This is a genomic window from Shewanella sp. 3_MG-2023 (genome assembly GCF_030548765.1).
Taxonomy (GTDB): Bacteria; Pseudomonadota; Gammaproteobacteria; order Enterobacterales; family Shewanellaceae; genus Shewanella.
The window spans coordinates 1-57,671 of sequence record NZ_JAUOSH010000012.1 but is presented as its reverse complement, the minus strand read 5'-3'; the positions used below and the strand labels follow the sequence as shown (position 1 = coordinate 57,671).

The 57,671-nt window shown below is 41.7% G+C and carries 41 protein-coding genes and 1 rRNA gene (1 of these 42 running past the window's edge); 17 read left to right on the top strand and 25 right to left on the bottom strand.

What is annotated here, in order from left to right:
• From Q4591_RS08845 to Q4591_RS08790, 12 genes are all read right to left on the bottom strand, one after another.
• Positions 1-1,742: the 5' portion of a GspE/PulE family protein gene (locus tag Q4591_RS08845; RefSeq protein ID WP_102440007.1), read on the bottom strand. The gene continues 13 nt to the left of window position 1, outside the view; only the first 1,742 of its 1,755 coding nucleotides appear in the window; its start codon is at positions 1,740-1,742; its stop codon lies off the left edge, out of view.
• Positions 1,739-3,034, bottom strand: coding sequence for a lipopolysaccharide assembly protein LapB (locus tag Q4591_RS08840; RefSeq protein ID WP_303460597.1), 1,296 nt, complete (start codon positions 3,032-3,034; stop codon positions 1,739-1,741). Before Q4591_RS08840 ends, Q4591_RS08845 begins: the two co-directional genes overlap by 4 nt.
• Positions 3,031-3,963: an ExeA family protein gene (locus tag Q4591_RS08835; protein ID WP_102440009.1), complete on the bottom strand. Its 933-nt coding sequence runs from the start codon at positions 3,961-3,963 to the stop codon at positions 3,031-3,033. Before Q4591_RS08835 ends, Q4591_RS08840 begins: the two co-directional genes overlap by 4 nt.
• A gap of 23 nt (positions 3,964-3,986) precedes the next feature.
• Positions 3,987-5,663, bottom strand: coding sequence for a pilus (MSHA type) biogenesis protein MshL (gene mshL, locus Q4591_RS08830; RefSeq protein WP_102440010.1), 1,677 nt, complete (start codon positions 5,661-5,663; stop codon positions 3,987-3,989).
• Positions 5,664-5,676: 13 nt separating this feature from the next.
• Positions 5,677-5,988, bottom strand: a complete 312-nt coding sequence (locus tag Q4591_RS08825; RefSeq protein ID WP_102440049.1) for an MSHA biogenesis protein MshK — start codon at positions 5,986-5,988, stop codon at positions 5,677-5,679.
• Between the two features lie 4 nt (positions 5,989-5,992).
• A complete protein-coding gene (locus Q4591_RS08820) occupies positions 5,993-6,643 on the bottom strand; it encodes an MSHA biogenesis protein MshJ (protein WP_303411895.1) in 651 nt (216 codons plus the stop codon).
• Positions 6,640-7,242: a fimbrial assembly protein gene (locus Q4591_RS08815; protein ID WP_102475449.1), complete on the bottom strand. Its 603-nt coding sequence runs from the start codon at positions 7,240-7,242 to the stop codon at positions 6,640-6,642. Before Q4591_RS08815 ends, Q4591_RS08820 begins: the two co-directional genes overlap by 4 nt.
• Positions 7,239-8,168 carry an MSHA biogenesis protein MshI gene (locus Q4591_RS08810; RefSeq protein ID WP_102440013.1) on the bottom strand — a complete coding sequence of 310 codons (930 nt, stop codon included), beginning with the start codon at positions 8,166-8,168 and terminating at the stop codon, positions 7,239-7,241. The genes Q4591_RS08815 and Q4591_RS08810 overlap by 4 nt, the downstream gene beginning before the upstream one ends.
• A gap of 454 nt (positions 8,169-8,622) precedes the next feature.
• Complete coding sequence (csrD, locus tag Q4591_RS08805; RefSeq protein WP_102440014.1) at positions 8,623-10,545, bottom strand: RNase E specificity factor CsrD; 1,923 nt, start codon at positions 10,543-10,545, stop codon at positions 8,623-8,625.
• A 412-nt stretch (positions 10,546-10,957) separates the two neighbouring features.
• Positions 10,958-12,199, bottom strand: a complete 1,242-nt coding sequence (locus Q4591_RS08800; RefSeq protein ID WP_102440015.1) for a malic enzyme-like NAD(P)-binding protein — start codon at positions 12,197-12,199, stop codon at positions 10,958-10,960.
• A gap of 438 nt (positions 12,200-12,637) precedes the next feature.
• A complete protein-coding gene (rpmE, locus tag Q4591_RS08795) occupies positions 12,638-12,850 on the bottom strand; it encodes a 50S ribosomal protein L31 (protein WP_076538513.1) in 213 nt (70 codons plus the stop codon).
• 126 nt (positions 12,851-12,976) lie between these two features.
• Positions 12,977-13,741 carry a FimV/HubP family polar landmark protein gene (locus tag Q4591_RS08790; protein WP_102440016.1) on the bottom strand — a complete coding sequence of 255 codons (765 nt, stop codon included), beginning with the start codon at positions 13,739-13,741 and terminating at the stop codon, positions 12,977-12,979.
• Between the two features lie 77 nt (positions 13,742-13,818).
• Between Q4591_RS08790 and priA the strand changes: the two genes are divergently transcribed.
• The 6 genes from priA (at position 13,819) to Q4591_RS08760 (ending at position 21,114) form a co-directional block, all read left to right on the top strand.
• On the top strand, positions 13,819-16,014 hold the full coding sequence (gene priA / locus Q4591_RS08785) for a primosomal protein N' (protein WP_303460593.1): 2,196 nt from the start codon (positions 13,819-13,821) through the stop codon (positions 16,012-16,014).
• Between the two features lie 154 nt (positions 16,015-16,168).
• A complete protein-coding gene (argS, locus tag Q4591_RS08780; RefSeq protein WP_303460591.1) occupies positions 16,169-17,914 on the top strand; it encodes an arginine--tRNA ligase in 1,746 nt (581 codons plus the stop codon).
• A complete protein-coding gene (locus tag Q4591_RS08775; RefSeq protein ID WP_102440019.1) occupies positions 17,915-18,499 on the top strand; it encodes an SPOR domain-containing protein in 585 nt (194 codons plus the stop codon).
• Between the two features lie 175 nt (positions 18,500-18,674).
• Positions 18,675-19,199 (top strand): ATP-dependent protease subunit HslV, encoded by a 525-nt coding sequence (gene hslV / locus Q4591_RS08770; protein ID WP_076538501.1) that lies wholly within the window; start codon positions 18,675-18,677, stop codon positions 19,197-19,199.
• A 22-nt stretch (positions 19,200-19,221) separates the two neighbouring features.
• The gene (hslU, locus tag Q4591_RS08765) at positions 19,222-20,547 is read left to right on the top strand and encodes an ATP-dependent protease ATPase subunit HslU (RefSeq protein WP_102440020.1); all 1,326 of its coding nucleotides are present in this window, start codon (positions 19,222-19,224) and stop codon (positions 20,545-20,547) included.
• A gap of 174 nt (positions 20,548-20,721) precedes the next feature.
• Positions 20,722-21,114 carry a gamma-butyrobetaine hydroxylase-like domain-containing protein gene (locus tag Q4591_RS08760; RefSeq protein WP_102440021.1) on the top strand — a complete coding sequence of 131 codons (393 nt, stop codon included), beginning with the start codon at positions 20,722-20,724 and terminating at the stop codon, positions 21,112-21,114.
• A 174-nt stretch (positions 21,115-21,288) separates the two neighbouring features.
• On the opposite strand, the gene Q4591_RS08755 is transcribed toward Q4591_RS08760, so the two are convergent.
• Positions 21,289-24,936 (bottom strand): tandem-95 repeat protein, encoded by a 3,648-nt coding sequence (locus Q4591_RS08755; protein WP_303460588.1) that lies wholly within the window; start codon positions 24,934-24,936, stop codon positions 21,289-21,291.
• 1 nt (position 24,937) lies between these two features.
• Positions 24,938-25,513, bottom strand: a complete 576-nt coding sequence (locus Q4591_RS08750; RefSeq protein WP_303460586.1) for a hypothetical protein — start codon at positions 25,511-25,513, stop codon at positions 24,938-24,940.
• A 621-nt stretch (positions 25,514-26,134) separates the two neighbouring features.
• Here Q4591_RS08750 and Q4591_RS08745 point away from each other — a divergent pair.
• Complete coding sequence (locus Q4591_RS08745) at positions 26,135-26,344, top strand: hypothetical protein (protein ID WP_102440024.1); 210 nt, start codon at positions 26,135-26,137, stop codon at positions 26,342-26,344.
• A gap of 83 nt (positions 26,345-26,427) precedes the next feature.
• On the opposite strand, the gene acnB is transcribed toward Q4591_RS08745, so the two are convergent.
• On the bottom strand, positions 26,428-29,025 hold the full coding sequence (acnB, locus tag Q4591_RS08740; protein WP_303460582.1) for a bifunctional aconitate hydratase 2/2-methylisocitrate dehydratase: 2,598 nt from the start codon (positions 29,023-29,025) through the stop codon (positions 26,428-26,430).
• Positions 29,026-29,461: 436 nt separating this feature from the next.
• On the opposite strand from acnB, the gene hxpB reads away from it, so the two are divergent.
• Positions 29,462-30,124, top strand: a complete 663-nt coding sequence (gene hxpB, locus Q4591_RS08735) for a hexitol phosphatase HxpB (protein ID WP_102440026.1) — start codon at positions 29,462-29,464, stop codon at positions 30,122-30,124.
• Positions 30,125-30,206: 82 nt separating this feature from the next.
• Here hxpB and Q4591_RS08730 read toward each other — a convergent pair whose 3' ends face one another.
• The 8 genes from Q4591_RS08730 to ampD form a co-directional block, all read right to left on the bottom strand.
• Entirely contained in the window at positions 30,207-32,420 is a 2,214-nt protein-coding gene (locus tag Q4591_RS08730; protein WP_102440027.1) for a patatin-like phospholipase family protein, read from the bottom strand.
• Between the two features lie 107 nt (positions 32,421-32,527).
• Positions 32,528-36,970, bottom strand: coding sequence for an EAL domain-containing protein (locus Q4591_RS08725; protein WP_303460579.1), 4,443 nt, complete (start codon positions 36,968-36,970; stop codon positions 32,528-32,530).
• 204 nt (positions 36,971-37,174) lie between these two features.
• Entirely contained in the window at positions 37,175-38,605 is a 1,431-nt protein-coding gene (gene lpdA, locus Q4591_RS08720) for a dihydrolipoyl dehydrogenase (RefSeq protein WP_102475443.1), read from the bottom strand.
• A gap of 158 nt (positions 38,606-38,763) precedes the next feature.
• A complete protein-coding gene (gene aceF / locus Q4591_RS08715; protein ID WP_303460577.1) occupies positions 38,764-40,746 on the bottom strand; it encodes a dihydrolipoyllysine-residue acetyltransferase in 1,983 nt (660 codons plus the stop codon).
• A gap of 11 nt (positions 40,747-40,757) precedes the next feature.
• Positions 40,758-43,421, bottom strand: coding sequence for a pyruvate dehydrogenase (acetyl-transferring), homodimeric type (aceE, locus tag Q4591_RS08710; RefSeq protein WP_102440031.1), 2,664 nt, complete (start codon positions 43,419-43,421; stop codon positions 40,758-40,760).
• Between the two features lie 76 nt (positions 43,422-43,497).
• Entirely contained in the window at positions 43,498-44,250 is a 753-nt protein-coding gene (pdhR, locus tag Q4591_RS08705) for a pyruvate dehydrogenase complex transcriptional repressor PdhR (RefSeq protein WP_076538482.1), read from the bottom strand.
• A gap of 360 nt (positions 44,251-44,610) precedes the next feature.
• A complete protein-coding gene (ampE, locus tag Q4591_RS08700) occupies positions 44,611-45,462 on the bottom strand; it encodes a beta-lactamase regulator AmpE (protein WP_303460575.1) in 852 nt (283 codons plus the stop codon).
• A 50-nt stretch (positions 45,463-45,512) separates the two neighbouring features.
• Positions 45,513-46,067, bottom strand: coding sequence for a 1,6-anhydro-N-acetylmuramyl-L-alanine amidase AmpD (gene ampD / locus Q4591_RS08695; RefSeq protein WP_102440050.1), 555 nt, complete (start codon positions 46,065-46,067; stop codon positions 45,513-45,515).
• A gap of 321 nt (positions 46,068-46,388) precedes the next feature.
• Here ampD and nadC point away from each other — a divergent pair, with 321 nt between their 5' ends.
• Positions 46,389-47,267, top strand: a complete 879-nt coding sequence (gene nadC / locus Q4591_RS08690; protein WP_102440033.1) for a carboxylating nicotinate-nucleotide diphosphorylase — start codon at positions 46,389-46,391, stop codon at positions 47,265-47,267.
• A gap of 1,056 nt (positions 47,268-48,323) precedes the next feature.
• Entirely contained in the window at positions 48,324-48,755 is a 432-nt protein-coding gene (locus tag Q4591_RS08685) for a pilin (RefSeq protein WP_303460573.1), read from the top strand.
• 312 nt (positions 48,756-49,067) lie between these two features.
• Here Q4591_RS08685 and Q4591_RS08680 read toward each other — a convergent pair whose 3' ends face one another.
• The gene (locus Q4591_RS08680; RefSeq protein ID WP_303460570.1) at positions 49,068-50,492 is read right to left on the bottom strand and encodes an O-antigen ligase; all 1,425 of its coding nucleotides are present in this window, start codon (positions 50,490-50,492) and stop codon (positions 49,068-49,070) included.
• Positions 50,493-50,753: 261 nt separating this feature from the next.
• Here Q4591_RS08680 and pilB point away from each other — a divergent pair, with 261 nt between their 5' ends.
• From pilB to mutT, 7 genes are all read left to right on the top strand, one after another.
• Positions 50,754-52,466, top strand: a complete 1,713-nt coding sequence (gene pilB / locus Q4591_RS08675; protein WP_303460566.1) for a type IV-A pilus assembly ATPase PilB — start codon at positions 50,754-50,756, stop codon at positions 52,464-52,466.
• Positions 52,467-52,538: 72 nt separating this feature from the next.
• Complete coding sequence (locus Q4591_RS08670; RefSeq protein WP_303460563.1) at positions 52,539-53,801, top strand: type II secretion system F family protein; 1,263 nt, start codon at positions 52,539-52,541, stop codon at positions 53,799-53,801.
• A 51-nt stretch (positions 53,802-53,852) separates the two neighbouring features.
• Positions 53,853-54,779, top strand: coding sequence for an A24 family peptidase (locus tag Q4591_RS08665; protein WP_303460561.1), 927 nt, complete (start codon positions 53,853-53,855; stop codon positions 54,777-54,779).
• Positions 54,780-54,810: 31 nt separating this feature from the next.
• On the top strand, positions 54,811-55,428 hold the full coding sequence (gene coaE / locus Q4591_RS08660; RefSeq protein WP_102440039.1) for a dephospho-CoA kinase: 618 nt from the start codon (positions 54,811-54,813) through the stop codon (positions 55,426-55,428).
• Positions 55,421-56,158, top strand: coding sequence for a cell division protein ZapD (gene zapD, locus Q4591_RS08655; RefSeq protein ID WP_303460557.1), 738 nt, complete (start codon positions 55,421-55,423; stop codon positions 56,156-56,158). The genes coaE and zapD overlap by 8 nt, the downstream gene beginning before the upstream one ends.
• A gap of 40 nt (positions 56,159-56,198) precedes the next feature.
• Positions 56,199-56,408, top strand: a complete 210-nt coding sequence (gene yacG, locus Q4591_RS08650; protein ID WP_102440041.1) for a DNA gyrase inhibitor YacG — start codon at positions 56,199-56,201, stop codon at positions 56,406-56,408.
• A 29-nt stretch (positions 56,409-56,437) separates the two neighbouring features.
• Positions 56,438-56,824 carry an 8-oxo-dGTP diphosphatase MutT gene (gene mutT, locus Q4591_RS08645; protein ID WP_102440042.1) on the top strand — a complete coding sequence of 129 codons (387 nt, stop codon included), beginning with the start codon at positions 56,438-56,440 and terminating at the stop codon, positions 56,822-56,824.
• 509 nt (positions 56,825-57,333) lie between these two features.
• Here mutT and rrf read toward each other — a convergent pair.
• Positions 57,334-57,449 (bottom strand): 5S ribosomal RNA (gene rrf / locus Q4591_RS08640).
• Between the last annotated feature and the right edge of the window lie 222 nt (positions 57,450-57,671).

Below are 57,671 nucleotides of genomic sequence, written 5' to 3'. Positions count from 1 at the left end.
GCAATATTATGCAGAGCGGGGGGCTCCATTCGCAGCTCACTGACATCTTCAACCAGTTTGGCTACCTCTTCTATGGTTGTCATGCCATTAAATAGATATTCAAATGCTGAGTCTGCCAGCGGCACAAAACTTGGGCTTTGCTTGGCGGCATGGGCAAAGTCTTGCGGGTTACCGGTGCGCATCGCATCCACCATGGCATCATCAAGCTCAAGAATTTCAAAAATACCTATACGACCACGGTAGCCGGAGCCATTACAGCTTTGACAACCTGTACCTACTTTAAAGTTGGCTTGGCTAGGATCTTTTTTGCTTACGGCGTTAATCCAAGCTAATTCGCCTGCTGTAGCTTGGTAATCAGTCGCACAGTTCGCACATACGCGGCGCACTAACCGCTGGGCAATAATCACCCTTAGCGCACTGGCAACTAGGTAACTGGCTGCGCCCATATCGAGTAAACGTAGCGCACTGGTAATGGCATCATTGGTATGCAAGGTCGATAACACAAAGTGACCGGTTAATGCGCCTCGAAGGCCAATTTCGACGGTTTCTTGATCACGCATCTCACCCACCATGATGATATCGGGATCTTGACGTAAGGTGGTACGTAGTACATTGGAAAAATCTAAGCCTATCTTATGATTTACCTGTACTTGGTTAATCCGCGGCAATTGGTATTCCACCGGATCTTCAACGGTAATGATCTTAGTATCAGCTTTGTTCAACTCACTTAAAATGCCATACAAGGTGGTGGTTTTACCGCTACCAGTTGGCCCTGTCACTAACAGCATGCCGTGAGGTCGCTTAATCTGTTTACGAATGCGCTGCAAAATATGGTCCGGCATACCGGTTTCATTCAACGTCAGTAAGCCTGCTGATTGATCCAATAAACGCATTACCACCGACTCACCATGATAAATCGGCATGGTAGACATACGTATATCAATTTTGTGGCCTTTTACCTCTATATTAAAACGGCCATCTTGTGGCATACGCTTTTCAGAGATATCAAGTCCAGCCATTAGCTTTAAACGCAGTACTAATGCTGAGGCAATATTGACTTCATCTAAGGTGTTTTCATGTAACTGACCATCGATACGCTGACGAATACGCAGTACTTTTTCACCGGGTTCAATATGAATATCCGAGGCACGCATTTGCACAGCATCTTCAAAAATCGACTGTAATAATTTAACCACTGTGGTTTCATTATCACTGTCACTGTTGGTGATACTGGCCAAGTCGAACATGTCATCTGCGGCATATTCTTCTTCTAATTCACCCGCGATTTTTGCAATTTCATCGGTGCGTCGATAGAGGTTATCGAAGGCATCCAGTAACTGTCGCTCTGGCGTCACCGCAATGGTCAATTTTTTCGGTGCTACAAACACTTCAAGGTGATCGATTGCTTGTAAATCAGCAGGATCGCTCATCGCCAAGGTCACGCTGTCAGCGGTGGCTTCAACGACTAAGGCGCGATACCGGCGCGCCTGTACTTCAGGGATCAAACTGACCACTTCAGCAGGAATAGAAAGACGACTGATATCTAAATAAGGCAGATTAAGCTGCTGGGATAAAAACTTCAGTAATTGATCTTCAGTAATACAGTTAAGATCAATTAAGGTACGACCGAGTTTTTTACCGGAATTACGCTGCTCCGCTAAAGCCTGCATTAACTGATCGTTTGAAATAATGTGTTCTTGAACTAGTAGATCGCCCAAACGCATTTTCAATTTAGGTTTCATTGGCTACCTCCTAGTTGAATTAAACGCTGCTCTATATAAGTCATAGCACCCGTTGATAAACCTCGATATGACATCGCTTTTCGATAAGCATCTGCCGCCTGAGGGTATTGTTGTTGTGAATCTAACGCATAAGCTAAGCCCATCCACCAGCGCGCTTGCGAGGGTTCAATGGAAAGTAATGAGCGATAAGCCGCTTCTGCCAGTGCAAATTGACCTTCTTGTTGTGCAATATCACTTTGTAACATCCACTTGTCTCTGGCCCATTCGCTGTTATCGTCTATCTCACTCAAGGTATTGAGCGCTTTATTGGGACTAAACGCGGCGATTTGCACTTTTGCCTTTAAGATGGCTAATTCAACCTCTTCAGGAAAAAGGCTCACCCCTTGGGCTAAAATTTGCTCGGCTCTGCCTAAGTTATTGACTGAGTAATACAGCGCGGCGAGTTGCTTTCTTGCTTGATGCATAGAAGGCTGCAGTACTAAAGCTTCATAATAATTCTTAATTGCTTGATCAATTTTTTGTTGCTGCTCGGCCACTTCTGCTACATCAAATTTTTTCGTCGCTAATTGTTCATTAGTTAAGGTCACTTCTTTAACCGCCATGTGACCTTTTTGATTTACATTGGCCACGGTTGCACTGCTGCTTGAACGGCGATGTTGGGCAAAATGCACTTTTACATCCGCTGTTTTATCAGCCACTTTGACGGCTTCAGGCTCAACCAGCGTTTGGTGTTGTGTTACTGCCTTAGCTTCTGCGCTGAGGCTTGCTGGCTCACTAACGACTATGTCTTGTTGCTCAGCTAACGCTACATTTACTAGCTCTACATTTGCTAGCTTTGATTGCTGGTTAGCATCAGTTTCATTTAGCTTACTTTTATTTAGATCACTTTCTTTTAGCTCAGCGCCTGCAAGCTGATCCGAGGCTTTAATCTCAGCCTCAGTAATATTATTCTCAGTCTCTTGCTGCGCTATGGTTACCTTCGCACTGGCATTGCTAGTATCAGCCTTAGACTGAAGATTATGCTCAGCCAAAGGCTGCAGGTTTTGTAATTGCTTACCTTGTTGATAAAGCATGAAGCCTAATATCAACATGGTAATTATCATCACCAGCGCGATGAATAAGCCTCGGTTCGCCCCCATTGCTGAGCCAGATGTTGATTCTGGTTGCAACTGGCTGTGGAATTGCACTTTGGGAGTAACAAAAGCCTCAGTCGTATTGGCAGCGCCATTTTCATCTACTGCGGTTTGCTGGCGCTTATCTAAATCTTTTAAAACTTTATTTATTACGCTCATATTGACTCACTTAAAACAGCTAACCAGTCAACATCGACAATATATAAACATGTCAGTGATGCGCTAATAATTAATATAAAAAATACCCAAGCATTTATGGTATTGCTGGGTGATAGATGTGTGGCATCTTCAGTATCGGCAATGGCTGCGCGGCAATGTGATGTGCTTATTTGCGCTCGCCCTTCTGCATAACACAGCAACATGGCTTTATTAGCAATTACATTAACTAACCGTGGTATGCCTCTTGCCGCTTGGGCGATTAATTTAATGTCTTTATCACTAAACAAACCTTTGCCTTGGTAGCCTGCAACACTTAAGCGATAATTAAGGTACGCTTTAATTTCATCCCATACTAATGGCCTAAGGCTATAACTAAAGGTGATCCGCTGTTTTAGCTGCCGTATTGCTGGGTCTTGTAAGCGCTTATCTAGTTCTGGCTGACCAAACAACACCACTTGAATTAACTTGGCGCTTTCAGTTTCTAAATTGGTAAATAGCCGCAGCGTTTCTAAACTGTTATTAGGTAAGGCTTGAGCTTCATCGAGCACCAGAATCACTTTAAAGCCTTGGCTGTTGAGCTCAAGTAAACGGCTTTGAATTAAGCTGGTAAGTTGCTGCTGATTGAGGTTTTCAGTTAATAAAACCCCGAGCTCCGCCGCTAACGCCCAACGAAGCTCGTCAGGGGTTAAATAAGGGTTCGGTACATATGCGCAGTGATAATTAGTCGGTAAATCGTTCATCAGCTTACGACAAATCAGCGTTTTACCTGTCCCTACCTCACCAGTTACTTTAATAAAGCCTTCACCATTAGCGATGGCAGTTTGCAGCACTTGTAACGCCTCCACATGGGGCGTCAAACCAAAGAAAAACTGTGTATTTGGCGTAAGCGTAAACGGTAACTGACTCAGGCCAAAGTGCTGCTGATACATAATGTTTGCTCGTGCTTACATCGCTATTCTTGCTCTGGGTACCAACGATCTAACAGGTCTTTTGAACGTTTTAGCTCATTGGTCCAGGTGTCTGCGCCAACAACCGTAGGCTTAAGCATAATGATAAGCTCGGTTTTTTTGGTTGATTTACTGCGGTTGGTAAATGCTTCCCCTAAGAAAGGAATATCACCCAGTAGCGGCACTCTAGAGACAATTTCAATATTCTCGCTCTTCATTAGGCCACCGATCACCACCACATCACCTGATGACGCTTTTATCACAGTGTCAGATTCACGGATTTCACTTTGCGCTAATGGCAGCTCTAATGATGAGCCACTCACTTTAATTTCTTTGATTTGCTCAGACACATCAATCACTGATGGATGAACATGCAACAAGACATTGCCTTCACCATCAATTTGCGGGGTCACATCTAAGGCTATCCCCGAAAAGAATGGCGTGAGTTCAACTTGCGGCGTGGTCACTGGCGTTGTTCCTGCAACCGTGGTTGATGATACGTCAGTAACAAAGTACTCATCATTACCCACTTTGATCACTGCTTTTTGGTTGTTAGATGCGGTCACCCGAGGGCTTGAAAGTACATCTACATCCCCTTGGGTATCCAGCAGGCTTATCATGGTGCTAAAGTCGGTACCGGTTAAGCTGACAGAGGTCACCCCACCTATCACATTAGTAATTTGATCGCTTAAGCCATTACCCGGTGAAGTGCCAAAACTAATGTCTGTGCTACCTGCATGGCCTAATACGTTATCCCATTGAATACCTTGCTGATAACCATCAGATAAGGTCACTTCTAAAATCTTGGCTTCCAGAATAACCTGACGCTGTAAGTGGGTTTCTGCAATATTTAAAAAGGTGCTGACTTGGCGTAGCTCGTTTGGAAAAGCCCTCACAGTTACTAAGCCAGCTTGAGGGGTAATCACCACTTGGCGTCCACCACCGGTATCGCCAATAATTGATACTAAGGTTTTTTCTAGCTCACCCCAAAAATTTGACTTGGTGGTCGAGCGAATAAAGGTGCCGTTGGTATTATCGTTACCATCGTTATTGCTATTATTACTGCTGTTATTTGAGCTATTGCTATTACTGTTATTTGAACTATTGCTGTTTGAATTAGAGTTTGAGTTGTCATTACTATCTGAGATACGGCCAGAACTGACAGAGGTTAGTGATAAGCCTTCACGTTCCATATAAATATAATTTAACGGATAGGTTTCAGTGCGCATGCCCGCTGGGAAGATCCGTAAAATACGGCCATCTTGGCTAACTTCATAACCATAAATGTCTTCAATCACTTTAATCACTTCAGAAAGCGTCACGCCATTGAGCGATACAGAAATAGAGCCCGTCACATCAGGATGCACCGCCACACTTAAAGGGGTGCCTTGGACTAAACTTGGGAAAAACACTTTTGCATCAACATCGTTAGCAGACACATCAAAGCGGCGCTCAGTCGGTAAAGATGCACTGGTTCTGCCAAGGGAACTTGAACCATTTAATTCACGCTGCACATCTTCAGGCATTTGCGCTGGCGGCGGGACAATATTTTGCGCCGCTTGTGCTTGCTCAAGAGATTGACTCAGCTCACTTTTAGACGTGGTTGGATCGGGTCTGTCTGTCGTTTGACAGCCCAACAAGCACAGGGATAGCAGAGGGGTTATATACTTAATTACATTCATTATTATTGATTTCCTATCGCTCTGTTATCGATTGAAATAGCGTTAATTTTCTGCCATCAGCTAAATTAACGTATTGCTTTCCAATATATTCAATTCGTACCCCTTCGACGCGATCACCAACAAAAAATATTTTGTTGTTAATCACCGCATGGGGTTTATTACTATGCATTATGCTATTAAGTACTAATGAGCCCGGACGATTAACTTGAGTCGATGACACTGCGTAGCCTTTGCCTGGTAGTGTCGGATCTCTCAATGCTTTTGCAAAACTTAAGCTACTGAATAGCAGAAAGCTTAGGCTGATAGCACAGGTGATTATGAGTATCTGCTTATTGTGCAACACTAATAAACTCCTTATTAATACTTAAGGTATAAAGCTCTATTTCTACTGTGGCATTGGGGTGTTGCTCAACATGGTAATCGAGACGCTTCCAATATAATTTGTCTGGCATCGCTTCAATGGACTGAATAAATTTTAAAATAGCAAAATAGCGCCCTTCTAAGGTCAAGCGAATACCATGGCTATATAAGTTCATTTTGTCTTCTTCGCCCACCTCAATAAGTGGCTGCGGGGCGATAGAGGAAAATGACACTAACTTCACATCGTTAATATTACCCAGCAAAGTGGTTAATACTGTCGGCATATAATTGGCTGGCACCATGGAGATCATCTGGCTTTCTAAATTGGCATCCATCTGCTGATTTTGCTGCTCAATCATGGTCAATCTATTGCGATAATCGCTATTAGGATCCATGGCTAATCGCTGCTGATAAAGCGCAATTTGTTGCTCTGAAATATCATTTTCAGATTCAATTTGCGTGACTTGATGTGACAGCTTTAATCTTTCTTTCCAGATAGTTTCAACCGGAAAATAAAGCAGCATTGCGACAACAATTATGCTGGCAAGGGCAATCAATACTCTTTCGCGCTGACTAAGCTCATTAAACTGAGTGGCGAGTTTTTGCCATGTTTGCTTCATTGCTTCGCCCCCTGTTCAGCAGTGCTCGCCAACTTAAACGCCAAAGGCTGGTTTTCGCCTCTATCCATTGTCATGGTGGCAAAGGCATAACCTTTAAGGGTTTCAGTGGTTTTTAATCGCTCAACCCATAGCGGAATGCTCTGGGGGTGAGAGCCAAAACCTTCAAATTCAAAATATTGCTGATTAATCACGATACGGTTTAGCCACACAGAACTATCAGATACAGAGGCAAGATCGGTGAGCAGGCCTGCGTAGCCATGACTTATCATGTTATCTCGTTGTTTTATTTCATCTGATAATAATTGCTTTAACTCTAGACGTTGCTGCTCAAGCTCGACTTTAGCAACTAAATCCGCATCCGGTTGACGGGTGGATAATTGCAGCTCTAACGCCGCTTTTTGGTTGTCTAATTGCAACTTTTGCTTTGATAATGCGCCGTGCTGACTGGCAAGAGTCGACTCCAACCAAAAACCAACACCCCAGGCGATAAGGCTGAGCACAACTACGGCGGCAACCGCCAGCATCATGCGCTCAAAAGATAGCCTTAACTTGGCGGGCAATAAGTCTACGCTAAACAGGTTAACCGTGGTTTTGATCACTTAACACCTCCAGCGAGTTGCGCATATGCCATGGCGGCAAAATGACCATTTACTGAGTCGTGTGAGATCACACTGACCGTTTGATTAAAGTTTTGTGCAACCAAAGGCACCAAGGCTTGGGATTCACCACTGATAAGTAAATTAATCGAATGAACTGGCGCTTGGCGTAATTGGCTCTCGAAGTAATCCATTGAGCGTTGGATTTCTAAACTCAAATTATCGGCTAATCCATATTGTAAGTCTTGGGCACTGGCGCTATCTATTTGACTGAAACCGCGCACTCGGCGCTGCATTAATAGCTCGCCTTGCTTAACCACGGTTAATAGCAACTCTTGCCCTGATACATGACTAACAATCATGTGGGCTGACTCATCGTCAAATAAGTGGGTCATAGCAAGTTCTTCAATGCTGATGCCGCTAATGACAAAACCATGATGCTCACAAGCTTGTGCCAATTGTGACAGCTGCGCTTTATTGGCTACCACCACATTAATTTTTCCGGATGTATTTAACGAAGACTCAAAGTAATCTAATTGAATGTTGCCAACAGGCTCTGAAACTAAATCTTTAACCGACCACAATAGCGCCTGAGTTAACTCTTGTGCTTGTACATTGGGTTTGTCGGCAGTGACTAACTGATAAAAGGCTTCACTCAAAACAATTTGAAGCTTAGCTGCACCAAATTCTTGCTGTAGCATTTCAAAGGCTTTTGAGTAATTATCGCCATTAAAAGCGATTTGATGAATAACACTGTTTTTAGCCGAGTTTGCAAAGGATTTTGTTTTTGAATCAGTTTGTTGTTCAGCATTGCTGACAATATTAGTCTGAAAAACTGAAATCGTATCCGCGCCAAGGTATAAGCCTAACTCTGTAGTAGGCTGAGGCTTGCGCCAAAAAGCTAATGTGTTCAAAAAACCATTTTTCATTCAAAACCCTGTGCTTCAATGACTCGCAAATGTAATGACATAGAAAAGCAACTCTACGCAGCCAAAATCAAACCAATTATACAACATCAAAATAGCGCACTTACCGAGATGTCATAACGACTATAGCCAACTAAGACTAAAAAAGTGTCAAAAAAATAACGCGTGTCATTTTAACCTTTAGTCCCTTAATTTTATAGGGGAATATTTGGCAAATTTTCCATTATACATAAGATAGGTTGTTAAACGAAGATACACAAGTTTCACACTTGTTCATCAAACATGCTATCACTGTTAAATGTGCTAAAATCTGCTGAGTAAATGGCCAAAATCTATCATTGCTCCCAGAACGGCTACCGATAACGACCCACTATGAGTCGTTACTGATACAGTAAGATACAATTATTGTACCAATTTATAGCAAAACGCTTTTAAGCTAGCCCAAACAAGGTCAATACTAATGGTTAAAAAAGTCACCTTGGGCGGCACTAACACCGAGAATTTTTAAAGTTTGCCACTCTTCAAAACTGCTGACACCTTCAGCAAATACCTGCACTTCAGCGCGATATAAGCCACCAATTAAGCTACGAATAAACAATTGGTTTTCTGACTTTAAATGGATTTGGTGAATAATAGAGCGATGCAATTTTACTAAGTCAAAATGACACTCTTGAATATAGTGAGTGCCCACAACTTGCAAGCCCACATGGTCAACACACAACCTGGCTCCTATTTTGCGAAGCATTTCGAGCGTGGCTACCAAGTCTTGTTGATGTTTGACCACAATATTTTCAGCCACTTCAAAAGTAAGCCTTGATGCTAAAGGGCGATGCTCAAGTAATGTGGTTTGTAGCCAGCGCGTAAAAGCGCGACTGGTTAGCGAATCGAGGCTTAAATTAACACTAAAATGCTGTTGGTTATTAGCCATTAGCTCGAACAATACAGTTTCAATTAATTGCCGCTCAATTTGCGGCATCAAGCCACATTTGTTGGCCATAGGTATAAATAACGTCGCCCTAACCTCATTACCTTGATTATCAATAGCCCGGCTAAAGACTTCCTGATGACAAGTTGCGCCATCGCTATCAATCACTTTTTTAGTAACAGTCACAAAGCGGCGGTTAACTAAGGTGCTTTCTAAGAAACTGCGCCAACGCACCGATCCTTTGGCGATCTCTTTATCCACAGCGCCTTTGTCATACATAAACCAGTTATTATTTCGTTGCAATTGCGCTGCTTTCAAGGCCATTTCAACTTCTTCAACGATCTGCTGCTGCTGATCGCCAGCCTTATAAAAGGCCGCCCCCAAATGAATATAGTTATCTTGAGAGTCAGACTGATTTTGTAATTGGCTAATGCCAATTTTAAGCAGTTTGCCGGCTAAACTGTCCGCTTCAGCAAGGGAAAGTTGCGGCGCTACCACGACAAATTGATTAAAACTGTAGCGAGCAAAAATGGACTCTTCAAATCTCACCAGCAACCTTTGTACAGCTTGCACTAAGTCATTAAGCTGCTCATTCACTTCTTCAACACCATGTTGTTGCTGCAATAAATCTAAGTCGTCAAAGTTCATCAGCACCACTACTCCATGAGCAATCATGGTTTCTTGGTGCGTTAACGCCTCCAAACGGTTTTCAAAAAATATGCGGTTACCAATGCGGGTGCTGGGATCCAAAAAGGTATTCGAGCGAATAAACTGATCAAAACGGCCACGCTCTTTTTGGGCATCTTGCAGTTGCACAAGTAACTTTGTCATGGCACGGTTAATCAGTCGTGGTCTGGCCTTAGCCGCATATTGCAATGCTTGTTGATGCTCTCCATCCAAAATCAAATGACTACGCTGAGCAATATGTTCAATGCCGTCTAACTCTTCAGTAAACCAGCGCAATCCAAAACGGACAAACAGTCCAATGGCGCTTAAAGCAATAAACAAGCTGATATATTCATACCACCCCAATTGTTGTACTAGATAAGGCTGAGGCAAATTTAGCTCCATCGCTAAATTAGACGACTTATCAAGCGTATGCTTATATAGAGTGGGATATTGATCTGCCGTAGGGGAGTAATACTCAAATAAAATATCATCACCACGGGTCAACTTAAATGAATTGGCGTTAAAAGCCATCAGCATAGGCGGTAGCCATGCATGTAAATCCCACTGATACTTGGGTTGGCTCTTGGATTGGTTTGCGGATTGGCTCTTAGATTGATAGTGTTCAACTAACATCAACCCTAACTTATCGACTTTTTGCTGCTGAAATTTATAGGTCAGTTGCGTGAAACTGACCATAGCACCCACCAAAAAAATAAAGCCCACAGCCGTGAGCGATAACAGCCAAAAACTGATCAGCTTTTTGGTTAGCATTTTCGTTAATTTCATTTATCAGCATCCTGCTTAAACACAGCACTCAAGGGGAATTAGTTATTGTTATTTTATTGCGAGTACATTTTTATTATTAGAGAAATAGTTTAGAAAAATAATATTAAAATCACATGTTCAGTTTATGCTAAACGCGTTTACTTTATACTAATAGTCTCGCCTTATATTGAACGCGTCATACTATCACTTGTTTAATAAAAAAATGCTGTCGCAGTTTTAAAAAAGTGAGCTTAGGCTTAATAATCTTATTTAGCTATATTATCTGCTGCAATCTTGCAAAAATAATAGTGACATTTACTCAGCATCATTTAATTATAGCAGTCAAACTCGTTTATTATTAACGCCATTTTCAGCCAATAAAAAAGGGGCTAATGCCCCTTCTAACTAAGGTGAATATCTAACCATTAATAGATTAATAGTCAGTGGGTACCTTATCTAATACCGCGACACCTGAATCAATGGCCGCCTGAGATACCGCACTGGCGATATTTTTCAATAAACGAGGATCCATTGGCTTAGGCAGCACGTACTCTGGGCCAAAGCTTAATGAATTAACATGTGGGTAGGCTGCTAATACTTCTGCGGGAACCGGTTCTTTAGCAATTGCCGCTAACGCTTTAACTGCAGCAATTTTCATTTCATCATTAATGACACTGGCTCGAACGTCTAATGCGCCCCTGAAAATGAAAGGAAAACACAATACGTTATTCACTTGGTTTGGGTAATCACTACGGCCGGTACCCATAATCAAATCTTGACGGATTGAGTGAGCCAACTCAGGTTTAATTTCAGGATCTGGGTTTGAACAAGCAAAAATAACCGGTTTTGGTGCCATTAGCGCAATGTCATCAGCAGTTAATAAATCAGCGCCAGAAAGCCCCAAGAATACGTCGGCATCCTTAATCACATCTTGTAAGGTACGCTTGTCTGTGTTGTTAGCAAACAAGGCTTTGTATTCGTTAATGTCTTCACGGCGAGTATGGATCACGCCTTGTCTGTCGAGCATGTAAACATTTTCACGCTGAGCGCCACACTTAACAATCATGGTCATACAAGCAATGGCCGCAGCACCTGCACCTAAACAAACAAATACTGCGTCTTCAATTTTTTTGCCTTGAATTTCAAGTGCGTTCAACATGCCTGCTGCAGTTACGATAGCCGTACCATGTTGATCATCATGAAACACAGGCACATTACAACGGGCAATAAGCTCTCTTTCAATTTCAAAACACTCAGGCGCTTTGATATCTTCTAAATTAATGCCGCCAAAGGTATCTGCAATCGACTCAACCGTATTAATAAAATCTGCCGTAGTTCTGTGCTTCACTTCAATATCAACTGAATCAATATTGGCGAAACGCTTAAACAGTAATGCCTTACCTTCCATTACAGGTTTTGATGCTAATGGGCCTAAGTTACCTAAGCCTAAAATTGCCGTACCGTTAGAAATCACCGCAACGGTATTACCTTTATTAGTATAACGATATGCGTCATCAGGGTTTGCCGCAATTTCTCTTACCGGCTCTGCCACACCAGGACTGTATGCCAGCGACAGATCATGACTGGTTTGCGCTGGTTTAGTGAGGGTTACAGCAGTTTTACCTGCAACTGGGAATTCATGGTAATCGAGAGCTTGTTGGCGAAAATCTGGCATTGTATTTTCCTGAGTGAGGCAAGTGATACGGCGAAGTAAAAGTAATTCTGCGAAAACGAGGCCAGTTAAAAATAACTTGAGATCAAACTAATCCGTCAGCGATCGCTTTCTGCTGGGATTATAAATCAAAAAATAACAAAAGTTACCTTTAATAATTAGAATTTGGTCAAGTTATATTTTTTAATCAAAAAATTAACCATCACATTAAGAATCAAGGACTTAAAAATGTAGACAAATAACAAGATTTGCTAATAAAAACCGTAAAATGCTACTTAAACTTGTCAAAAGTTTGTCTAAATAACAATATTATTAACTCAGTTGAGTTTATATAATTTATAACCAAAAACTTTATTCAGCTGAAAATAAATTTGTGTAAAAAGTGACAGCTACAAAAAAAGACGCCGAAGCGTCTTTTTCTTAAAATAATTGCAAGAGCAATTATTTTTTACCAAGTGCACCAAAGCGCTTGTTGAATTTGTCGATACGACCACCAGTGTCTACAACTTTCTGAGTACCAGTGTAGAATGGGTGACATGCGCCACATACGTCCAAGTGCAAGTTTTTACCAGCAGTTGAATTTACTTTAATGATGTTACCACAAGTACAAGTTGCAGTAATTTCAGCGTAGTCTGGGTGGATACCTGTTTTCATTTGGATTACCTTTTAATAGAGGCCACGTCGCTCTCCCAACCCGAAGTTGAGCACCACATGCGTTAATAACAATAGTGTTTTAGGCGCGCAATAGTACAGTATGTGTCCAGACCAAACAAGTGCTATTTATTGGCTACGGTGTTTAGCTTCTATCGACTCAAATTCAAGTTTCGCATCGGCCTTTGTTATATATTGATTCAACTGAACTTTTGTCGGGCATCGCAATGGCACATCTTGTTTGATTAAGTGAATTTTCTGCTGAGAAAACGCCTGAGGATTGGCCTCATAAAGCGCTAACATCGCCCCATAAACATGGGTATTCCACGATGTAGCATAACGTGACGCAATCCCCCATAAGGTCTCAGTGTTATTACGCTCAACCATACAAGCTTGACTGTTATTGCTGTTATTACTCGCCGTTACAATAATAGGATCCTTTTCGGCTGGTGTTGCAGCTAACGGGACTTTTTTGAGTGCTTTAGCGGCATCGATTTTAATATCACTGCGACCATTTGGCTTTATGTAAGGGGCATCAAATACCGACAATACCGCATACTGCTGCCAGCTATTGCCCTTATATTCACTGACAATCAGCTTAGCATTAGGGTCACTGACATCATCAACACCTATGGCATAGAGCATAAAGCGACTCACAGGTTGCAGCATTAACTCCTCAACAACCTCATTTGCTCCAACGGTTTGACGTAAGTGAAAACTCAGCCGTGAAAGATCATCGTTAGCGGCCACAATATTAAGCTTTAATTGCGGATGCTGATCTAGCTTAAAATGGCGGCTATTGATACTGATATGACTCAGCGCTGCTTGGGCACTAAACGAAAATAAAAACACAGACAGTGCTAGGGTATGTTTGCTAAATAATCCTTTTAACATCAATTTTCTCTTATCCTATTTATTTACGGTCTAGCTGGAGTAAACTAGAGCTTCACAATTCTGAATGATGATGACTTATGCCTGTGTTTGTTGAGGTTGCATTGCCCGTTCCCATGCGGCAAACCTTTAGTTACCAAATCCCTGAAGCCAACGTAGCACAAATAAAGCTTGGACTGCGGGTAAAAGTGCCTTTTGGTCGACAGCAACTAATTGGGCTTATTACTGCCATTAAAGATGGCTGCGACGTGCCAGCAAACAAGATTAAAGCTATCACTGAACTGCTGGATGATAAACCGTTACTGCCTGAAAGTTTGTACAAATTAACACTTTGGGCGGCAAGATATTACTTTGCCAGCCAAGGGCAAATGCTCAGCCAAGCCTTACCGGTTGCCCTGCGTAAAGGGTCAAGTGCTCAACCGCAGACTGTGACTGTATTTGCGTTAAACGAGCAAGGCAAGCAAGTCGATATCAGCGTGCTCAAAAGAGCGCCAGCACAAAAGAAATTATTCGAATTACTGCAGCAGTCGGCCATCAGCCAAGATGAATTTACCACCCAAGAGCTCAGTAAATTGGCCTTAAAAGCCCTTGAAGATAAAGGCTGGGTTGAGCGCCAACACATCACCAATGCCGCCGACTTAAGCTGGCGTCAACAATTGGTCATGACAGAAACCCCACTTAAACTTAATAAACAGCAAGCAGTGGCAGTATCTATCCTTAATCAGCAGCAAGGGTTTCATTGCAGTTTATTAGAGGGCATTACTGGATCTGGTAAAACCGAAGTCTATTTGTCAGTATTAGAAACTATCCTAAAGCAAGGTAAACAAGCGCTGATTTTGGTGCCTGAAATAGGCTTAACACCGCAAACCATTAACCGCTTTAAGCGCCGATTTGATGTCAATATTGCCGTTATTCACTCCGCATTAACTGACAACCAGCGTTTAGAGGCTTGGCGTCAGGCCCGTAGCGGTGAAGCCGCGATTATTATCGGCACTCGCTCGGCATTATTTACCCCAATGGCATATCCAGGGCTTATCATTCTTGATGAAGAACATGACAGCAGCTTTAAGCAGCAAGAAGGGGTGCGTTATCACGCCCGCGATTTAGCTGTTATGCGCGGCCACTTAGAAGATATTCAAGTGATTTTAGGTTCGGCAACGCCATCGCTAGAATCGCTACAGAATGCCATTTCAGGCCGTTATGCCCACTTAGAACTCGGCGAACGCGCAGGTGCAGCCCAAAAAGTGAAGCAAGGAATTATCGATATTCGCTCCCATCCGCTTAAGGCCGGCATGAGCGCCTCAATGATCAATGAAATGCGTATGCACCTAGATGCGGGCAACCAAGTATTACTATTTCTAAACCGCCGTGGCTTTTCGCCAGCCCTACTTTGTCATGAGTGCGGACATTTGCATGAATGCGATCGCTGCGATGCCTTTTTTACTGTTCATCAAGGTTTAAATGAAATCTGCTGCCACCATTGTGGCAATCAATATGCTATTCCTCATCAATGCCATGAGTGCGGCAGCACCATGTTAATGGGCCATGGCACCGGCACAGAGCAATTGGCACAAGCCTTAGCACAAGAGTTTCCCCAATATCCGGTAGTGAGGATCGATCGTGACACCACCCGCAGAAAAGGCTCATTAGAAAAACAGCTCAACGGCATTTTAAAAGGTGAATATAAAATTTTAGTGGGCACCCAAATGCTAGCTAAAGGGCATCATTTTCCAGATGTGACTTTAGTGGGATTAATGGATGTCGATGGCGCTTTATTCAGCGCTGACTTTCGAGCCCCAGAGCGCTTTGCGCAGCTATATACCCAGGTTTCAGGCCGCGCCGGCCGTGCTGATAAGCCCGGTAAAGTATTACTACAAACCCATCAAAGTGATAACCCCATATTAAGGGATTTACTGCAGCACGGTTATGGTAAGTTTGCCCGCGGGCAATTACTTGAGCGCCAACAAGCCCTGTTACCACCCGCTTGGCACATGGTGCTGCTTAGAGCCGATGCCCATTTAGCAGAAGATGCCGATAGCTTTCTCAATCAGGTGGCCAGCTTATTACCCCAAGATAAAGAGTTTGAAGTCATTGGCCCAATGCCTGCTCCATTGGATCGTAAAGCGGGCAAATACCGCCGCCAGTTATTATTCCAAGCTAAAAATAGACAACGATTACAACAGGTTTTTGAGCAAGTATTGCCAACCATTGAGGCATTGCCTGAAAGTAAAAAATGCCGTTGGAGCATTGACCGCGACCCGCAAGATTTAATGTAATCAGCTTGGCTTATTCTGCGATAAAATTCGCTTTGCTGAAATTTAAAAAAAATCTCGAATAAAAACACTATCGAGATAGCATTCGAGTATCAAAAGCGGCTAAAATAGTCGGTTACTCCTGTCTTTTACTTTAAGTTAGTGCTGATAAACGCCCATGAAATCACATATTGCATCTTTACTAGAACAAACCGTCGACTCTTTTAAGCAACAAGGCATTGTCCCAGCTGATTTTCAGGCTCGCATTCAAGTTGAGCGCACTAAAGATAAAACTCATGGTGATTTAGCCACTAACTTAGCGATGATGCTAACCAAAGTTGCTAAAAAGAACCCGCGCGATATCGCTCAACTAATCATCGACAACCTACCGGCATCTAGCCATGTGGCTAAAGTTGAAATTGCAGGCCCCGGTTTCATCAACTTCTTTATTGATGAAAATGCCTTAGCGAATCAACTGCAAGATGCATTAAACAGTGAGCATTTAGGGATCACCTTACCTGAATCACAAACCATTGTAGTTGATTACTCATCACCAAACCTTGCCAAAGAAATGCACGTAGGTCATCTACGTTCAACCATTATTGGTGACAGTGTGGTGCGCGCACTAGAATTTTTAGGCCATAAGGTCATTCGTCAAAACCATGTGGGTGACTGGGGCACTCAGTTCGGCATGCTACTGGCATATATGGAAGAGCTTCGCGCAGCTCATGGCGAACAAGCAGATCTTGAGCTATCTGATTTAGAAACTTTCTACCGTGAAGCAAAAGTACGTTTTGATGAATCAAGCGACTTTGCTACCCGCGCCCGTAACTTAGTTGTATCACTGCAATCAGGTGACGAATACTGCAATAAACTGTGGCGTGAATTTAATGATATTTCGTTAGCCCATTGTCATGACGTATACAAACGTCTTGGGGTGACCTTAACCCGTGAAGATGTTCATGGCGAAAGTGCTTACAACGATGATTTAGCCCAAGTGGTTACAGACTTAGCAGCTAAAGGATTATTAAGCGAAAGTAATGGCGCTAAAGTGGTATTCCAAGAAGAGTTTCGCACCAAAGAAGGCGAGCCTCTACCGGTTATTATTCAAAAAGCAGATGGCGGTTATTTATATGCCACCTCTGATTTAGCGGCAATGCGTTACCGCTCAAATGTATTAAAAGCCGATCGCGCCCTGTACTTTGTCGACTTGCGCCAAGCACTGCATTTCCAACAAGTATTCAAACTGGCTAAAACTGCCGGTTTCGTCCGTGAAGGTTTATCGCTAGAGCACACAGGTTTCGGCACCATGAATGGCCCTGATGGTCGTCCATTTAAAACCCGTAGTGGTGGCGTCGTTAAGTTAGTGGATTTACTCGATGAAGCAAACACTCGCGCCGTTGAATTAGTGCGTAGCAAAAACCCTGATATGGACGAAGAGACACTCCTTGAAGTGGCTCGCGTTGTAGGAATAAGCTCGGTTAAATATGCTGACCTTTCAAAAAACCGTGCCAGCGATTATATCTTTAGCTTTGAGCAAATGCTCAGCTTTGAAGGTAATACCGCTCCGTACCTACTTTATGCTTACACCCGTGTTGCAGGCATCTTTAAACGTGCAGCAGATGTTGACTTAAGTCAGGCTAAAATCGTGCTTGAACACGATAAAGAAAAGCAACTCGGCACTAAGCTTGCTCAGTTTGGCGAAGTATTAACTCGCATGACAGAAAAAGGCTTGCCACATGTTATGTGTGCCTATGTTTATGAGCTAGCCAGTGAATTCTCAAGTTTTTATGAAGCTTGCCCTGTGCTTGCCGCTGAAACTGAAGCGCAAAAACAAAGCCGTTTATTATTGGCGCAGTTAACTTCAAAAACCTTAAAAACCGGTTTGTCGCTGTTAGGCATCGAAACCTTAGAGCGTATGTAAATGAGCCGAGATTACGCTAATAAAAAGCCTAGTCCCAAAAAACGTTCGGCATCTAAAAAGAGAGGCGCAGCTCAGCAAAAGCGCTCTATTCCTTATTTGCCGACCTTGGTGGTCATTTTACTGTTAGGCGGTTTTGGTTATTTCTTGTGGTTTATCAGTGGTAGTTCTGATGATGCTACGCCTGAGTCAGCACCAGCAAGCCAAGTGGTTGAAAAGCCAACGCCAAAACCTGCGAAAAAAGACCCTAATGCCCTGCCGCCAAAGCCAACGGAGCAGTGGACTTATTTGGAAGAGCTAGAAAATAAAAGTATTGATATTGAAGTGCCAGAAGGTGCGATGAAGTCTCAAGGCCCTTACCAAATGCAATGCGCCTCATTTAGAAAGCTTGCTCAGGCTGAAGAAATGAAAGCCGTGATTGCCTTTCAAGGTCTAGAAGCCCAAGTGAGAGCGACCCAAGGCACGACTGGCGTGTGGCATAAAGTGATCTTAGGGCCATTTGAGTCAAAACGTGCCGCAGAGCGTGCCAGACATAAATTGCAGCGTGCTAGCATTAATGGCTGCCAAATTTGGCTATGGGAATACTAAACTTAGCGAAGTGAGAGTTCAGCCTCAGTAGCCAAGAACTTATAAACAACTCAAAAAAGACGCTAACATTGTTAGCGTCTTTTTTATTCCCTTGAATTTCTATTAACCACCCCCATATCTAGTTTATCAACCAGCAGCAGACTATTTTACGCTGCAGTCGTTAAGAGGATTTACCGTGACTACTATCGTTTCCGTTCGCCGCAATAATCAAGTTGTCATCGCAGGTGATGGCCAAGTATCCCTTGGCAATACCGTCATGAAAGGCAATGCACGTAAGGTGCGTCGCTTATACCAAAATAAAGTTATCGCAGGTTTTGCTGGCGGCACAGCCGATGCATTTACTCTTTTTGAGCGTTTTGAAACCAAGCTCGAAATGCATCAAGGCCATTTATTAAAATCAGCCGTTGAACTCGCCAAAGATTGGCGCACCGACAAAATGCTCCGCAACCTTGAAGCCATGCTTATTGTCGCCGACACCAAAGAATCATTAATCATTACCGGTAACGGCGATGTGGTTCAGCCTGAGCATGACCTAATTGCAATTGGTTCTGGTGGCAACTATGCCCACGCTTCTGCGCTAGCCTTATTACAAAATACCGATTTAAGTGCCCGTGACATTGCAGAAAAATCATTAACGATTGCCGGTGATATATGTGTATTCACCAACCAACATAAAACCGTTGAGCAAATCGACTACTAAATTAGCACGTAAGGAATTATCTATGTCTGAAATGACCCCACGCGAGATTGTCCATGAGCTAGACTCGCACATCATTGGTCAAAAAAATGCTAAACGTTCTGTAGCCGTTGCGCTTCGTAACCGTTGGAGACGCATGCAGCTTGAAGCCTCATTTCGCCAAGAAGTGACGCCAAAGAATATTTTAATGATTGGCCCAACCGGTGTCGGTAAAACTGAAATTGCCCGCCGCTTAGCAAAACTAGCTAATGCGCCTTTCATTAAAGTAGAAGCCACTAAATTCACTGAAGTGGGTTATGTCGGTAAAGAAGTTGAGCAAATCATCCGTGATTTAACTGACTCAGCCGTGAAAATGACCCGCGAACAGCAAATGAAAAAAGGCCGTCATCGCGCTGAAGAGCTTGCAGAAGAGCGCATTCTTGATGCCCTATTGCCTAAGCCAAAAGAAGACTGGGATACTGAAAAGAAAGATGATTCAAATACCCGTCAAATCTTCCGTAAGAAATTACGTGAAGGCCAGCTAGACGATAAAGAAATTGATATCGACTTAGCCGCGCCGCAAGTGGGTGTTGAGATCATGTCACCTCCAGGCATGGAAGAGATGACTAATCAGCTTCAAAGTATGTTCCAAAACATGGGGCAAACTAAAGAAAACCGTAAAAAGGTTAAAATTAAAGAGGCCTTCAAGCTGCTTATCGAAGAAGAAGCTGCAAAACTTGTCAATCAAGAAGACATGAAAGAGCAAGCTATCGACTTGGTAGAGCAAAACGGTATCGTATTTTTAGATGAAATCGACAAGATTTGTAAGCGCGGCGAAAGCTCAGGCCCTGACGTATCACGTGAAGGGGTACAACGTGACTTACTGCCATTAATCGAAGGTTGTACTGTGACCACTAAACACGGCATGGTCAAAACCGACCACATCTTGTTTATCGCCTCAGGTGCATTCCAGATGTCTAAGCCATCGGATTTAATCCCTGAGCTTCAAGGTCGTTTACCAATCCGTGTTGAGCTAAGTGCACTCACCGCTGATGACTTTAAACGTATTCTAACTGAGCCACATGCATCATTAACCGAGCAATATGTGGCGTTAATGGGGACTGAAGGCGTTAAAGTTGAATTTAGTGAATGTGGTATTGAACGCATTGCTAAAGCGGCGTGGCAAGTGAACGAGACCACTGAAAACATCGGTGCTCGTCGCCTGCATACTGTGATGGAAAAGCTGATGGAAGAGATTTCATATGACGCTTCAGAAAAATCAGGTAGCACCTTTGTAATTGATGCCGACTATGTCAATGATCACTTAGATGCCCTAGTAGAAGATGAAGACTTAAGCCGCTTCATTTTGTAGTGATTACTTAAGCTTATCTCAACCTAGCTGTGATCTATTACTAATTTAGCCTCACAGATATTAGGAAATTAAAGGTGAATAGTGCCACAATGGACTATCACCTTTTTTATTGTCTATCATTGCCAGCCAAGAGTATCTTAACGTTGCTGACAGTATTTTAAAGAGAGCAATGCCATGAACCAGCAAGCCAATAGCCCCGTTGTAACCAATCTTAAATTAAAGCGTAAATCTAAGTTACTTGAAGTGAGCTTTGAAAGCGGTGAAGTGTTTAATATCAGCTGCGAAATGCTACGTGTTCACTCCCCTTCAGCTGAAGTGCAGCGCCACGGCAATCCAATTTTGGTCACCCACAAGAAAAACGTCAATATCACTGCCATTGAGCCTGTAGGCAATTATGCAGTAAAAATCATTTTTGATGATGGTCATGATACCGGCTTGTTTTCGTGGAAGATTTTATTTGAATTGGGTAACCAACAAGTGGAAATCTGGGAACGTTATTTGGCTCGTTTACGTGCAGAGAAAGGTTCTCGTGAACCTTTGATTAATATGAATATTAAGTATTCATAAGATTAAATTAGGCATTACGCCTTTAATTGGATCTTGGTTTTAACTTCTAATTTTTACTCTATTTATTACGTAACTGCAAAATATTTAAACTGCTCTTATCAAGCCTTCCTGACTGTTTTAGAGACTAAATAATGGACCAGAAAACTGGTCCATTATTACTAGTAAAACTAACGTTTATTTAGGTTTACGTCTATTGAACACCAGAGGCGTCAACAACAATAATAGCCATGACATGCTACCACCTGATGACTTTTCTTTTTCAGGTTCAACATCAGGAATAGGTTTAGTCCCTTCTCCATTAATAGTGACTGTCACTTGTGCTGCAGCCTCTTCTTCACCATCAGAAACTGTATAACTGAATATTTCTGTTGCTGATTCGCCTTGGTACAACTCACTAAATTGACCATTAGGGCTGTAGGTTACAGTACCATCGTCATTATTAGTTACTAAACCTTTAAGCTCTGAGCTATCAATTTTGATCACCGATAAATCATCAGCGTCTGCGTCCGAATCGTTAGCAATAAGGTTAATTTGTACATCAGCGCCTTTAGTTGTTTCAGCAACATCCGCAATAGCTTCTGGGGCAGTGTTAATACCAACAATATTAATTGTTATATCTCCAGTACTTACAGCGCCTAGTTCATCAGTAATTGAATAAGTAAATAATTCAGTTGCGGTTTCACCTTTAATCAAGCTAGAGAACTGGCCATTAGGATCATAGGTTAAACTGCCATCACCATTATCGACTAATACACCATCAGAAGGAGATTGAGTGTTCGTCAATGTAAAGCTATGACCATCGGCATCAGCATCATTTAATAAAGGGCTTATCGTTACTGTCTTATCCTCATCCACTGAAACGCTATCTGGGTTTGCATCAGGAGAGGTATTAACTTTAACTGTAATGTCTATTTTACCCTCTACAAAGGCCCCCTTATTGTCAGTGACTGTATAAGTCAAGCTGTCGATTAACCTTGCACCTTCAGCTTCACTATCAAAAGCTGAACCTGGATCATAAGTTAATGTTTCGCCTACTAACGTTACTCCCCCTCTTAAAGATGACGTATCTACACTATCAATAACTAACGTGTCTCCATCTAAATCTGTGTCATTCTCTAACGGAGAGATTGATACTGTCTGACCGACCCAAACCATAGCAACATCATCATTAACTTCAGGCGCATAATTTGGCGGTACATCTGTGTTTAGTGGCTCACCAGCACTAACTATATAACCTCCAAAAGTTGCAGCTGAATCTTCATGACTAACAGAGACATATATCTTTGCTTCTAAGTCTGCTGAAGCTATTTTGAAATATAAATAATCCGTTGATGATGGATTGCTTACTACAGTGATACCTTCAGTAATAATGGTTAATCCATCAGATTTATAAATAGCTAATGATGGCAGCATATCTAAACTAAAGTCAGATACACGTACTACCATGTCTTTAGTCGTATCTATATTTTCAACAACATAAAAATCAACATCTCCCGCCAGATCGATCATGCCATCTATACCAGTATTATCAGCTTCAAGAGAAGTTGAATAAAAATAACTGTCATCGCCATCAGAATAAGGAATATCTGACACCACTAAGGAAGTTTTGGTAATACGAACAAAGTTTTCATCAATAGTAGGTAAAGCTTCCTCTTCTGGTTCAGAACCATCGAGTGTAGGGGTCAATAACCCAGTACTTGTATATTGAGCTTTACTGTCTGCATTATTAACATTTACCTCAACTTGATGTATACCATTAAGGCTATATGGTGCAATAGCTGAATAAATACCATCACCAGCAACTGCATCCCCCGCTAAACCATCATCAAGCATCGATAAAGTAGTTTCTCTTTGTGCTGGATCGATTATCGTAGCAATGACGTTGGCACCAGTAATCAATTTATCCTTGGTTAATGCCGTTGTTAAAATCATCGGATTAGGATAAGTCACGGCATTCCCAGCAAAACCTTCTACAGAAACAGTATAGCTACCTTGTAAACTTGGCTCCCCAATTACATTAACTGTTACGTCTACAGGATAATTTGTTTGATTATTTAAAACTTTTAGCTTCCATTGCCCATGCCCTAGCGACGCAATAATGCTGTTAGGGATATTAACATTACAAGATTGAGTCGATGACACCTGAGTACAGGCAAAATCTATACCAGACACCTCTGCATCATTAGCATCGATAAGTTTTAGTAAAATCTCATCAGGGTTACCATTATGGTTAATAAAGATATTGATATTATCTAACCCTGAATCAATATGTATTTCTTTTACAACACTGCTACCATTTGCAATGTTCATAGATGACGAGACAATGTTTTGGTTGTCTGTTGCAACAGCATTAGCTTGCAAAAAAGCATCAGTAATTTCAGCCAAGGTTGTTGGAGATGAAAAGTACTTGCCACCTGTTGAATTGGCTAATGTTAGCAGTGGTCCAGTTGGAGATGCAGAGCCATAACCAAAACTAAAAATAGGCACATTTGCTTGCTGATATTCAACTATAACTTCAGATTCACTAAATCTAGAACTGTTATCATCACCATCTGCTAGCAAAAATACCACTCCTGGTGCGCCACTACCGGAAGTATTTTGATAATTATTTAAATTAGTTAACGCAAGTTGGCTACCATCAAATAAAGCTGTACTTCCTGTTGAACGAATTGCGTCAATTGTATTTTTCAATGCGGGTTTAACGGTTGTATCTGCATTTGGAATTATTTGTATGGGGAAATCTTGGGTCGCTGTGCTAGAAAACGATACCAACCCCATTGCTGTGGTGCCTTCAGCAACTGCATCAACTAAAGTTATAGCTGCTTGTTTCGCGTTATTAATTGGAGAGCCGGACATGCTCCCTGAGCGATCTATCACGACCTGCATATCAATATCACCCTCAACCCAGACAAAGTTAAGTTGCTCTCTACAGGTCGCTTGCAAACCTGGCAACTCTTCTTTTAAAGGGGTTGCTAAGTCAGGTGCGTTGTTGGCGAGAGTGGTAAAACGAGTTCGATTTGGTTGCGCTGTTTTACGACCAGACTTAGGGTCATTTTTGGTATCTTGAAGTAAAACTTCCCAAGCACTTTTACCATAAACTCGACCTTGTGCTGTTCTGCTATGGTTACCAATAACGCTCGCAGTTGAATGATTCAGCCATTTCATTTCACCATTCACAGCTTGCCATTGATTACTCATAATTGAGTCCGTAGCAATATCTGTGCTTAATGTTCTACTGCTAATCCCTGTTGCAGAGTTGCCTTTATATTCATCGAATAATCCATATGCATAGTGGCCCCACTCATGAGCAAGGGTATAGCCAGCACCAACAGGGTTGCTTAACATATCATAATCAGTACCTGGCCCAGTACCATTAGGAAATACATCACCAAACCAGATGTGCATACCATTTGCACCAAAACCTGATGCATTAGCTCTAGGCCACTCTCTTGCGCCCCAAATAATATCTGACTTAGATCGATGCTTGTTCTCTCTAAAGATACTGACCTTGCCTAACTTATGTTCACCGTTAGATTGTTCACATATACCATCAGCAAAGTTTCCTAATATTTCTTCATACTGTTGTTGATCAGAGCCTTCAGGGTTGTTATGCAAAGAAACTGTAATATCAAATACAGCTTTGGCAGAGCTATTACTTTTTTGCTGAACAGCTTGCAGCTGTGAAGCAACTAAAACTTTCGCCTCATAATTTTCTGATTCAGTGTTAACCCTTGAGAGCCAACTATTAGCTGCCATTGCCGATGTAGACCCTAGCGCTAAGCCTATACATAAAGCGCTTTTACTAAAACTAAACTGCTTCATTCTATTTCCTTTTAGATAGTAACAATATTTGAAAAGTATGATTTCCCTCATTAACAATCAGCTGTTTATGTTCCTGTAACTGATTTGCAATTCTAGGAAGTAAAACCCTGAATTTTTTTAATGAAGTAAGTTGAAACACTCGATCAAATAGAATATGACCGAGTAATTGGTGATCTGGTAAAATATCCGAATGGATTTTAGAAATCATGACACTAGCCTCAAGAGCTAATTCACTTGCATCGATATAAGTCGAGGCTACAGCGGTTGGGCTAATTGAACAACTTTCTAGGGTTTGGCCAGTTATTGTATATTTGTATGCGAAACCTGTATTAGGGTTAGATAAGGTATTATCAAGGCAACTGATATCTAGTGGTGGATTCAATAGAATGCGGTGAGACAAAAGCACTTGATTAGAATCAAATTCGATTAATTCAAATCTAGCGTTATTTTGCTCGCCTACTATTTGAGTTGTGTAATAACGTGTTATGTCTAATGGGGAATTAAAAACATACACTACTCTAGCTGAAGCTGAGCTGCATAAAACAAAAAGCAAAATACCCAAAAGTGTAAAAAACACTCTAATCATCCTTGAAAACCGATTTAATTCCATGTAATTACAAAATGTTAACAGACTACAACAATAAATCAAAGTGTCTCAAGTAATGATCGCAACATTAATTTTAAATTACATTTTAATTGACTCCATATAATTCAATCAAAATATCGATATTCCAATCTATCATCACAAGCATGGGTGATCAAAGAGGGGGATTGCTGTTGTTTCCCCTCTTGGTCGGGTGTGGGTGGATAACCCACGACTTTTTCCAAACGCAGTTTGGACATTTCAGTATCAGCTTAATAAAGTGAAACTGATCACCTTACTTGAATTATTTATAAATCATAGTCCCAGCTGGCTAAGTAATATTTTATCAAAAATGACACGTTTCTAACGAGAGTTCTGGGCGAACTTGATTATCTTGATAAACTCTTTGAACCAAAATATTAAAATGTAGTATATTATTATCAATATCTTATATACGAAAACCCTTCAAGTTAGGCGTTAATTATTAACAGAGTTTTCTCAAGCAAGAGTGACCCCATGTCAAAAATCAATTTATTCAAACCTCTAGAATGGTATATGTATGCTCAAGGATACCTTCTTGTCGGATGGCTATACTTTCAAATAGTGATATAACCCATGGCAATTGGTGCCATTATCAACTTATTCATTTTAGATATGCTTGGCTTAGAAGGCATGTTTTCAACCTTATATCTTTCACTATTTCTAGGTTTCATTGCTGGCTTAATTTGGGCTGAACGCATAAGAAGAACCATTGGAATTCTGACTTTTCACTCCTATTTGCTCTCAACACCTGAAATTGAAGGTTGGCGAAATATACAAAAGTAATTTATCTCGCCCATTAAAAATGCCAGCTTAATCGCTGGCATTTTTCAGTTGACGCTTTTAAACGTCAGTCATCTTTTTAAAGATTAAAGCGCAGTTTGGAAAATCACGCTGTCAGCTTTCTTAGTGTAAGAATCAATTTGATCAAAGTTCAAGTAACGGTAAGTATCAGCTGCAGTTGCATCTAACTCTTTCGCGTATTCTTGGTACTCAGCAGGAGACGGTAGACGGCCTAACAATGCCGCTACTGCTGCTAACTCAGCTGATGCTAAGTACACATTTGCACCTGTACCTAAACGGTTAGGGAAGTTACGTGTTGACGTTGAAACAACGGTCGCACCTTCAGCAACACGTGCCTGGTTACCCATACACAGTGAACAACCCGGGATCTCGATACGCGCACCAACACGGCCAAAGATCGCGTAGTAACCTTCTTCAGTTAACTGGTCTTTATCCATCTTAGTTGGCGGTGCAATCCATAGACGCGTTGGCAAGGTCGTTGCAAACTTCTCTAGCATTTTACCGGTTGCGCGGAAATGACCAATGTTAGTCATACAAGAACCAACGAATACTTCGTCAATTTTTGTTTCTGCAACTGATGATAGTAATACCGCATCATCTGGATCGTTTGGCGCACAAAGAATTGGCTCTTTGATATCGTTCAAATCGATTTCAATAATTTCAGCATATTCAGCATCTGCATCTGCTTCCATTAGCTCTGGGTTTGCTAACCACTCTTGCATCGCTGTAATACGACGCTCGATGGTACGGCGGTCACCATAACCTTCAGAAATCATCCACTTCAACATCACGATGTTAGAGTTTAGGTATTCAATGATTGGCTCTTTATCTAGCTTAATCGTACAACCTGCAGCACTTCGTTCTGCTGATGCATCAGATAATTCGAATGCTTGTTCAACTTTAAGTTGCTCAAGACCTTCAATTTCTAATACGCGGCCAGAGAAAGCGTTAATTTTGCCTTTCTTCTCTACCGTTAACAGACCCATTTCAATGGCTTTAAGCGGGATAGAATGAACTAGGTCACGTAAGGTGATACCTGGTTGCATTTCACCTTTAAAGCGCACCAAAATTGACTCTGGCATATCAAGAGGCATAACACCTGTTGCAGCAGCAAATGCTACTAGGCCAGAACCGGCTGGGAATGAAATACCGATTGGGAAACGGGTATGTGAATCACCACCAGTACCAACGGTATCAGGTAGTAACATTCGGTTTAACCAAGAGTGAATAACCCCGTCGCCTGGACGCAGTGCAACACCGCCACGATTCATGATGAAATCAGGTAAGGTGTGGTGAGTGTTCACATCGATAGGTTTAGGATAAGCCGCAGTGTGGCAGAAAGACTGCATGGTTAAATCGGCGCTAAAGCCCAAACATGCTAAATCTTTCAGTTCGTCACGGGTCATTGGGCCTGTGGTGTCTTGTGAACCAACCGACGTCATTTTAGGTTCGCAGTATTGACCTGGGCGAATACCTTTAACACCACATGCTTTACCAACCATTTTTTGTGCCAGCGTAAAGCCTTTATTGGTTGCAACCACATCTTGTGGGCGAACAAACACTTCAGAAGCCGCAAGGCCTAATGTTTCACGGGCACGGTCAGTTAACCCGCGGCCAATGATCAATGGAATACGGCCACCAGCACGTACTTCATCAAGCAGTACCTCGGTTTTTAGCTCGAACGTAGAGATAACTTCATCGCTACCGTTACGCTTAACGACGCCTTCGTATGGATAGATGTCGATAACATCGCCCATGTTCATCTTGTCTACGTTAAGCTCGATTGGTAGCGCGCCTGCATCTTCCATGGTGTTGAAAAAGATAGGGGCAATTTTACCACCTAAGCAGAAACCACCTGCACGCTTGTTTGGCGCATAAGGGATATCATCGCCCATGAACCATAGTACTGAGTTAGTCGCTGATTTACGTGAAGAGCCGGTACCAACAACATCACCCACATAAACAAGCGGGTAACCTTTGCCTTTAAGGGCTTCGATTTCTTTAACTGGACCAACAGTGCCAGCAACATCAGGTACAATACCGTCACGGGCATTTTTCAGCATCGCTAAAGCATGTAATGGGATGTCTGGACGAGACCATGCATCAGGAGCCGGAGACAAGTCATCTGTGTTTGTCTCGCCTGATACTTTAAATACGGTCAAGGTGATCTTTTCAGCTAATTTAGGACGGTTTAAGAACCATTCTGCTTCGGCCCAAGACTCAACAACTTGCTTAGCAAAAGCATTACCTTTTTGCATTTTTTCTACCACGTCGTGGTAGGCATCAAACATCAATAAGGTGTTTGATAACGCAGTAACCGCGATTGGCGCAAGTGCATCATTATCTAATTGAGCGATAAGCGGTTCAATGTTGTAACCGCCCTGCATGGTACCTAATAGCTCGGTAGCACGCTCAGCTGAAAGGATGGGTGACGATACAGCGCCTTGAGCCACTGCATCTAAGAATGCTGCTTTTACGTAGGCAGCTTCATCAACACCTGGGGGAATACGATTCTCTAATAAGTCAAGAATCACGGCCTCTTCACCAGCAGGCGGCGTCTCAACTAACTTCACTAATTCAGCCACTTGTTGTGCATCTAATGGCTTAGGGACAACACCCTCTGCAGCACGTTCTGCGACGTGTTTACGATATGCTTCTAGCACGGCAACATTCCTCTTTGTTATTGCGCCTAACAGCGAAACTGAACGTCATTCAATATAGAGAATGACCATTCCACAGGTTCGGGCTTGAAATCCGACCCGTAGTATACTACAGGTTTGCAAAAGTATGAATTAGATCACACTCTATCGGAGGCGAAATCTATCTGAATTTTGAGTTCGATGGCTAATTTACAGCTCACTTTAAACAAATAAAATTAGACGATAGTTTAAAACATTATAAAAAATGATTTAATTCAATATATTAAATAATACATACAATTTAAACTTAACCGAGTCTACTTCAGCAAATTGTCGCTATTTTTTTGCAATTATTTTGACTGTTAGGCATAGTTATTTGGCTAATATTAATCACTTGCACCCACCAACATACTTATTCAACCTTATTGCTTAGATATTCAAAACAGTAAACAGGACTATTATGACATTGATAAAAATTAACGCGGTTATTTTTGATATGGATGGGGTCATTATTGATACCGAGCCCGCTTGGCAACGAGTCGAGGTGGCAGTATTAAGTCAATTGGGCGTGCCTATCACTCTTGCTGATGCCGAAAAAACCACCGGCATGAGAATTGATCTTCTGGTCCACTATTGGTATCAAAAATACCCTTGGCCTGAGTATGATAATCAAGCGGTTTCCCAACAAATTATTGATGGGGTTATTCACTTTATTGAAACTGAAGGCAAGCCGATGCAGGGGGTAGTGGCAGCATTACAAGCTTGTCAGCAGCAAGGGCTAAAAATTGGCTTAGCTACCTCATCGTCCAGTGACTTAATTGCTGCAGTAATGAATAAACTGGCTATTAGGGATTATTTTGAGGCCATAGCCTCTGCCGAAAAGCTGCAATATGGCAAACCCCACCCTGAGGTTTATGTAAATTGTGCCACGGCCTTAGGCGTTGAGCCTGCAACGTGCTTAGCTATTGAAGACTCATTTAATGGCCTGATCGCAGCAAGAGCGGCAAGCATGCAAACGGTGGCAATCCCTGCGACTGAATTCGCCGGTCAGTCTCGCTGGCAAGTGGCTCACCACCAGCTAGCACATTTAGGTCAGCTTAAATCATTGATTGAAAATATCTAGTAGTAGTGTCTTGCTAACATCTGCCATAAAAAAAGCTGCCTTATCTAAAGATACGGCAGCTTTTTATATTCAAACTGAACAATTAAAAGTTTTTACCTAAAAATAAGTAAAACGATTGCTCGCCAGTATCTGTCAAACCAAAGCCAAGTGCGGCAGGACCCCAGCTGGTATCAGTGCCTAAATATAAGCTACCTGCATAGATAAGGTCATCAAAGTCCACTGCATCACGATTAGTCCACACATTACCCGCTTCAAAGCTAGTACCTATGTATAACGGCACATCACTGAGTAACACATCTCGGCCTAAATCATATTGATAAATCAAGGCGCCAAAGGCTTTATGGGCACCTGCCAATGCGCCTTTATGAAAACCTGACAGATTTAAAAAGCCACCGAGCTCTGCAACATGTAAAGTAAAATCACGGTCCACATCAACGGTGGCTAAAGCGACTTTACCTACAATGGCATGGTTACCTAGCTTAAGCGCCCCTTTCCAATCCGCTTCAAACTGCCAAGATAGTTCATCAGAGTCATTAATAACCGCGCCTTTATAATCTTCATTTCTTACCGAGGCCGTAAACGTTAACCGCTGCCCTTCTGTAGGGAAACTAATGCTATTTAAGGTGTCAAAACTAAAGGAAAAATAGCCGCCATAAGAGCCATATTCAAGATCTTGGGCAGAAACGGCTTTATTACTTAAATCACCAATTTCACCCACTGCGCCAATCTCAATTAATCCAGCGTGGGAATAGTTATAACCCACTCCAAATGCCAATTGATTTAGGGTGTTTTTAAGCTCAAAGACTCGGTTGTTATCATCATAATAATCCCAGTTTTTGATCTCAAATTCGTATTTAGAACGAATGTAGAAGTCTTGGTCTCTGTCTAATGGCTGATAAAATTCTGAGCTAACTCGCTTGTCGTAACCTAACTGAACTTCGTTACGCCACTCACCGCCATTATCAGTCAGCTCACCCATGGTATAAGCCAGACTAAGGGTAATGGCTGAATCTAAGGTAAAGTCATCTTCCCAGTTAAAACCGGCGTCAAAATAATTTGGCCCCCAGGATTTGGCATGGGTGGTCACTGTTAATATGCGTCCAGCTTCTGTGTCTTCAAACTCGGCATCAACACGCTGAAACTTATTAAGGGAATAAAGCCGTTTTATGCCCTCGTCTAAGGCTTCTTTGGTGATCACTGTGCCTTTTTTAAGAGCTAACTCTTCATCTAACAGGCTTTCACTCACTCTAGATTGATTATCAAATACAATCTTAATCACTGGGCGGTTAACTTGATTAACTAGTAGTAATTTGGCGCGTTGTTTATTGTCTTGATAGGCCTGATATTCTTCAGCGCTGACACTTAAATGTGTCAACATTGGCAGCGCTGCTTCGCCCGCCACTGTGCCGGCAGCTAATGCGTCAGGCATGATATCAAAGTCAGTGGTGCTCATGTCATCAATCGCAGGACGGATCAGCACATCATCATCGGTTAATAATGTTTTTTGATGCTCTGTGGTGGCTTTGGTCAAAATGGTTGAAAGCTGCTCCAACACCGCAATCGTGCCATTAAGTTGCTCTTTGCTGGCCAATGGTGAGCCAATATCAATGGCAATGACCACATCTGCGCCCATGGCTTTAATGACATCGACAGGCATGTTATTTGAGATGCCACCATCAACCAGTAGCTTGCCGTCTATTTCAGCCGGTTGTAATGCCCCGGGTACCGTTGCAGAGGCTTGCATGGCTTTAACGATACTGCCTTGAGCTAATACCACTGCATGACTAGTAACTAGATCAGTTGCCACAGCGCGATAAGGAATAGCTAGATCATCAAAATCGCCAAATTGCTCTACCACATCAGTTGATGAACGTAATAGTTGCGACATGGTTTGGCCAAGTAATAAGCCACTGGGGACGGCTAAGCCGCCATCTTTATAACCTACGTTAATGGGGATATTAAATTTGTCGCGGTGTTGTTTATCGCGGTAAGTAAGTACTTCTCGAGGAATGGTATCTGAGTAGCCATCAGCCCAAGGGGAGTTAAGCATAATGTGTTCGATTTCTGCGGCGCTATAACCTAAGGCATACATGCCGCCGACGTAGGAGCCGATACTGGTACCAGTAATATAATCAACCGGAATGCGATGCTGCTCTAACACCTTAAGCACCCCAATATGCGCCGCGCCTTTTGCGCCGCCACCACTTAATACTAATCCCACTGACTGGCGTTCTTTAGCCATTAAGTTGTGTGAAAATAAACTGAGTAGTAACAGCAGTGCAATCTTACGGCCCATATAAAGCATCCTATCTTTAATCATGATCTACCGCGTCATTCTAACAGAGAAAACTCACATGAATAAAACCTTTATAACTTACTGTTAACCATGCGAACTTCGCTTTATTACAGCTTTTTCCCAATCCCGATAAACTTATCCAGCTCAGCCTTTGGCATAGGTTTGGCAAAGAAATACCCTTGGATGATATAACAACCTCGGCTAAAAACTTGCTCCATTTGTGCGTGAGACTCTATCCCTTCTGCGACCACCTGTAATTTTAGGTTTCTTGCCAGTTCAATAATACTGCTCACAATGGCTTGATCAGCTTCATTAGTAGCAATATCAATTAAGAAGGAGCGATCGATTTTTAAGGTATTCACCTCAAAGCTTCTTAAATACGCCAGTGATGAATAACCGGTGCCAAAATCATCGATGGCCACCTCAATACCAAGCTGCTTAAGCTGGGTTAAATGCGATCTTGCCACCTGCAGCTCTTTCATCAACACCCCTTCGGTAATTTCCATAGCAAGGCACTTTGCCGGCATACCAGTATCGGCTAAGGTCGCTTTTAAATTCTCAATAAAATCAACTTGTCTAAACTGCACTGCAGACACATTGACTGACAGCTGAAAAGGCTGGTCGTAAAGGGCATGCCATCTTGCACCATCGATACAGGCTTGGCGCAGCACCCAGCGATCTATATCAATAATTAATCCACAAGATTCAGCCACCTTGATAAAGATATCTGGCCGAATAAAGCCCTCGATAGGGTGACGCCAGCGGAGCAGCGCTTCCATCCCTACAAATTTATCACCTTGGAGTATGTCTACCTGAGGTTGGTAATAAAGCTCAAAGTCGTTATTTTCGATGGCGCTACGTAAGTCAGCTTCAATTTTCAAATGATATTGCGCTTCAGCATTGCGCTCAGCAGAGTAATATTGAAAGTTACCTCGGCCTTCTTCTTTGGCGTGATACATGGCTAAATCAGCATTTTTAATTAAGGTTTCAGAATCTTGGCTATCTTCAGGCCACATGCTGATACCAATACTGGTTGAAACAAAAAACTCACGGCCAAATAATTTAAACGGCGTAGCAAACCTTTGTAAAATTTGCTCAGCAATCAAATTTATCTGATCAATAGAATCAGCATTTCGAACCAATATGACAAACTCATCACCACCAAAACGGCAAACCAGATGATCATCACCAACACTATTTTTTAAGCGTTTAGCCGCTTCAACGAGTAAAGCATCCCCCATGCTATGACCATAAGAGTCATTGACGTGCTTAAAGCGATCTAAATCCAAAAACAATAATGCTAACTTTTCATTAGTGTGGCTAGCTTGCTCAATAATCTGTTGTAACTGACGAGTAAACATCGCTCGATTAGCAAGGCCTGTAAGCACGTCATTATTGGCTAAGTGCCGTAAATTAGACTCGTATTGTTTTCGCTGGGTAATATCTGAAAACACCACCACATAGTGCTGTGAGATATCGCGCTTATCAGACATTTTAGAGATATTAGCCCAAACAGGAAAATGTTCATTATTCCCCCGTTTAAAGCTTAACTCGCCATTCCATGAGCGGCTATTTTGCAATAAATCATCGATATTTTTGGAGCCATGATCCACATACAATAATGACTCAAACCCCCTTCCATCAAGTGCTTCATGCTTGCTGGTAAAGATAGTTGCAGCTGCGGTATTTAGTAATTTCACCCGCTTGCGACTATCAAGAATTAACATGCCTTCTGAGGTGTTTTCAAATGCCTTGGCAAACAAATCAATTTCATTTTGAAGCTCACGTTGCTCAGACACCTCAGTATAAATACCGGCAACTTGCTCTAATTGCCCTGTAGTCTGATTGCGGGTAACTGCGCGGCCTCTGATGCGCAGCCAACCAATAGCCTCTTCACCACGGTGATACCTAAATTCTACATCAATGGTTTCTTTATCGCCCTTTAACAAAGCTCGCCATTGCTGCTGGAGGTTATCTTTATCGGCGGCAACAATCGGTATATCAGGCACGAGATAAGATAACTTTCTTCTCTCACCCAACAGACCCGATTTATTATCAAATTGGATTTGGTTAGTGCTAGCTTGCCACTCCCATAAATCTGAATCGCTACCGCGCAGTGATTGACGTAATTTGTCTTCACTTTCCCTTAATGCCTGATTAATACCAATAACACGGTTTATTTGTTTTTTACGAAGCCATAAAGAGGTAAATACCCCAAAAAGAATGGCAAAAAGCACTAAGGCTTTAAACCACTGTGACGCCCACCAAAATTGTTCAACCTTAAAACTAAATTGAAACGGACTGCTTGCCCACACCCCATGCTGTTTATGCAATAGCTCTAGGGTATATTCACCCGCTTTTAAGTCAGCAATATTAATCTGAGTTTGGCCTTGCAGATAAATATACTGGCTATCTAAGCTATTATGCTCATGAAGCAAACGGTACTTTAAGCTGATTGGCGTTTCATTCACGTAGTCGAAAGTGGTTATTTGAAAACTGATTAAGTTAGCCCCAGGGCGCACTAAGTTAAAGGATTCAGGTATCAAGTGATACTCTGTATTGTCCTCATAGTAAATCGCAATGGACTCAAGGGCGATATCATCATTACTTACTCGAGGTGCAAGCTTATCAATATCAACTAACATCGCCCCATTAGGGCCGCCAATATATAAGCCTGCATTAGGGTCATAATAAGCTGCTGACTCATTAAACTCATTACCAATAAATCCATCGCTAGTAAAAAATACATCAATGGCTTTTGTCTGTTTATTTTGTCTAATGACCGAAGAGCTGCAGCCAACCAAATGATCTTTTTCAGTTTGCTCGATAAAGTAAATCGTCGGGCAATCAACATGCCAATAGTCACTCATGGATGAAATCTCATGGGTTTGGGTGTCAAAAACAATGACCCCATTTTGGCGAGTCCCTAACCACAGGGTTGTATTATCAACTTGGTGGATATTAGTAATCATAATATCCTTGTGGTTAATGCCTAACGCTGCGTTTAATGAAGTGACATTATTATTGCTATCTATATAGCCAAATAGACCTGCGCCACCGATCCACAGACGATCATGATTTTCACGGAAAAAACTTCGAATGTTCACTGAGTGGGATAGAAGAATATGCTCTGTCGGTGACACAGTGACGATATTGTCTAACCCTGGCTGCCAATAATAAACATCATTATCTGCTCCCCACCAAACCCTGCCGCTAAACAGTGGGTCTGCATAGGAGTTAAATAACAATTTACCTTTTAGCGAGTCACTTGATGCAGCAAAATGGCTAAAATCAACTTGCTGATCAGTTTGTTTGTTAATGACAAACAGTCCACTGGTTGTTGTTACCACAATATGCTGATTATCAAGCTCATTAACTCCGTAAATTGAATCTCTCGCTTCAAAGCCTGCAGGGATAAGATATTTTGAAGTCTTGGTTGATTTATCAACAATGGTCAAGCCACCATCACCGCCGAGCCAAACTTTATCTTGCTCGGCATAAATACTCCAAATCATGTCATCTTCAATTTGATAAGTTGATGAATGAGTGAAACTTTCCAATAAAAATTCAGGAGCTATTGCCAGTAACACTAAACCTTCGCCTGCGCCGCCAAGCCAAATTAAACCATCGTCATCAACAGCCATATCGTCGATATAATCAACGTCAGCATCATTTTTTAATTCCTCTTTATATGAAATTGCCTTCGATGATTGCTTATCCCATGAAAATAGCCCACTTCTGGTATAAAGCCACAAATGACCACGACTACCTTCAACCGCGCCACGAATATCAAAAGGAAGCGCAGTGGTAGCAGTCATCCGATAGCTTTGAAGGGTTAGCTCATATAAGCCTTTGTTACTTAAGATCCAAATACGCTGTTCAGCATCTACAAATAGCTTTTTAATCAACATATTATCTATAGGTCGCTTAACTTGTTTTATCAATTCGCCCCAGGCATTTTTTATCACAACTTCATAGGCGGATGAGTAAATATAGCGGCCATCACTTAGCTGATTAACACTATTCCATTGCAATGTCTTATCCAATTCTTGGGCTGTTAGCGCTGAGATTGACAATGAATTCACATCAAACTCAAGCACCTGACCTAAACGGGTAAGCAGAATTAAGTTACCATTATCTAGACGTGTTTCGTCAACAATAGAATCATCACTAGTTATGAGGCCGGCAATAATGTCATCTGAAAAACGATTGAGTTTAATATCGTAGAGGTAAAGCGATGTGCCAGAAGCGACTAGAAGGCGCTGAGAAGTCACCTTAGCGATAAGATGAATGTTTTCTGCAGCTAATGCATTATCACTATCAGGTTGATCAATGCGGCGGGTAACAGTATCGCTAACACGAAATACTCCCTGCTCAGTTGCCAGCCAAACATAGCCATAATCATCAAATGCAATGTCATTGATAGTGTAATTAACCAGGCCATCTTTGATATTAAATAAACGTTGGACAAGATCGTCAGCCACGCTTGGAAAGCTGCAACTAAGGGTAAGAACGACCAAGGTGAGAAACGATTTAATTCCTTTTATCATTATGACTGGGTTACTCTTTTATTGATTTTATTATGCTAAGCGCTTCTATGTGAACCTATATGGCTTTATGCCTGCAACAACAAAAACAATTAAATTTAATACAATATTTGAATATATCACCTAAAAGTAAATTTAGAGCAAAAAAAAGCACCTCGAAAGGTGCTTTAATACAAATTGCTACAAATAGCTACAAATAGCTACATGTTACTTTTTCTTTTTTGCCTTCGGGTTTGGCAAATCAGTAATTGAACCTTCATAAACTTCAGCCGCAAGACCTACAGATTCATGTAACGTTGGGTGAGCATGGATGGTTAAGGCTAAATCTTCAGCATCACAACCCATTTCAATTGCTAGGCCGATTTCGCCAAGTAATTCACCGCCATTAACACCAACGATAGCACCACCGATAACGCGATGAGTTTCTTTATCGAAGATGAGCTTGGTCATACCGTCACTTGCATCAGAAGCAATTGCGCGGCCACTTGCAGCCCATGGGAATGATGCCGTTTCATAGGCTACGCCCTGCTCTTTGGCTTCTTTCTCAGTAAGACCAACCCACGCGACTTCAGGGTCTGTGTATGCAATTGAAGGAATAACTTTAGGGTCAAAGAAGTGCTTAAGACCAGAAATAACTTCAGCAGCAACATGACCTTCATGCACACCTTTGTGCGCAAGCATTGGTTGGCCAACGATATCACCGATAGCGAAGATATTCGCAACGTTAGTACGCATTTGCTTATCAACATTGATAAAGCCACGCTCATCTACATTTACGCCAGCTTTTTCAGCGTCTAGGCCTTTTCCGTTTGGTGTACGACCAATAGCAACTAATACTGCGTCGTAACGAACTGGCTCAGATGGGGCTTTCTTACCTTCCATAGAAACATAAATGCCGTCTTCTTTCGCTTCAACTGCAGTTACTTTGGTTTCTAAGATTAAGTTAAACTTCTTCTTAATCTTTTTAGTATAAATTCGAACGATATCTTTATCAGCAGCAGGAATAACTTGGTCGAACATTTCAACTACGTCAATTTGGCTACCTAAAGACGAGTAAACCGTACCCATTTCTAGGCCGATAATACCGCCGCCCATCACTAATAACTTTTCAGGAACTTCTTTCAGTTCTAAAGCATCAGTTGAATCCCAAATACGTGGGTCTTCATGTGGGATAAATGGCAGTTTAATTGGACGAGAACCCGCTGCAATAATGGCATTATCAAAGTTAACCACTGTTACAGTGCCATCTTCAGCTGTCACTTCCATTGTATTTGGGCTAGTGAATTTACCTAAACCATTTACCACATCAACTTTACGCATTTTAGACATTCCGCCTAAACCGCCAGTCAGTTGACCTACTACTTTTTCTTTAAAGCCGCGTAACTTGTCTAAATCAATTTTAGGCTCACCAAAAACAACACCGTGATCGGCAACGGCTTTAGCTTCTTCAATGACTTTAGAGACGTGTAAAAGTGCTTTTGATGGGATACAACCCACGTTCAAACATACACCACCAAGGGTGCTAAAACGTTCTACAATCACAGTCTCTAGACCTAAATCTGCAGCGCGGAAAGCTGCTGAATAACCTGCTGGGCCGGCACCTAGTACTACTACCTGAGTTTTGATTTCGTTACTCATGTTTTCCTCTATTTTATCTATCGTTGGCGGAAAAACCGTCCAAACTGCAAAATGTGGTCAAATCTTGTAAGGTGGCCGCATTTTACCCTTTGTTTGATACTGATCACAATCCTAGTGATAAGAATAAAAAGGCCGCTCAATATGAGCAGCCTTTTTGTTTACAAAATTAGCGTACGAATATCGCTAAGAATGCTTGATAATGTCACGCTAAATCTGGCAGCCATTGCCCCATCAATCACACGGTGGTCGTATGATAACGATAGTGGCAACATCAACTTAGGTTCAAAATCAGTGCCATTCCACTTCGGCTTCATTTCTGATTTTGATACCCCAAGAATAGCCACATCAGGATAGTTAACGATTGGGGTAAATGCTGTACCACCAATGCCACCTAAACTAGAGATAGTAAAACAGCTACCTTGCATGTCTGCTGACTTCAGCTTGCCATCACGGGCACGAATTGAAATATCCGTTAACTCACGAGAAAGCTCTACAATGCCTTTCTTATCGACATCACGAACCACTGGCACCATTAATCCGTTTGGCGTATCAACCGCTACACCAATATGGAAATATTTCTTCTGGATTAACGACTCGCCATCAGGGCTTAAACTTGAGTTAAATACAGGGAATTCAGCCAGTGTTTTCGCCACGGCTTTCATCATAAATACTAACGGAGTAATTTTGTAATCCGCTTTCTTCTTAGCTGCAAGTGTATTTTGTTGTTTACGGAATGCTTCTAATTCAGTGATATCAGCTTCATCAAATTGGGTCACATGTGGAATCGTCACCCAGTTACGATGCAAGTTAGGTCCAGAAATTTTCTGGATACGGCTTAATGGCACTTCTTCCACTTCACCAAACTTACTGAAATCAACTTTAGGCGCTGCAATCACATTCAAACCACCCGCGCCACCAGCAACCGCTGTGGCAGCACTCGCTTTAGGTCGGCTAAGTTCATATTTAATGAAGGCTTGAACGTCTTCTTTCAGAATACGTCCTTTACGGCCAGAGCCTTTCACTTGGGTTAAATCAGCGCCAAATTCGCGCGCTAAGCGGCGAACTGCAGGTGATGCATGTACAGCACCGGTTTTAGGTTGGCTACCAGCACTTGGATGATGCGGCACAGGCGGCTTACTTGCTGGCACAGCGGTAACTGGTGCTGGTGTTGCTGCAGTAACTGCAGGAGCACTAGCTGCCGGAGCGGCTTGCAATGGAGCTGCAGGTGCGGTTGATTGCGTCTCAACCGTAGCAATAATGCTACCTTGAGATACTTTATCGCCAACATTAACCGTTAAACCAACCAGTTTTCCGGCAAATGGCGCTGGTACTTCCATGGTGGCTTTATCGGTTTCTAAGGTAATTAAACCTGTATCCACGTCAAGCATATCGCCAACAGCAACTAGCACTTCAATCACATCTACATCAGAGGCATCACCAATATCTGGTACTGCAACTTCTTTAACTTCAACAACCGATGTTGCAGGAGCAGAGCTTGCTGCAGGCGCTGATACTGCTTCAGCAACAGGCGCACTAGCACTAGTGCCTACTTCAAGCATCAGCACTAAAGAGCCTTGTGAAACCTTGTCGCCAACGTTCACTTTAAGTTCTTTCACCACACCTGCGGTTGGCGCAGGCACTTCCATGGTTGCTTTATCAGTTTCTAAGGTAATAAGCCCTGTGTCAGCTTCAATGGTTTCACCCACACTCACTAACACTTCGATAATATCAACATTATCAGCATCACCAATATCAGGCACATGCACTTCAATAACTTCAGTGCCACCCGCAACGGTTGCTGGCGCTTCTGCTACTGGAGCCGCGGTTTGAGCAGCAGCGGCTTGAACAGGCGCCGCTACCGGTGCAGCCACTTCAGCTGCAGGCGCTGGCGCATCGCCAGCCGCTTCTACAGAAAGTACCGCAATTAGCGAGCCTTCAGAAACGCTATCGCCCACAGCCACTTTCAGCTCAACTAATTTCCCAGCAAAGGGTGCTGGAATATCCATAGTCGCTTTATCCGTTTCAACTGTGATGATTGATGCTTCTTTTTCAAGCACTTCACCAATCTCAGCACAGATCTCAATAACCTGCACAGCATCAGTATCAAGGTTAGGAACCAAAACTTCTTTTAATTCAGCCATTTTGTTTCTCCCTATGCGAACTGTGGATTGATCTTATCAACGTCGATACCGTATTCAGTGATAGCTTTCGTTAGCACTTCTACAGGTAACTCTTTACGGTCAACAAGGGCTTTTAATGACGCGATAACAATGAACTTAGCGTCAACTTCAAAATGGTGACGTAAGTTTTCACGGCTATCACTGCGGCCAAAGCCGTCAGTACCTAGTACTTTATAATCAGTTGGAATGTAAGCACGTAATTGCTCACCATAAATCTTCATGTAATCCGTTGCTACAATAGCTGGCGCATCACTTGATAACACTTCAGAAATATAAGGCACTTTAGGCGTTTCAGTTGGGTGCAGCATGTTGTAACGCTCTGCAGCCTGACCATCACGGGTTAGCTCATTGAAGCTAGTCACGCTGTAAACGTCAGCAGTAATACCGAAGTCTTTCGATAATGCCACAGCCGCTTTACGTACTTGCTCTAAAATCGTGCCGCTACCCATTAACTGTACAGAGCCTTTACCTGAACCTTTAAGAGTTTCAAGCTTATAAATACCTTTAACGATACCTTCTTCGCTGCCTTCTGGCATCGCAAGCTGCTCATAGTTTTCGTTCATGGTAGTCAAGTAGTAGAACACGTCTTCTTGCTCGCCATACATGCGGCGAATACCGTCTTGTACAATCACTGCGATTTCATAACCATAAGTCGGGTCATAAGAAATACAGTTAGGAATCGTGTTAGCTAATACATGGCTATGACCATCTTGATGCTGCAAGCCTTCACCGTTTAGGGTTGTGCGACCTGAAGTACCACCGACCATAAAGCCGCGAGCACGCATATCACCAGCAGCCCATGCCATGTCACCAATACGTTGGAAACCAAACATTGAGTAGTAGATGTAGAACGGGATCATTGGGGTATCGTTAACTGAGTAACTGGTTGCCGCAGCAACCCAAGATGACATTGCACCTAACTCGTTAATCCCTTCTTGCAATACTTGACCGGTTTTATCTTCACGGTAGTAAGCAACTTGATCAGAATCTTGTGGCTCGTATTTTTGCCCTTCATGAGCGTAAATACCCACTTGACGGAATAAACCTTCCATACCAAAGGTACGCGCTTCATCAGGAATGATCGGTACGATTTGCTTGCCGATTTTCTTGTCTTTAAGCAATGCCGTTAAAATACGCACAAATGACATAGTGCTTGAGATTTCACGACCATTTGAGCCTTTAAGTACTGAATCAAAGATCTTTAATGGCGGCACTTCAATATCTTTAGAGAACTTTTCAAGACGCTTTGGCATAGCACCATGAAGGGCAGCACGGCGCTCTTTTAAGTATTTAACTTCTTCAGAATCAGCACCAGGATGATAGTAAGGAATATCTTCTAACTGATCATCGCTAATCGGGATATTAAAACGATCGCGGAAGTATTTAAGCGATTCAATGCCCATTTTCTTCACGTTATGGGCAATGTTTTTACCTTCGCCCGCATCGCCCATTCCGTAACCTTTAACTGTTTTAGCAAGGATTACTGTAGGACGGCCTTTAGTGTTTTTAGCATGTTGCAGCGCAGCATAAATCTTAACTGGATCATGGCCACCACGGTTTAAACGCCAAATGTCATCATCTGACATGTTAGCCACCATTTCAGCGGTTTCAGGGTATTTGCCAAAGAAATGCTCACGAGTGTACGCGCCACCTTTAGCTTTACAGTTCTGGTACTCACCATCTACGGTTTCTTCCATTAACTGTAATAACTTGCCGCTAGTATCACGTGCAAGTAATGGATCCCAGTAGCGCCCCCAAATCACTTTAACAGCTTCCCATCCTGCGCCGCGGAACTCGCCTTCAAGCTCTTGGATAATCTTACCGTTACCACGTACAGGGCCATCAAGACGCTGTAAGTTACAGTTAACAATAAAACATAAATTATCTAATTCTTCACGAGCTGCAAGCCCGATTGCACCTAATGTTTCAGGCTCATCACACTCACCATCACCTAAGAAACAGTAAACCGTTTGCTCAGAGCAATCTTTAATACCACGGTCAGTCAAATACTTAAGGAAACGTGCTTGATAAATCGCTTGAATAGGACCTAAGCCCATAGATACTGTCGGGAACTGCCAGTAATCAGGCATTAACTTGGGATGCGGGTATGAAGACAAACCTTTACCATCAACTTCTTGACGGAAATTGTTCATTTGGTCTTCAGTGATGCGGCCTTCAAGGAAAGAGCGAGAATAAATACCCGGTGCAATATGCCCTTGATAATAAACTAAATCGCCGCCGTCTTTTTCATTTGGAGCGCGGAAGAAGTGGTTAAAACACACATCATAAATAGTCGCACTAGAAGCAAAACTTGAAATGTGACCACCTAGCTCTAAATCTTTCTTAGAACCACGTAATACCATTGCAAGTGCATTCCAACGAACGATAGCACGAATGCGGCGTTCCATTTCCTGATTACCAGGCATATGTGGCTCTTGACCAGATGGAATCGTATTCAAATAAGCAGTGGTCGCTTTATATGGTAAATGTGTACCATTGCGGCGCGCTTTATCGATTAATTGTTCAAGTAGATAATGTGCACGTTCAGGGCCTTCTTGCTCTAATACGGCTTGCAGTGAATCTACCCATTCTTGAGTTTCTAATGGATCTAAGTCTTGTAGAATACCTTCAGACATGTCGCTGTCCTTTCTCTAGATACAGATAATTAATGTGTTTCGGTAAATTTATAATGCGTTTGATTATAAATCGGTATCAAACACCACTTTTTAAGCGGCGCAAGCTACGCTGTAACCGACTGTCTTCTTCCCTCACTGACAACATGACTTCCTCGATATAACTTAAATGTTCGTTCGAGGCTTCACGTGCCGCTTCAGGATCACGACGAATAATGGCAGCAAGCAGTGCTCGCCTATGTTCATTCGCCATGGTAGATGCTTCTTCGCGACGGCTTAAAAGCTCTAAATTTTGTGCCACGTTTTTGTGCAGCACAGGGGTTAAACTGAGTACAAGGTGTAACATCGCCACATTGTGTGACGCTTCGGCTACCGCACGGTAAAAACGCACAATGGCATCAGCCTGCGCTTCTACATCAACAGCCGCTTCAACTTCGTTAATTGAACGTTTAATGCTTTGCATATCGGCATCATTACCACGCAGCGCAGCAAAATAAGCCATCATGCCTTCAGTGGCATGACGAAACTCCAGTAAGTCGTACTGACTTTCTGAGTCGTTATGCATTAATTCAACGATAGGATCGGCAAGACTTTGCCAAAGTTGTTCTTTAACGTAGGTTCCGCCACCTTGGCGGCGCATTAGTAAGCCTTTGGCTTCTAACTTTTGAATCGCTTCACGTAATGAAGGGCGTGACACTTCAAATTGCAAAGCAAGCTCGCGCTCAGGCGGTAATTTTTGCCCAGGCTGTAAACTTCCTTCGAGGATCATGCGCTCTAATTGCTCCATGATCACATCTGAAATTTTCGGCTGAGTTATTTTGCTATAAGCCATTTGGGGCTCGGCTCCGTTGTCAATTGGTCTTACCAATTTATATGATATAGCGCACTTTATCAAATCAAACAATTGATGTCTAGTTAGACGAGCGTTGAATGGGTGTTAATTGAAGGTTTCAAACATCGCTACGCACTTTGAGCAAGAGCATAACGAAAAAAAACGTCTAAGAGGTTTGACCATCTCGGTGTTATCGCGCTAAAGCATTGATTGCCTTATTATCGCTATAACAAACTCATTTTAAGCTTAGATTGTAGCTATAAAAATCCGTTTTACACAGCACAATTTATAAAAACACTGTTTTAACTTATGATCATTATTTCGGCGGCTCAGGCCGCCCATCACCGCAATTAAAACTTATTAGCTAACCAAACCAAATATAGTCAGCACCGATAATACCGTAACCAGTAAAATAAAGTTTCTTTTGCTCAATGCAAGCAGTGCCAATGTGGGCTGAACGCAAACAGGGGCATCGCTTTGCTCAGGCATCACTTCAGCGGCTAAAGCGGTATAGGTAACAATATTTTTGGCGCTATTATTAGGGTTAAAAACCTGCTTCCGCCACTGTGAAATACCTGCAGCAAAGTGACCACTTAATACAAACCCAAAGCTAAATACTCGGCTCGGTAACCAATCGAATAAAAATAATAATTGATCAATAAATGGCATATCCAATTGCTGCTGCTGATTGTATTGCTGATAAAAACGCACCGAACAATAAAGCACTGCGCCAACAGGGCCAAAACAAATCAGATATAATGCCACCGCGCCATAATAGCGATAATTAACCCAAGCCACGGTTTTACCAATCTGCTGACCTAAGTCTTTTTCATCAACCGCATCTAAACATTCACTGCAATCGAGCTTTTCTGCATGGTGATAACAGGCTTGAACATCGCCGCGACAAGCCGCCAGCATATATTTTTTAAATGCCGCCCGTAAACTTTGGTGGCTAAAGCACACAATCGAAACCAGCATCCAGATCAATAAGGTGATCACATCGAAAAAAACACCATCTAGTAACAGCAGCACCAAAAACAGTGTCATTGCTGGCAGTAGCACCACAAAGGCAACCCAGCCAGCAGAATCTAATGCTTTATCTTTCCAAAATAATTGCTGGTATTTAGAAAGTAAATCATCAAATTGCCAATGTGCGGGTAACAGCTTTAAGCGCTCAACCATAATTGCAATTAACAATGAAAATAGTGCCATGGGACCTCTGCAAACAATCTAAAAAATATTGGGTTAAAGTAACACTAACATCATGACTTAGCCGTTAATGCAGTTAAATATCTTTGCCAATCAAAACTATCACCTGGATCGGTTTTGCGTCCAGGAGCAATATCACAATGTCCGACGATATTTGCTTGATTAAGCATAGGATATTGCGCAAACAACACCAAGGTTAATTGCACTAATTCGCGATATTGCGCATCGGTATAAGGGTCGCTATCTGTGCCTTCCATTTCAATGCCAATGGTAAAATCATTACAACCTTCTCGGCCATTAAAACACGAAACCCCAGCATGCCACGCTCGGTCATCACAGCTAACATACTGCACTAACTCACCATCGCGGCGAATTAAAAAGTGTGCCGACACTTCAAGCCCGGCAATATCAGCAAAACTTGGATCTGCATCCACCGCTAAACAGCCCTGAAATAAACCATCAATGTGCGGCAAGCCATAACAACCTGCAGGCAAACTAATATTATGAATAACTAAGCCGCTAACCTCATTATTAGGGCGCGGGTTAAAATGCGGTGATGGGCATAGCCGTGCACCTTGATGCCAGCCTGATTTCAATTGTGTATCCATAATTAATAATAAAATCTCAAGTAATGAATTAACCATGCCAGCGTGGCTGCAGTTTGCATCTCAACGAACCATCAGTAAGTCACCATTATCAGTGCCCAAAAAGCAAGCAACAAATACCTGCGATAAAAGATAAAAAAGCACCAAGGCTCGTCGCTGTAAAACCTTAAAATAATATTGCCCTAGCAGCCAACACAGTAACAGTTTGACTGCTATATTTTAAATTAACAACTGTGATAAAGTAATAGGCATATTGTTTCTCATTTTTTAAACATTGAGTTGGCCCAAGCAACTCAATTTAGTTGTAATTTCAAGGACATTCACATGATTGAAAATGACATCCGTCATGCCGTTAAAGCTGCACTTGATGAAGACCTAGGCCATACGCCAGCCCAAACCCCGCAAGATATGCTTAATGCCGATATTACCGCGCAACTTATTCCAGCAGATAAACATGCTGAAGCGGTGTTAATCACCCGTGAAGAAGGCGTTTTTTGCGGAAAAGCATGGGCAGAACAAGTATTTAATCAGCTCGGCGGTGATGTAGCCTTGCATTGGCATGTGGATGATGGCGACTTATTGGTTCCCAACCAGGTGTTATGTGAATTATCAGGCCCAGCAAGAGCCATCTTAACCGGTGAACGCACCGCGATGAACTTCATCCAAACCCTATCTGGTGTTGCCAGTCTCACTAAGCTTTATGTTAACAAGTTAGCTGATACCCACACTAAACTGCTCGATACCCGCAAAACCATTCCCGGCCTGCGCACCGCGCAAAAATATGCCGTAGCTTGTGGTGGCGGTAAAAACCATCGTATTGGTTTGTTTGATGCCTTCTTAATTAAAGAAAACCACATTATGGCTTGCGGCAATATCGAACTTGCAATAAAAACAGCCCGACAAGTAGCCGCTGACAAACCAGTTGAAGTGGAAGTAGAATCAATCGCCGAGCTAACCCAAGCGTTAGAAGCAGGTTCTGACATCATCATGCTCGATAATTTTGATGTCACCATGATGGTAGAAGCAGTAGCGCTTAATTCCAGCTATTTAGATCAAGGTAAAGGCGCAAAGCTGGAAGTATCCGGTAATGTCACCATCGACACCATTGCAGACTTTGCCAGAACCGGTGTTGACTACATCTCAGTTGGCGCACTCACTAAGCACGTTAAAGCCTTGGATTTATCCTTACGCTTTAAAAACTAATGTTAAGCTGAGCTTGATAAATCATTAGCCCAGTTAAATAGCAAGATAAGTCAGTAATCGCTAATAACAATCAAAACCAGCTATTTATAGCTGGTTTTTTTGCTCGCACTAAAAGCTTAGCTAAATAAGGCTGACTAAATAGACAGCGCAATGGCAGCCTTACAACAATTGTAGCCTTACTATAAGCCCTGTAGCTTGAATCAATAGCCACAAAGATTAAACTGATGCCCACCTTTGACCTTTGACCTTTGACAACTATCTCCCCCTAAGGGCTTAAATAACCTCCCTTAAAAGCTCAAACAACCTTACCACCAGAGCTAAAATACCTACATAAACCAAGCGCTATAACCTTACATTCTCTATGGTGTCATTTTTTTGACAAACAACAACCAAAGTCAAATTGACTAAATAACCGACTAAAAGTGTCAGTAATGTGCTGCAAAATCATTACAAACAGCAGCTTAAAACAACCTTTTTATCTTTTTAGCTAAAAAACTCGCCACAAGCTATTCCATTTTCAGCAACTTTATACTAACGTTTAGCTTAAATGAATGAAGCATCAGATTTAACTTTTAATAATCAGCTTTTCAACATGTTACAAATGTAACATTGAGTGAGCGAAAAATGATTTTTAAAAGAACAATGATAAATCAAACATTTTGTTAACAAACTGACCTTGCAGCACTTTGTTGACCCTAGTTACAGATTAGATAGCAATTTGTTAATGACTAGCCTATTCTGCTTTCGAGGTATTTAGTTGGACATATTGGTTTTACTGATCCGTTTTACAAGAACGGCTTGATTGTTCTTGATGAAATCATTCATTTAAAACCCTTTGTAGTTTTTAACAGTTATCACAGTCAATTGGGCCGAGCTAGTTAAACCGTAAGTTCTGCCCAGTAAACTGTAATGCAAACAACACTAGTAAATTAATGCCGACAGGTTGTGGTGACTAGGACACCACTCATAACAATTAAGGGCCTTTAACTGTTATGAGATTCAAGGATGACAACAAACCCGACGCAACACTAAAGCATCATAAGAGAGAGATAAAAAATGAAAAGCATTAACCAAATCAAAAACGCTAAGGGTTTTACTCTTATTGAATTAATGATCGTAGTAGCAATCATCGGTATTCTTGCAGCAATCGCATTGCCTGCTTATCAAGATTACACAGTGAAATCACAAGTAGGTTCTGCTTACTCTGAACTTAGCGCTTTAAAATCACAATTTGAAGTTGTTAAGAATGAAGGTAAAACACCTTCATTGACCGCTACTGATCCTGGCTATATAGGTCAAACTGCTGGTGGTGGCCGTTATTGCGCACTTGATGTTGATGCTACTAGTATTGAATGCAAAATTAAGAATTCAAATGCTGATAAAGCAAATGGTAAAACTTTAACTTTAAACAGAACGACTGAAGGTGTTTGGTCATGTGCTGTTGGTGGTGGTTTAGATGCCAAGTTTAAGCCTGGAAGCTGTAGCTAATAACTTTACATACTATAGGCCCAGCCTATGTTAAATATTACAGTTTGATGAAGTAAATATTTATTAAGCACCAAACGTTGATACGTTCGGTGCTTAATTTTATCTAAAAGTATTAAAGCTTGGTATGTCAGAACAAGCGGTATTTTGGCTTCACTTCCCACCAAAATCATACTAACAAAGTCAAATAACTAGAGTATTCCCTCTTTAGTCCCTCTCAATTATCACATCAATAATTTTTAAGTTGCCACAATATAAGGTTGCACTTAGATCATTATTTTAGTCAAATTTACCTAGAATAATACTTAAAACCCATCAAAAACTAATAGCACCATTTACCCAAAACCTTGGATGTCCAGTTTGCTTAAGCTCTTCATGATTATAACTAGATATCAATACAGTTGAAGCTATTAATATAGCAATGAAAAATATAACTCTATACCGAAGCCTCAACGGATAGCAGTTATCTTTTGCATTAGAAGCTGAAACTGCTGCAATCAAAATGGTTAGTAATAGCTGTGAAAACGGCATAACAATCACACCACTCAATAAAGAATATAGCACCGCCGACAGGATTGAAAAAACGAGGCAAATATCAAGCACATTAGCATTCATTTTCACTTTATCAAAAGCATTATGTAACCAGTTGAGTAAGCCCCCTAATATCAATAAAGCTAGCACCACCCCATATTCATACATTAACTGAATAATTGAATTATGGGGATGAGCATTTGCTAAGGGCCGACCTCCCAACCATGCATAACTCATCGGCCCAAAGCCTAACCAAGGGCTTTCTGGAATAAGTTTTATTGCATGAAGCCACATGTCTAACCTTCCCGAACTTGAAGTCCGAACTTGTAAACTGCTCTCGTTAAAAAAGATGAACGGAAGAGCTACAACAAAAATAAACCACAGTAAAACGGCATATATTAATGTTCTAAAAAAAAATGAAGTGACTAATGCTCTATGTTTTTTCGATAGATAAAATAAAATAACGCTAAAAGCGACTATTAGTGACAACATCGCCCCCCTAGCCTCCATTTGTAACAATACAAACCAATGAAGAGAAGCTAGGACTAATGAGACCAATTTGTATTTTTCAAGTTTTGAAAATAGAAAAGGCATTAGAAATATTGGGTATACCATTACCTGTAACTGATTTAAAAAACGAATATTGTCATATCCGACAATCAAACTATGTGAATCAAAACTATTGGCATCTAGGTAAAAAAACGAAAGGTTCAACAAATAAACAACAAAATGAAATGCAGAAAACCAAGCAGCAGCAAAAAACGTAAGTCGTGCGAGTTGTTCTTTAGATAACTGAAGAAAAATACTTTTGAATAGTACAAATATGGTAATCAAAAAACTTATATTTATCAGCTCAATCACGCCCCAATAGTAATGCTTACTTTGTAAGGCTGAAGCAAATGCTACCGCAAAAAAAACAGCTAAGGCGATTTGCTGTTTTTTTGAAGGTAGCATAATTGATAAATTTCTATTGCAAGTCGCAACCAAGACAGCGCACAAGGCAAACATAATGACCAAGAAACGCTTAGCATCATAAATGTATCCAACGTTTGTTAAGGTAGTGAATTGGTTCGCTAATACTGTTCCTAGCAAAAGCGTAATAACTAAAAGCAAAAGCTGTAGCACACTATAATTTTTGAATTGCATTTCTGGCCTAGGCGTTGTAAATAAATGAAAAAATAATGAGAACTCAATATCTAATGTTGTCATTAATTGATATTAACAACAAAATTGGTTGTATACTTGATTATCAAAGAGGCTCCATCAATTTTTTGTAAGCCCTAGTAAAAAGTAATTTTATACAGATAAGAGACAGCAAAGAGTGAAATATTGATTGTAACAGAATCTGTGTTACTGCAATTTAGTTAATATGCTTTTAGAGTTTAACGATGTATTTAATATTTATCCCTTAAATGACAAACTAATCAAAAGCAGTTAATATTCACTCACTTGGTAATAATTGGAGCACTCATGGCATCGACAAGTCTCAATTTAGGGCTTTCAACGACTTTTGTCAGAAAAAAATTACTTGACGAACAATTAATGTCTAATGTGATATTGCAGTCTCGTAAAACTAAACAGACTTTAGTAAGCACGATAATTGCCATGAAAGCGTTATCTGCGAGAGAAATTGCAGAAATGTGCTATGAAGAGTATGGTTCGCCGCTACTAGATATTGCAGAGTTCGATCTCGCCAATATCCCCGAAGACATACTCAATAAAAAACTCATCGCTAATCATCGCTGCCTGCCGTTATTTAAACGCGGTAACCGTTTATATATAGCCACTTCAGATCCGACCAATATCGCCGCCCTCGAAGACTTCCAATTCAGTCTCGGTTTACACGCTGAAGCCATTATTGTTGAAGATGATAAATTACATATAGCCCTAGAAAAAGTCCTTGAAGATGATATTTCAGGCCTCGGCCTCGATGGCATGGATGAAAATGCACTTGCTGGCATTGAAGTCTCTGATAATGATAAACGCAATGAAGAACCTGAAGCAGAAAGCAGTGATGATGCCCCAATAGTCATTTATATTAATAAAATCCTTACTGACGCTATTCGTAAAGGCGCCTCTGATTTACATTTTGAGCCCTATGAAAAGCGCTATCGCATTCGTTTTCGCATCGACGGTATTTTGCACGAAGTATCTGAACCACCGGTTAATCTTTCTAACAGGCTATCCGCTCGCTTAAAGGTGATGTCAAAGCTTGATATTGCCGAGCGCCGCGTGCCCCAAGATGGCCGCATAAAAATGAAACTGTCACGCACCAAATCAATCGATTTTCGTGTCAGCACCCTGCCCACTATTTGGGGCGAAAAAATTGTAATGCGTATTTTGGACTCATCTTCAGCGCAATTAGGCATTGAAAAGCTCGGTTATGACGATGACCAACGTGAGCTTTATGAGCAAATGCTCGCCAAACCTCAGGGAATGATATTAGTAACAGGCCCAACGGGTTCTGGTAAAACCGTATCCCTATATACTGGCCTTAATATCCTCAATACTGAAGAACGTAATATCTCCACCGCTGAAGATCCGGTAGAGATTAACTTAGAAGGCGTTAATCAGGTTCACATTAATCTAAAAGCCGGCTTAACCTTCGCATCTGCATTACGCTCATTTTTACGTCAAGACCCTGATGTGGTCATGGTGGGTGAAATCCGTGATTTAGAAACCGCAGAAATTGCCATTAAAGCTGCCCAAACTGGTCACTTGGTGTTATCCACCTTGCATACTAACTCAGCTGCCGAAACCTTAACTCGCCTAATAAATATGGGCGTACCGGGTTACAACATCGCCAGTTCGGTGAACCTGATTATTGCTCAGCGCCTTGCCAGACGCCTATGCCCTGAATGCAAAGCACCTGAAGATGTGCCCGAAGCAGAATTAAAACGCCTAGGCTTTACTGACGAAAATATAAGTTCTAACTTTACGGTGTATAAACCTGTCGGCTGTGAGCATTGCTCGGGCGGTTATAAAGGCCGTGTGGGTATATATGAAGTGATGAAAATGACCGATGAGATTGCCAGAACTATTATGGAAGGCGGTAACTCACTGCAAATAGCCAAACAGGCCAAGGCCAATGGTATGCGTGATTTAAGACTCTCAGGCTTACTTAAAGTCACCCAAGGCATTACTAGCATTGCCGAAGTGAATCGTGTTACCAGTTTTAACTAAAGCAACCAAGCAGTTTTATAACAAATTGCTTAACAACAGAATTGTCAAATAAAAACAAAAAGGATTTGCTTGATGGCAACTGCAACCCTAAGAAGAAAGCAAAAGAGCAAAAAAGATATCAAGCACCAACCTAAGGTGTTCACTTTTGAATGGAAAGGTGTCAATCGTGATGGTCAACGTACTTCAGGAGAATTACGTGGCAGTAGTATTGCTGAAATTCGCAGTGTTTTAAAAGCCCAAGGCGTCACCCCCAAAGGGGTCAGAAAAAAGTCAGCCTCTTTATTTAAGTCTGAGAAAAAGATCACTGCAATGGATATTGCCATGATCACCCGTCAAATATCGACCATGCTAGCAGCCGGTGTGCCACTAGTAACCACCATTGAGCTGCTCGGTCGTGGCCATGAAAAAGCCAAGGTACGTGAGTTACTCGGCACCATTGTCACTGATGTTCAATCAGGTATTCCTTTATCGGATGCACTAAGACCGCATCGACAATACTTTGATGATTTGTATGTTGATTTAGTGGCGGCGGGTGAACACTCAGGTTCACTAGATGCGGTGTTTGACAGGATTGCTACCTACCGCGAAAAAGCTGAACAATTAAAATCAAAAATCAAAAAAGCCATGTTTTATCCTGCTGCTGTAGTTATTGTCGCTATAGCCGTAACGGTTTTATTATTGTTATTTGTAGTGCCACAGTTCGAAGAGATTTTTAATGGTTTTGGCGCTGAATTACCTGCATTCACTCAATTGATTATTAACATCTCAGAGTGGTTGCAAAGTTCTTGGTATTATTTTGCCATTGCCATAATCGTTGGGATTTACTTGTTTAAACGAGCCCATCGAAACTCACAAGCATTCCGTGACCGAGTGGATGAATTGCTGCTAAAAATTCCCGCTATTGGTGACATTTTACATAAAGCGGCCATGTCACGTTTTGCCCGCACCTTAGCCACCACGTTTGCCGCCGGTGTACCCCTTATCGATGGCTTAGAATCTGCTGCAGGCGCCTCCGGCAATGCAGTTTATAAAAAAGCCTTATTAAAAGTCCGCCAAGAAGTGATGGCAGGCATGCAAATGAATGTGGCTATGCGCACCACAGGTTTATTCCCTGACATGCTCATTCAAATGGTGATGATCGGTGAAGAGTCTGGCGGCCTAGATGAAATGCTCAATAAAGTGGCCAACATCTATGAAATGCAGGTAGATGATGCCGTTGATGGTTTATCAAGCCTGATTGAGCCCATTATGATGGTAGTTATTGGTACTATCGTCGGCGGCTTAATTATCGGTATGTACTTGCCAATATTTGAAATGGGTAATGTTGTTGGTTAATACCACAATGTAATAATGTAAAATTAAAATAAGAATTAAAATAAGAATCAAATGACCGAATTTTTCGAAATCTTTACCACTAGCATGAGCCAATATCCTTGGCTCTTCATGCTTATTAGCTTTATTTTTGCTGCCACTATTGGCAGCTTTTTAAATGTTGTCATTCATCGTTTTCCAGTAATGATGAAGCGTGAATGGCAAACTGAATGTAATTATTATTTATCTGAATATCACCCTGACATAGTAAAAGAGATAGGTGAAACAAGATTAACTAAGCCCATTGACCACTTCCCTAAAAAATACAATTTAGTGGTGCCAAATTCTGCCTGCCCCAAATGTAAAACTAACATTAAGGCTTGGCATAATTTACCGGTTTTGGGTTGGATACTACTTAAAGGCAAGTGCGCCAGTTGTAACACGGCAATTAGCCCCCGCTACCCTATCATTGAATTTATTACCGGAGCCCTAATTGCCACCTTAGCTTGGCATTTTGGTCCAACATGGCAGTTTTTATTCGCCTCCATATTAACCTTTGTGCTAGTTGCCCTTACAGGTATCGACGTAGATGAAATGTTGCTACCAGATCAACTTACACTACCCATTTTGTGGTTAGGCTTAATCATTAACCTCAATGGCGTATTTACCAGCCCTACCGATGCCATTATTGGCGCTGCGGCAGGTTATTTAAGTTTGTGGTCAGTTTTTTGGTTATTTAAGCTGGCAACAGGCAAAGAAGGCATGGGATATGGTGACTTCAAATTATTAGCCGTATTTGGCGCTTGGCTTGGCTGGCAGTATTTACCCCTTATCATCTTACTATCATCATTAGTCGGTGCTATTGTGGGTATCACCCTAATCATTTTTAAAAAGTTAGCCAAAGGCAATCCAATTCCATTTGGGCCTTATATTGCCATTGCTGGCTGGGTAGCGTTAATCTGGGGACAAGACATCATAAACTGGTATCTAAGCACTCTATAACCAGTTATTAACTCCTGTGTGTGAGAAATTTATGAGTAACTTCATTGTTGGCCTAACAGGTGGTATTGGCTCAGGTAAAACCACCGTGGCAAACTTATTTGCAGATTTAGACATCGAACTCGTTGATGCCGATATCATTGCCCGGCAAGTGGTCGCCAAAGGCTCAGCAGGCTTACAACAAATACAGCAGCATTTTGGCGCCAGTGTATTACTCGACACCGGCGAACTTAATCGCCCTGCGCTGCGTGAAAAGGTATTCAATCAGCCCGAACAGAGATTGTGGCTCAATAATCTGTTACATCCCATGATACGCCAGCAAATGCTTCAAGCAGTAGCAGATGCTAAATCAATATATGTAATTATGGTTGTACCCTTGCTATTTGAGAATGGGTTAGATAGGTTAGTCAATACAACTTTAGTGGTGGATATTCCACCACACCAACAAATAGCAAGAACAGCTAAACGAGATGGTGTTGATTCAACCCAAGTTGAACAAATAATTAATAGTCAGATAGATAGAGAGCAAAGATTACAAAAAGCTGACGCTATCATTGATAATACCCAGACACCTGAAGCACTTCGTCACACTGTTCAGTTATTACATCAGCAATATTTAGATAAAGCATCTCAAGATAATAATAATGAATGATGACCTGATTTATGAGCAACCATTAAACGAAAAAACTAGAAGCTACTTACGCCTTGAGTATTTAGCTGATCAGCTCGAGCTACACACAAAATCAGATCATCAACATCATTGTTTTTACCCATTATTTTCATTATCAGAACTAACAGATCGCTGTGACTATCGTTCCGACATCTTAAAAGATATCGACAAACAACTTATCTTGTTAGAAAAGTGGCATGCTTTACCTCATGTTAATAAAATTCAAATCCAACGTATTATTGATCAGCTGATTCAAGCAAAAGCACCGCTACAAACCAACGAAAGAATAGGTTGCCATTTAAAGCAAGACAGATTTATTGCCGCACTAAAACAACGATTTGGTATGCCAGGTGCTTGTTGTAATTTCGACTTACCGCAACTGCATTTCTGGTTATCAAAACCATGGGATGAAAGACAGCAAGATTTAAAAACATGGATAGCCCATTACCTGCCCATTTTAGAACCCATTAAAATACTCCTCGATTTAACAAGAAGTACTGCAGAATTTAGAAGCGCTGAAGCTGAACAAGGTTTCTTGCAAGGAAACAGTCCACACCCTCTGACACTTGTTCGAGTAAAAATCAAAAGCAAAGAAGGTTGTTACCCCACAATTAGTGGTCACAAAAATCGCTATGCCATTCATTTTGTCAATTTTGACAACCAAAAACATACTGACAAAAAAGTAAAATTCAAACTGGCTACTTGCAACTAAATTCTTTAATATCACCAAGAATTTTACAGCGAGGAATCTTATGTCTATTTCAGTTAAATGCCCAATCTGCCAGACTCAAGTAGAGTGGAGTCAAGAATCTAAATTCAAACCATTTTGCAGTGAACGTTGTAAATTAATCGACCTCGGCGATTGGGCCAGCGAAAAACATGCTATTCCCGTTAAGCCAGAGTTTGACCATGAAATGTTAGATTCTGAAGGTTTTGACGAAGGCGACTTCTTTAAACACTAATCACCTCCTCCACTCAAGCGAGCATTCTAATGAAAAGAGTCAATGTTGCCGTCGGCATAATCATCAATGACCAACAACAAGTTTTATTAGCTAAGAGGCACGCACACCTGCACCAAGGTGATAAGTGGGAATTCCCAGGTGGTAAGGTCGAAGTAAATGAAACGGTCTCACAAGCATTAATTAGAGAGCTAAAAGAAGAAGTAAACCTAACAGTTAATACAACTGAGCCTTTTATGGTCATTTCACATGATTACCCAGATAAGCAAGTGCTTCTTCAGATCCACCTAGTGAAAGACTTTACAGGCACTGCCAGTGGTGTTGAAGGCCAAAAAATTGAATGGGTTAATAAAACCAATCTAACTAGTTTTGATTTCCCTGAAGCCAATATCCCCATCCTTAAGAGGTTACTCGCGTAACAGCAACAGTTCCATCGCTATTAGAAAGTATATAAAGCACTATGTTAATGAGTGCTTTAATCAATTATTCTAAACAACAGTGAAACCACAATCCTTTAGCTGCTCTAGCTATGTAATTCACAGACACCACTAACAATTGTTTATAGCAAAAAAATCATAATAGATATCAGCCACTAACTCATGTTCACTATTATCCTAAAAGCGAACAACAATAGCCTTCTTAATCCAGATTAAGCGCTTGGCGCTATTTAGCTGCGGATAAGTATTTCGCGTTTCATGTTTGTATAAAGTGTTGCTTTATAACCACAGACATTACCCCCCTACTTTTACATGGGGATTCGTCCACACTCACCACTCACCACTCACCACTCACCACTCACCACTCACGATATTATCTAGCAGCTAATAACTCAAGTTATCAGCGTTAGGATTTATTCTTTTTGCCCCAAACGAAAAAAGCCCTGACTGTTAAGTCAGGGCTTTATCGACTCTCTTACGAGAAATTAGGCGCTTGGCGATGACCTACTTTCACATGGGGAGACCCCACACTATCATCGGCGCGATTGCGTTTCACTACTGAGTTCGGGATGGGATCAGGTGGTACCACAATGCTATTGTCACCAAGCAAATTCTTGCTTTATCTACCGCAAATGCAGTAAATAATAATTCGGAAAGCTGTTTGAGTTCTTTTACTTTATCAAGTGCTTAAATTCTATCACTAAGTCTTTTGTAATAAATCTAGTTACCATCAACTCAGATAAAACTCATCTGGGTTGTATGGTTAAGCCTCACGAGTCATTAGTACAGGTTAGCTCAACGCCTCACAACGCTTACACACCCTGCCTAT

What these genes read in the sequence shown, in the direction of transcription:
- pdhR (WP_076538482.1), bottom strand. Translation starts at nt 44,250, where the DNA reads ATGGCTTATAGCAAAATAACTCAGCCGAAAATTTCAGATGTGATCATG.
- priA (WP_303460593.1), top strand. Translation starts at nt 13,819, where the DNA reads ATGCCTGTGTTTGTTGAGGTTGCATTGCCCGTTCCCATGCGGCAAACC.
- mutT (WP_102440042.1), top strand. Translation starts at nt 56,438, where the DNA reads ATGAAAAGAGTCAATGTTGCCGTCGGCATAATCATCAATGACCAACAA.
- Q4591_RS08745 (WP_102440024.1), top strand. Translation starts at nt 26,135, where the DNA reads ATGGCAATTGGTGCCATTATCAACTTATTCATTTTAGATATGCTTGGC.
- aceF (WP_303460577.1), bottom strand. Translation starts at nt 40,746, where the DNA reads ATGGCTGAATTAAAAGAAGTTTTGGTTCCTAACCTTGATACTGATGCT.
- yacG (WP_102440041.1), top strand. Translation starts at nt 56,199, where the DNA reads ATGTCTATTTCAGTTAAATGCCCAATCTGCCAGACTCAAGTAGAGTGG.
- pilB (WP_303460566.1), top strand. Translation starts at nt 50,754, where the DNA reads ATGGCATCGACAAGTCTCAATTTAGGGCTTTCAACGACTTTTGTCAGA.
- Q4591_RS08835 (WP_102440009.1), bottom strand. Translation starts at nt 3,963, where the DNA reads ATGTATCAGCAGCACTTTGGCCTGAGTCAGTTACCGTTTACGCTTACG.
- hslU (WP_102440020.1), top strand. Translation starts at nt 19,222, where the DNA reads ATGTCTGAAATGACCCCACGCGAGATTGTCCATGAGCTAGACTCGCAC.
- zapD (WP_303460557.1), top strand. Translation starts at nt 55,421, where the DNA reads ATGAATGATGACCTGATTTATGAGCAACCATTAAACGAAAAAACTAGA.
- ampD (WP_102440050.1), bottom strand. Translation starts at nt 46,067, where the DNA reads ATGGATACACAATTGAAATCAGGCTGGCATCAAGGTGCACGGCTATGC.
- Q4591_RS08800 (WP_102440015.1), bottom strand. Translation starts at nt 12,199, where the DNA reads ATGCCAGATTTTCGCCAACAAGCTCTCGATTACCATGAATTCCCAGTT.
- hxpB (WP_102440026.1), top strand. Translation starts at nt 29,462, where the DNA reads ATGACATTGATAAAAATTAACGCGGTTATTTTTGATATGGATGGGGTC.
- Q4591_RS08775 (WP_102440019.1), top strand. Translation starts at nt 17,915, where the DNA reads ATGAGCCGAGATTACGCTAATAAAAAGCCTAGTCCCAAAAAACGTTCG.
- Q4591_RS08755 (WP_303460588.1), bottom strand. Translation starts at nt 24,936, where the DNA reads ATGAAGCAGTTTAGTTTTAGTAAAAGCGCTTTATGTATAGGCTTAGCG.
- ampE (WP_303460575.1), bottom strand. Translation starts at nt 45,462, where the DNA reads ATGGCACTATTTTCATTGTTAATTGCAATTATGGTTGAGCGCTTAAAG.
- Q4591_RS08820 (WP_303411895.1), bottom strand. Translation starts at nt 6,643, where the DNA reads ATGAAGCAAACATGGCAAAAACTCGCCACTCAGTTTAATGAGCTTAGT.
- argS (WP_303460591.1), top strand. Translation starts at nt 16,169, where the DNA reads ATGAAATCACATATTGCATCTTTACTAGAACAAACCGTCGACTCTTTT.
- Q4591_RS08670 (WP_303460563.1), top strand. Translation starts at nt 52,539, where the DNA reads ATGGCAACTGCAACCCTAAGAAGAAAGCAAAAGAGCAAAAAAGATATC.
- aceE (WP_102440031.1), bottom strand. Translation starts at nt 43,421, where the DNA reads ATGTCTGAAGGTATTCTACAAGACTTAGATCCATTAGAAACTCAAGAA.
- rpmE (WP_076538513.1), bottom strand. Translation starts at nt 12,850, where the DNA reads ATGAAAACAGGTATCCACCCAGACTACGCTGAAATTACTGCAACTTGT.
- csrD (WP_102440014.1), bottom strand. Translation starts at nt 10,545, where the DNA reads ATGAAATTAACGAAAATGCTAACCAAAAAGCTGATCAGTTTTTGGCTG.
- coaE (WP_102440039.1), top strand. Translation starts at nt 54,811, where the DNA reads ATGAGTAACTTCATTGTTGGCCTAACAGGTGGTATTGGCTCAGGTAAA.
- nadC (WP_102440033.1), top strand. Translation starts at nt 46,389, where the DNA reads ATGATTGAAAATGACATCCGTCATGCCGTTAAAGCTGCACTTGATGAA.
- Q4591_RS08725 (WP_303460579.1), bottom strand. Translation starts at nt 36,970, where the DNA reads ATGATAAAAGGAATTAAATCGTTTCTCACCTTGGTCGTTCTTACCCTT.
- Q4591_RS08665 (WP_303460561.1), top strand. Translation starts at nt 53,853, where the DNA reads ATGACCGAATTTTTCGAAATCTTTACCACTAGCATGAGCCAATATCCT.
- Q4591_RS08840 (WP_303460597.1), bottom strand. Translation starts at nt 3,034, where the DNA reads ATGAGCGTAATAAATAAAGTTTTAAAAGATTTAGATAAGCGCCAGCAA.
- Q4591_RS08790 (WP_102440016.1), bottom strand. Translation starts at nt 13,741, where the DNA reads ATGTTAAAAGGATTATTTAGCAAACATACCCTAGCACTGTCTGTGTTT.
- Q4591_RS08680 (WP_303460570.1), bottom strand. Translation starts at nt 50,492, where the DNA reads ATGACAACATTAGATATTGAGTTCTCATTATTTTTTCATTTATTTACA.
- Q4591_RS08760 (WP_102440021.1), top strand. Translation starts at nt 20,722, where the DNA reads ATGAACCAGCAAGCCAATAGCCCCGTTGTAACCAATCTTAAATTAAAG.
- Q4591_RS08730 (WP_102440027.1), bottom strand. Translation starts at nt 32,420, where the DNA reads ATGGGCCGTAAGATTGCACTGCTGTTACTACTCAGTTTATTTTCACAC.
- lpdA (WP_102475443.1), bottom strand. Translation starts at nt 38,605, where the DNA reads ATGAGTAACGAAATCAAAACTCAGGTAGTAGTACTAGGTGCCGGCCCA.
- mshL (WP_102440010.1), bottom strand. Translation starts at nt 5,663, where the DNA reads ATGAATGTAATTAAGTATATAACCCCTCTGCTATCCCTGTGCTTGTTG.
- Q4591_RS08685 (WP_303460573.1), top strand. Translation starts at nt 48,324, where the DNA reads ATGAAAAGCATTAACCAAATCAAAAACGCTAAGGGTTTTACTCTTATT.
- Q4591_RS08810 (WP_102440013.1), bottom strand. Translation starts at nt 8,168, where the DNA reads ATGAAAAATGGTTTTTTGAACACATTAGCTTTTTGGCGCAAGCCTCAG.